The organism is Streptomyces sp. CB00455 (assembly GCF_001905445.1).
Lineage (GTDB): Bacteria > Actinomycetota > Actinomycetes > Streptomycetales > Streptomycetaceae > Streptomyces.
In genome coordinates, this window is sequence record NZ_LIVQ01000013.1 from 1 (window position 1) to 55490 (window position 55490).

General features: G+C 72.1%; 58 protein-coding genes and 1 rRNA gene (1 of these 59 running past the window's edge). 33 read left to right on the forward strand and 26 right to left on the reverse strand.

Annotated features, from left to right (window positions below; genetic code table 11):
- Together rrf and AMK16_RS31970 are read left to right on the forward strand one after the other, a co-directional pair.
- Positions 1 to 89: ribosomal RNA gene (gene rrf, locus AMK16_RS31965) — 5S ribosomal RNA — on the forward strand; the annotation flags it as partial.
- 79 nt (positions 90 to 168) lie between these two features.
- Positions 169 to 753, forward strand: coding sequence for a GNAT family N-acetyltransferase (locus AMK16_RS31970; protein ID WP_073920843.1), 585 nt, complete (start codon positions 169 to 171; stop codon positions 751 to 753).
- On the opposite strand, the gene AMK16_RS31975 is transcribed toward AMK16_RS31970, so the two are convergent.
- The 8 genes from AMK16_RS31975 to AMK16_RS32015 all read right to left on the reverse strand — a co-directional run bounded on the left by AMK16_RS31975 (position 750) and on the right by AMK16_RS32015 (position 10815).
- Positions 750 to 2372: a type VI secretion protein gene (locus AMK16_RS31975; protein ID WP_073920844.1), complete on the reverse strand. Its 1623-nt coding sequence runs from the start codon at positions 2370 to 2372 to the stop codon at positions 750 to 752. The genes AMK16_RS31970 and AMK16_RS31975 overlap by 4 nt on opposite strands.
- A 2-nt stretch (positions 2373 to 2374) precedes the next feature.
- The gene (locus tag AMK16_RS31980) at positions 2375 to 3793 is read right to left on the reverse strand and encodes an ATP-binding protein (protein WP_073920845.1); all 1419 of its coding nucleotides are present in this window, start codon (positions 3791 to 3793) and stop codon (positions 2375 to 2377) included.
- Between the two features lie 19 nt (positions 3794 to 3812).
- Positions 3813 to 5375 carry an SCO6880 family protein gene (locus tag AMK16_RS31985; RefSeq protein ID WP_073920846.1) on the reverse strand — a complete coding sequence of 521 codons (1563 nt, stop codon included), beginning with the start codon at positions 5373 to 5375 and terminating at the stop codon, positions 3813 to 3815.
- Positions 5372 to 6676, reverse strand: coding sequence for a hypothetical protein (locus AMK16_RS31990; protein ID WP_073920847.1), 1305 nt, complete (start codon positions 6674 to 6676; stop codon positions 5372 to 5374). The genes AMK16_RS31985 and AMK16_RS31990 overlap by 4 nt, the downstream gene beginning before the upstream one ends.
- A complete protein-coding gene (locus AMK16_RS31995) occupies positions 6666 to 7469 on the reverse strand; it encodes a hypothetical protein (protein ID WP_073920848.1) in 804 nt (267 codons plus the stop codon). The genes AMK16_RS31990 and AMK16_RS31995 overlap by 11 nt, the downstream gene beginning before the upstream one ends.
- Positions 7470 to 7567: 98 nt before the next feature.
- Positions 7568 to 7876, reverse strand: a complete 309-nt coding sequence (locus AMK16_RS32000; protein WP_008742356.1) for a hypothetical protein — start codon at positions 7874 to 7876, stop codon at positions 7568 to 7570.
- A gap of 1533 nt (positions 7877 to 9409) precedes the next feature.
- Positions 9410 to 10264 carry a pentapeptide repeat-containing protein gene (locus AMK16_RS32010; protein ID WP_073920850.1) on the reverse strand — a complete coding sequence of 285 codons (855 nt, stop codon included), beginning with the start codon at positions 10262 to 10264 and terminating at the stop codon, positions 9410 to 9412.
- A 2-nt stretch (positions 10265 to 10266) separates the two neighbouring features.
- Positions 10267 to 10815: a GNAT family N-acetyltransferase gene (locus AMK16_RS32015; protein WP_073920851.1), complete on the reverse strand. Its 549-nt coding sequence runs from the start codon at positions 10813 to 10815 to the stop codon at positions 10267 to 10269.
- 257 nt (positions 10816 to 11072) lie between these two features.
- On the opposite strand from AMK16_RS32015, the gene AMK16_RS32020 reads away from it, so the two are divergent.
- From AMK16_RS32020 to AMK16_RS32035, 5 genes are all read left to right on the forward strand, one after another.
- Entirely contained in the window at positions 11073 to 11633 is a 561-nt protein-coding gene (locus AMK16_RS32020; protein ID WP_274535398.1) for an acyl-CoA thioesterase domain-containing protein, read from the forward strand.
- Positions 11585 to 11866 (forward strand): acyl-CoA thioesterase domain-containing protein, encoded by a 282-nt coding sequence (locus AMK16_RS38230; protein ID WP_274535399.1) that lies wholly within the window; start codon positions 11585 to 11587, stop codon positions 11864 to 11866. Before AMK16_RS32020 ends, AMK16_RS38230 begins: the two co-directional genes overlap by 49 nt.
- 50 nt (positions 11867 to 11916) lie before the next feature.
- Entirely contained in the window at positions 11917 to 13821 is a 1905-nt protein-coding gene (locus AMK16_RS32025) for a serine/threonine-protein kinase (protein WP_073920852.1), read from the forward strand.
- Between the two features lie 76 nt (positions 13822 to 13897).
- Complete coding sequence (locus AMK16_RS32030) at positions 13898 to 14920, forward strand: C40 family peptidase (RefSeq protein WP_073920945.1); 1023 nt, start codon at positions 13898 to 13900, stop codon at positions 14918 to 14920.
- A 192-nt stretch (positions 14921 to 15112) separates the two neighbouring features.
- Positions 15113 to 15853, forward strand: coding sequence for a phosphatase PAP2 family protein (locus AMK16_RS32035; RefSeq protein ID WP_073920853.1), 741 nt, complete (start codon positions 15113 to 15115; stop codon positions 15851 to 15853).
- Positions 15854 to 15977: 124 nt separating this feature from the next.
- On the opposite strand, the gene AMK16_RS37870 is transcribed toward AMK16_RS32035, so the two are convergent.
- Together AMK16_RS37870 and AMK16_RS32045 are read right to left on the reverse strand one after the other, a co-directional pair.
- Positions 15978 to 16439 (reverse strand): hypothetical protein, encoded by a 462-nt coding sequence (locus tag AMK16_RS37870; RefSeq protein ID WP_242439023.1) that lies wholly within the window; start codon positions 16437 to 16439, stop codon positions 15978 to 15980.
- Positions 16440 to 16558: 119 nt separating this feature from the next.
- Positions 16559 to 16762, reverse strand: a complete 204-nt coding sequence (locus AMK16_RS32045) for a hypothetical protein (protein WP_073920854.1) — start codon at positions 16760 to 16762, stop codon at positions 16559 to 16561.
- Positions 16763 to 16893: 131 nt separating this feature from the next.
- Here AMK16_RS32045 and AMK16_RS32050 point away from each other — a divergent pair, with 131 nt between their 5' ends.
- Positions 16894 to 17727, forward strand: coding sequence for a hypothetical protein (locus tag AMK16_RS32050; RefSeq protein WP_073920855.1), 834 nt, complete (start codon positions 16894 to 16896; stop codon positions 17725 to 17727).
- Between the two features lie 147 nt (positions 17728 to 17874).
- Positions 17875 to 18027: a hypothetical protein gene (locus AMK16_RS36815; RefSeq protein WP_199885678.1), complete on the forward strand. Its 153-nt coding sequence runs from the start codon at positions 17875 to 17877 to the stop codon at positions 18025 to 18027.
- 36 nt (positions 18028 to 18063) lie between these two features.
- Here the strand turns inward: AMK16_RS36815 and AMK16_RS32055 are convergent, their stop codons facing one another.
- Complete coding sequence (locus tag AMK16_RS32055) at positions 18064 to 18393, reverse strand: metal-sensitive transcriptional regulator (protein WP_073920856.1); 330 nt, start codon at positions 18391 to 18393, stop codon at positions 18064 to 18066.
- 195 nt (positions 18394 to 18588) lie between these two features.
- Here AMK16_RS32055 and AMK16_RS32060 point away from each other — a divergent pair, with 195 nt between their 5' ends.
- Together AMK16_RS32060 and AMK16_RS32065 are read left to right on the forward strand one after the other, a co-directional pair.
- A complete protein-coding gene (locus AMK16_RS32060) occupies positions 18589 to 19209 on the forward strand; it encodes a DUF47 domain-containing protein (protein WP_073920857.1) in 621 nt (206 codons plus the stop codon).
- A gap of 5 nt (positions 19210 to 19214) precedes the next feature.
- Positions 19215 to 20213, forward strand: coding sequence for an inorganic phosphate transporter (locus tag AMK16_RS32065; protein WP_073920858.1), 999 nt, complete (start codon positions 19215 to 19217; stop codon positions 20211 to 20213).
- A gap of 160 nt (positions 20214 to 20373) precedes the next feature.
- On the opposite strand, the gene pstB is transcribed toward AMK16_RS32065, so the two are convergent.
- The 7 genes from pstB to mshD all read right to left on the reverse strand — a co-directional run bounded on the left by pstB (position 20374) and on the right by mshD (position 29421).
- On the reverse strand, positions 20374 to 21150 hold the full coding sequence (pstB, locus tag AMK16_RS32070; RefSeq protein WP_073920859.1) for a phosphate ABC transporter ATP-binding protein PstB: 777 nt from the start codon (positions 21148 to 21150) through the stop codon (positions 20374 to 20376).
- 28 nt (positions 21151 to 21178) lie between these two features.
- Positions 21179 to 22261, reverse strand: coding sequence for a phosphate ABC transporter permease PstA (gene pstA, locus AMK16_RS32075; RefSeq protein ID WP_073920860.1), 1083 nt, complete (start codon positions 22259 to 22261; stop codon positions 21179 to 21181).
- A complete protein-coding gene (pstC, locus tag AMK16_RS32080; protein ID WP_073920861.1) occupies positions 22261 to 23250 on the reverse strand; it encodes a phosphate ABC transporter permease subunit PstC in 990 nt (329 codons plus the stop codon). The genes pstA and pstC overlap by 1 nt, the downstream gene beginning before the upstream one ends.
- A 129-nt stretch (positions 23251 to 23379) precedes the next feature.
- A complete protein-coding gene (pstS, locus tag AMK16_RS32085; protein ID WP_073920862.1) occupies positions 23380 to 24519 on the reverse strand; it encodes a phosphate ABC transporter substrate-binding protein PstS in 1140 nt (379 codons plus the stop codon).
- A 233-nt stretch (positions 24520 to 24752) separates the two neighbouring features.
- Entirely contained in the window at positions 24753 to 25760 is a 1008-nt protein-coding gene (locus tag AMK16_RS32090) for a CHAD domain-containing protein (protein WP_073920863.1), read from the reverse strand.
- Positions 25741 to 28020: an RNA degradosome polyphosphate kinase gene (locus tag AMK16_RS32095; RefSeq protein WP_073920946.1), complete on the reverse strand. Its 2280-nt coding sequence runs from the start codon at positions 28018 to 28020 to the stop codon at positions 25741 to 25743. The genes AMK16_RS32090 and AMK16_RS32095 overlap by 20 nt, the downstream gene beginning before the upstream one ends.
- A gap of 471 nt (positions 28021 to 28491) precedes the next feature.
- Entirely contained in the window at positions 28492 to 29421 is a 930-nt protein-coding gene (mshD, locus tag AMK16_RS32100; RefSeq protein ID WP_073920864.1) for a mycothiol synthase, read from the reverse strand.
- A 166-nt stretch (positions 29422 to 29587) separates the two neighbouring features.
- Here mshD and AMK16_RS32105 point away from each other — a divergent pair, with 166 nt between their 5' ends.
- Positions 29588 to 31405 carry a bifunctional metallophosphatase/5'-nucleotidase gene (locus AMK16_RS32105; RefSeq protein WP_073920865.1) on the forward strand — a complete coding sequence of 606 codons (1818 nt, stop codon included), beginning with the start codon at positions 29588 to 29590 and terminating at the stop codon, positions 31403 to 31405.
- A gap of 90 nt (positions 31406 to 31495) precedes the next feature.
- Here the strand turns inward: AMK16_RS32105 and AMK16_RS32110 are convergent, their stop codons facing one another.
- Positions 31496 to 32332 (reverse strand): alpha/beta fold hydrolase, encoded by an 837-nt coding sequence (locus AMK16_RS32110; RefSeq protein WP_073920947.1) that lies wholly within the window; start codon positions 32330 to 32332, stop codon positions 31496 to 31498.
- Positions 32333 to 32652: 320 nt separating this feature from the next.
- Between AMK16_RS32110 and AMK16_RS32115 the strand changes: the two genes are divergently transcribed.
- A complete protein-coding gene (locus tag AMK16_RS32115; RefSeq protein WP_073920866.1) occupies positions 32653 to 33222 on the forward strand; it encodes a TetR/AcrR family transcriptional regulator in 570 nt (189 codons plus the stop codon).
- Positions 33223 to 33299: 77 nt separating this feature from the next.
- Entirely contained in the window at positions 33300 to 34187 is an 888-nt protein-coding gene (locus AMK16_RS32120; protein WP_073920867.1) for a phosphatidylinositol-specific phospholipase C, read from the forward strand.
- Here the strand turns inward: AMK16_RS32120 and AMK16_RS32125 are convergent.
- From AMK16_RS32125 to AMK16_RS32145, 5 genes are all read right to left on the reverse strand, one after another.
- Positions 34167 to 35600 carry a sensor histidine kinase gene (locus AMK16_RS32125; RefSeq protein WP_073920868.1) on the reverse strand — a complete coding sequence of 478 codons (1434 nt, stop codon included), beginning with the start codon at positions 35598 to 35600 and terminating at the stop codon, positions 34167 to 34169. The genes AMK16_RS32120 and AMK16_RS32125 overlap by 21 nt on opposite strands.
- On the reverse strand, positions 35597 to 36328 hold the full coding sequence (locus AMK16_RS32130; RefSeq protein WP_073920869.1) for a response regulator transcription factor: 732 nt from the start codon (positions 36326 to 36328) through the stop codon (positions 35597 to 35599). The genes AMK16_RS32125 and AMK16_RS32130 overlap by 4 nt, the downstream gene beginning before the upstream one ends.
- A 273-nt stretch (positions 36329 to 36601) precedes the next feature.
- Positions 36602 to 37840 carry a S1C family serine protease gene (locus AMK16_RS32135; protein ID WP_073920870.1) on the reverse strand — a complete coding sequence of 413 codons (1239 nt, stop codon included), beginning with the start codon at positions 37838 to 37840 and terminating at the stop codon, positions 36602 to 36604.
- A gap of 91 nt (positions 37841 to 37931) precedes the next feature.
- Positions 37932 to 38954, reverse strand: coding sequence for a LacI family DNA-binding transcriptional regulator (locus tag AMK16_RS32140; RefSeq protein ID WP_073920871.1), 1023 nt, complete (start codon positions 38952 to 38954; stop codon positions 37932 to 37934).
- 24 nt (positions 38955 to 38978) lie between these two features.
- A complete protein-coding gene (locus AMK16_RS32145) occupies positions 38979 to 39806 on the reverse strand; it encodes a response regulator transcription factor (RefSeq protein WP_073920872.1) in 828 nt (275 codons plus the stop codon).
- Between the two features lie 509 nt (positions 39807 to 40315).
- Between AMK16_RS32145 and AMK16_RS32150 the strand changes: the two genes are divergently transcribed.
- The 13 genes from AMK16_RS32150 (at position 40316) to ygfZ (ending at position 50308) form a co-directional block, all read left to right on the forward strand.
- The gene (locus AMK16_RS32150; protein ID WP_073920873.1) at positions 40316 to 40570 is read left to right on the forward strand and encodes a MoaD/ThiS family protein; all 255 of its coding nucleotides are present in this window, start codon (positions 40316 to 40318) and stop codon (positions 40568 to 40570) included.
- Positions 40571 to 40580: 10 nt separating this feature from the next.
- The gene (locus AMK16_RS32155) at positions 40581 to 42371 is read left to right on the forward strand and encodes a hypothetical protein (protein WP_073920874.1); all 1791 of its coding nucleotides are present in this window, start codon (positions 40581 to 40583) and stop codon (positions 42369 to 42371) included.
- Positions 42372 to 42433: 62 nt separating this feature from the next.
- Complete coding sequence (locus tag AMK16_RS32160) at positions 42434 to 43150, forward strand: LmeA family phospholipid-binding protein (protein ID WP_073920875.1); 717 nt, start codon at positions 42434 to 42436, stop codon at positions 43148 to 43150.
- A gap of 161 nt (positions 43151 to 43311) precedes the next feature.
- Positions 43312 to 43395: a putative leader peptide gene (locus AMK16_RS38680; protein ID WP_350206375.1), complete on the forward strand. Its 84-nt coding sequence runs from the start codon at positions 43312 to 43314 to the stop codon at positions 43393 to 43395.
- Positions 43396 to 43572: 177 nt separating this feature from the next.
- Entirely contained in the window at positions 43573 to 44418 is an 846-nt protein-coding gene (locus AMK16_RS32170) for a sulfurtransferase (RefSeq protein ID WP_073920876.1), read from the forward strand.
- Between the two features lie 83 nt (positions 44419 to 44501).
- Positions 44502 to 44792: a DUF1416 domain-containing protein gene (locus AMK16_RS32175; protein WP_073920877.1), complete on the forward strand. Its 291-nt coding sequence runs from the start codon at positions 44502 to 44504 to the stop codon at positions 44790 to 44792.
- Between the two features lie 113 nt (positions 44793 to 44905).
- On the forward strand, positions 44906 to 45169 hold the full coding sequence (locus AMK16_RS32180) for a DUF3099 domain-containing protein (protein ID WP_073920878.1): 264 nt from the start codon (positions 44906 to 44908) through the stop codon (positions 45167 to 45169).
- A 112-nt stretch (positions 45170 to 45281) separates the two neighbouring features.
- Positions 45282 to 46154, forward strand: a complete 873-nt coding sequence (locus AMK16_RS32185) for a hypothetical protein (protein ID WP_079191878.1) — start codon at positions 45282 to 45284, stop codon at positions 46152 to 46154.
- On the forward strand, positions 46151 to 46984 hold the full coding sequence (locus tag AMK16_RS32190; protein ID WP_242439024.1) for a hypothetical protein: 834 nt from the start codon (positions 46151 to 46153) through the stop codon (positions 46982 to 46984). The genes AMK16_RS32185 and AMK16_RS32190 overlap by 4 nt, the downstream gene beginning before the upstream one ends.
- Positions 46981 to 47928, forward strand: a complete 948-nt coding sequence (locus tag AMK16_RS32195) for a hypothetical protein (RefSeq protein ID WP_073920879.1) — start codon at positions 46981 to 46983, stop codon at positions 47926 to 47928. Before AMK16_RS32190 ends, AMK16_RS32195 begins: the two co-directional genes overlap by 4 nt.
- A gap of 259 nt (positions 47929 to 48187) precedes the next feature.
- A complete protein-coding gene (locus AMK16_RS32200) occupies positions 48188 to 48760 on the forward strand; it encodes an FABP family protein (RefSeq protein WP_073920880.1) in 573 nt (190 codons plus the stop codon).
- Positions 48761 to 48838: 78 nt separating this feature from the next.
- A complete protein-coding gene (locus AMK16_RS32205) occupies positions 48839 to 49321 on the forward strand; it encodes a Fur family transcriptional regulator (protein ID WP_242439025.1) in 483 nt (160 codons plus the stop codon).
- Positions 49322 to 49342: 21 nt separating this feature from the next.
- Complete coding sequence (ygfZ, locus tag AMK16_RS32210; protein ID WP_073920882.1) at positions 49343 to 50308, forward strand: CAF17-like 4Fe-4S cluster assembly/insertion protein YgfZ; 966 nt, start codon at positions 49343 to 49345, stop codon at positions 50306 to 50308.
- A gap of 77 nt (positions 50309 to 50385) precedes the next feature.
- On the opposite strand, the gene dtd is transcribed toward ygfZ, so the two are convergent.
- Positions 50386 to 50811 carry a D-aminoacyl-tRNA deacylase gene (gene dtd / locus AMK16_RS32215; protein ID WP_073920883.1) on the reverse strand — a complete coding sequence of 142 codons (426 nt, stop codon included), beginning with the start codon at positions 50809 to 50811 and terminating at the stop codon, positions 50386 to 50388.
- Between the two features lie 136 nt (positions 50812 to 50947).
- Here dtd and AMK16_RS32220 point away from each other — a divergent pair, with 136 nt between their 5' ends.
- The 6 genes from AMK16_RS32220 (at position 50948) to AMK16_RS32245 (ending at position 55376) form a co-directional block, all read left to right on the forward strand.
- On the forward strand, positions 50948 to 51541 hold the full coding sequence (locus AMK16_RS32220; RefSeq protein ID WP_073920884.1) for an RsiG family protein: 594 nt from the start codon (positions 50948 to 50950) through the stop codon (positions 51539 to 51541).
- A gap of 152 nt (positions 51542 to 51693) precedes the next feature.
- A complete protein-coding gene (locus tag AMK16_RS32225; RefSeq protein WP_073920885.1) occupies positions 51694 to 52938 on the forward strand; it encodes a GNAT family N-acetyltransferase in 1245 nt (414 codons plus the stop codon).
- A 109-nt stretch (positions 52939 to 53047) separates the two neighbouring features.
- Positions 53048 to 53812 (forward strand): putative protein N(5)-glutamine methyltransferase, encoded by a 765-nt coding sequence (locus AMK16_RS32230; protein WP_073920950.1) that lies wholly within the window; start codon positions 53048 to 53050, stop codon positions 53810 to 53812.
- Positions 53813 to 53903: 91 nt separating this feature from the next.
- Positions 53904 to 54287: a helix-turn-helix domain-containing protein gene (locus tag AMK16_RS32235; RefSeq protein WP_073920886.1), complete on the forward strand. Its 384-nt coding sequence runs from the start codon at positions 53904 to 53906 to the stop codon at positions 54285 to 54287.
- A 23-nt stretch (positions 54288 to 54310) separates the two neighbouring features.
- Positions 54311 to 54919, forward strand: a complete 609-nt coding sequence (locus AMK16_RS32240) for a hypothetical protein (protein ID WP_073920887.1) — start codon at positions 54311 to 54313, stop codon at positions 54917 to 54919.
- Positions 54920 to 55037: 118 nt separating this feature from the next.
- Positions 55038 to 55376, forward strand: a complete 339-nt coding sequence (locus AMK16_RS32245; protein WP_073920951.1) for a DUF2516 family protein — start codon at positions 55038 to 55040, stop codon at positions 55374 to 55376.
- Between the two features lie 14 nt (positions 55377 to 55390).
- Here the strand turns inward: AMK16_RS32245 and AMK16_RS32250 are convergent, their stop codons facing one another.
- On the reverse strand, positions 55391 to 55490 hold the final stretch of the coding sequence (locus AMK16_RS32250) for a PP2C family protein-serine/threonine phosphatase (protein ID WP_073920888.1). Its footprint extends 1283 nt past the window's final position; the window shows 100 of its 1383 coding nt (coding positions 1284-1383); the start codon falls outside the window, past its right edge; its stop codon occupies positions 55391 to 55393.

A 55490-nucleotide genomic window follows, 5' to 3' on the forward strand; every position in this document is an offset into this window, starting at 1 on the left:
CCGGTTACATTCCGAACCCGGAAGCTAAGCCTTTCAGCGCCGATGGTACTGCAGGGGGGACCCTGTGGGAGAGTAGGACGCCGCCGAACAATTATTGTGGGAAAGCCCCGCACCATTCATGGTGCGGGGCTTTTCTGCGTTCAAGGCCCATATGTAGGATCTCGGGCCATGAACGAGTACGTGGTACGTCCGGTTCGCGGTGACGAGTGGCGGAAGGTCAAGGAGCTACGACTCGCCGCTCTGCGTGATCCGGCGGCTCCGTTGGCGTTCCTGGAGACCGTGGCACAGGCCGAGGCCTGGAGCGACGAGCACTGGCAGGGGCGGGCCGAGGGCGCGGGGGAGGGTCGGGGGGTCCGGCAGTTCGTGGCCGAAGCGGCCGGCGGCGCGTGGCTCGGTTCGGTGACGGTGTTGGTCGAGGCGGCCGGGACACGGGACCTCTTCGACCGGCTCATCGAGCGGGACCAGGGGCACCTGGTGGGCGTGTTCGTGCGCCCCGAGGGGCGGGGGACCGGGCTGACCGAGGCGCTGTTCGAGGCCGCGCTGGAATGGGCCTGGGCGCTGGAGGAGCCGGTGCTGTACCGCGTACGGCTCTTCGTGCACGAGGAGAACGCGCGGGCCGCCGCCTTCTACCGGCGCTTCGGGTTCGGGGCGACGGGGATCGCGTTGCCCATGCCGACGGATCCCTCGGCCCTGGAACGGGAGTACGTGTTCCGCAGGCCCGGCCGGAGGGACACGCCCTCGAACACGGCTTAGGGGAATGCGGTCTCGGGCCAGCGGGCGCGGGCTTGTTCGCGGCTGCGGCACAGGGCGAGCAGGGGGAGCGTCTCGTCGGCCAGGAGCTGGGGGAGCTGGGGGACGGGCGCGACCGCCGCCACGTCCTCCAGGACCAGCGAAAGTGGTGGGTCGAGCCGACCGTGGGATGACCGTGCGGCCATGCGGCGGCCGTGCTCGACCACGTGTGAGGCGAGTGCGGTCAGCAAGGGCATCGCACCCGGGTGGGTACGGGGGTCTTCCAGGGGCTCACCCACCACGTACAGGCTGCCCCCTTCGGCGAGGAACGAAGCCAGTGTGAGCGAATCCGTTCGGTTGGGGTTGCAGGCTTCCCGGATGTGGATCGAGGTCAGGCAGGACAGGGCGCGGGCCGTCAGGTTCTGGGCGAGCTCACGGCGTTCGGGGTGCGCGGTGAGGGCGTTCTCCAGCTCGCCGGCTGCGCCGGGGGCCGCCCGGGGGTGCGTGCGCAGGATGCGGACCGGGTCCTGGGCGCCGTTGCCCTGGGACCAGCGGTGGAGTTGCTTGAAGGGGCGGTCGTCGAGGGCCGCCGCCTGGAGCCAGCTGCGCAGGAGCGTTTCCGCGGTGTCGGCGACCGCGGCGTCCATGCGGGCCTGTGGGCGTACGGGGGCGAGGAGGGCGATCGCGCGGGTGGCGGCGGTGTCGCGGTCGGCGCAGCCCTCGGCCGGGTTCCAGTGCATGCGCGCCGGGGTGTCGCACAGGTGCGAAGGGTCGTACAGGAGGACCGGGCCGAGTTTGGCGCGGGCGTCCTTGGTCTCGGCCCAGAGGGCGGGCGAGGAGGTCACGATCAGGGCCGCTCCTTCCGCGGCCGCGAGGCTCTGGACGGCGAGGAGCCGGCGCTGGCCGGGGCTGCCGTAGGCCATGCGGGGCACGGCCGCGGGGGTGAGGGGATGGGCCGCCGGGTCGTAGCCGTACCCGTGGCGCCGGGCCTCCTCCGGGGCGGTGGTGCGGTCCGGGGCGCCGGCCCTGTCCGGCGGGGGTGGCGGGCCGGCCGGGGTGATGGCCAGGTGCGCGGCCAGCGGCGGGGCCTGGTGCGTCAGGTGCGTCACGGGCGTTATGGCCGGCTCGGGTGGCGGGAAGGTCGCGGGTGGCCGGGGCGTGGCTGGTGACGGGAGGTGGGCCGCCGGTCTGCCGGGGGTGTGGGGGTGGCCGGCTTCCGGGGGCGGGGCCGCGTACGGGGGCTCGTACGGTGCGGGGCCGGTCGGCAGGGCCTGTCGGGCCAGGGCGCGGCGGGATTTGGTGCGGGCGAACACGCCGATGGCGAAGACGGTGAGCACGAACATCACCAGGAGCTGGCTGAGGAACAGACCCCAGAACAGGCCCCAGCCGGAGAGGGCCGCGGGGTCGGTGTCCGGCCAGGCGCCCGGGACGTCGTGCGGCTGCGCTATCAGTGCGCGGACGGCGCCCGGGGTGCGGGTGAAGGTGACGGTATCCGGCCACGCGCCCTTCGCGAACCAGGCGGCGAGGCCGGTGGCCGACCAGACGAGGACGGCCAATCCCAGGAGGAAGGCCAGGAGGCCGATCAGCAGGCCGTCCGGGACTCCGCCGCGGGCGGGGGTTTCCGTGCGTCGTGCGTCGTGCATGGTCAGGCCACCGTGGTCGCGGATCCCGGGCCGCCGCCGCGGCGCCGTTCGATGGACAGGGCGCGTTCCTCCGCTTCCAGTTCGGCGGCGAGCATGTCGTCGTGGAGGCGCTGGGGGGCGGAGGACTCGGTCATGGCGCGGTCGGTGTAGACGAGGGGGCGTTCGGCTTCGGTGATCAGGTGTTTGACCACCTGGACGTTGCCGTTGACGTCCCAGACGGCGATGCCCGGGGTGAGGGTGGGGATGATCTCGACGGCCCAGCGGGGCAGGCCGAGGACGAGGCCGGTGGCGCGTGCCTCGTCGGCCTTCTGGGCGTAGATGGTTCTGGTGGAGGCCATCTTGAGGATGGCGGCGGCTTCGCGGGCGGCCGCGCCGTCGACGACGTCGGACAGGTGGTGGACGACGGCGACGAAGGACAAGCCGAGGCGCCGGCCGAACTTCAGGAGGCGCTGGAACAGCTGTGCGACGAAGGGGCTGTTGATGATGTGCCAGGCCTCTTCGACGAGGAAGATGCGCTTCTTGCGGTCGGGCCGGATCCAGGTGTGCTCCAGCCAGACGCCGACGATGGCCATCAGGATGGGCATGGCGATGGAGTTGCGGTCGATGTGGGAGAGGTCGAAGACGATCAGCGGGGCGTCGAGGTCGATGCCGACGGTGGTGGGGCCGTCGAACATGCCGCGCAGGTCGCCGTCGACGAGACGGTCGAGGACGAGCGCCACGTCGAGGCCCCAGGCCCGTACGTCGTCTATGTCGACGTTCATGGCGAGGGCCGATTCGGGTTTTGGATGCCGTAGTTGCTCGACGATGTCGGTGAGGACGGGCTGGCGGTCGCGGATGGCGTCGACGACGTAGGCGTGGGCGACCTTGAGGGCGAAGCCGGCGCGCTCGTCGAGACCGTGGCCCATGGCGACTTCGATGATGGTCCGCAGCAGCGCGAGCTGGCCCGTCGTGGTGATCGCCGGGTCGAGGGGGTTGAGGCGGATCCCGTCGTCGTTGGCGGCGATGGGGTCCAGGCGGATGGGGGTTATCCCCAGCTGCTGGGCGATGAGGTTCCACTCGCCGACGCCGTCTTCGCCCTGGGCGTCGAGGACGACGACCTGCCGGTCCTTGAAGCGGAGCTGGCGCAGGACGTAGGTCTTCTCCAGGGCGGACTTGCCGTTGCCGGATTCGCCGAGGACGAGCCAGTGGGGGGCGGGGAGCTGCTGGCCGTAGAGCTGGAAGGGGTCGTAGATGTAGCCCTTGCCGCTGTACACCTCGCGGCCGATGATCACGCCGGAGTCGCCGAGGCCGGGGGCGGCGGTGGGCAGGTAGACGGCCTGCGCCTGGCCGGTGGAGGTGCGGACGGGGAGGCGGGTGGTCTCGACCTTGCCGAAGAGGAAGCTGGTGAAGGCGTCCGTCAGGGCGGACATGGGATCGCGCATGGGCGGCACTTCCTTCCGGCTAGCGTCGGATGCCGGTGGCGAACGGCAGGGTGTTGACGAACGCCCGGTGGTGCTCGCGGTCGCACCACTCCAGCTTCAGGTAGGACTTTCCGGCGGAGGCGCGGATGGTCCGCTTGTCGCGGGCGAGGGCTTCGGGTGAACGCGAGGACACCGTGATGTACCCGACGAGGTTCACTCCTGCCGCACCGCTCGCGAGATCTTCACCCCTCTGGTCGAGTCTGCCGTGGGCGGCGATGTCGCGCGGGTCGACGGTGCGGTTCATCTTGGCGGCGCGGCTGGCGTCGGCTTCGTCGTTGGTCTTCTCGGTGAGCATGCGTTCGATGGCCACCTCGGTGGGCTCCAGGTCCATGGTGACGGCGACGGTGCGGATGACGTCGGGGGTGTGGACGAGGAGGGGGGCGAGGAAGTTGACGCCGACGGGGGTCATGGGCCATTCCTTCACCCAGGCCGTGGCGTGGCACCAGGGGGCGCGGGTGGAGGACTCGCGGGTCTTGGCCTGGAGGTAGGTGGGTTCGACCGCGTCGAGTTCGGCGGGCCAGGCGTTGCGCTTGGTCATGGCCTGGATGTGGTCGATGGGGTGGTCCGGGTCGTACATGGAGTGCACGAGGGAGGCGAGGCGGCCCTGGCCCAGCGGCTGGCGGACGCGGATGTCGGCTTCGGCGAGGCGGGCGCAGATGTCGGTGAGCTCGCGCGCCATGACGATGGCGAGGCCGGCGTCGCGGTCGAGCTTGCGGCCCTTGTGGGGGGTGGAGGCGCGGGCGATGGTGTGGGCCTCGGCGGCCAGTTCGCGCGAGTAGTGCATGCAGGCGACGAGGTAGGCGCGGTGCTGCTCGGAGGAGGTGGAGACCATCGACTGGAGCTGGTCGTAGGACTCGCGCAGCCAGCCGGGGGCCCGGGTGTCGCCGCGTACGGCGACGTCCTTGGCGTGGGCGTCGGGGTCGGCGGGGAGCGTACGGGCGAGCATCTGGAGGCGGGTGACGAAGCCGTCGCCGTTGGCGACGTGCTTGAGGAGGGTGCCGAAGCGGTCGACGAGGGCTTCCTGGTCCTCGCTGTCGCGCAGGCCGACGCCGGGGCCCTCGATCTCGATGGCGGCGGTGACCGTTCTGCGGTCGGCGTGGAGGAGGACCGCGATCTCGTCGGGGCCGAAGGGCGCGGCGAGCCAGTTGATGCGGCCGATGCCGGGCGGTGGGCCGACTTCGACCTCGCGGCCGTCGGAGCCGCGGATGCCGGCTTCCATGGCGCCGGAGCGGTAGGTGGTGCCGCGCCGCAGGGTGCGCTTGTAGCTGCGGTTGATCTCGAACCAGCGGTAGAAGGTGCGGCCCTTGTAGGGGACGTACACCGCGGCGAGCGCGAGCACGGGGAAGCCGGCGAGGCTGACGATGCGCAGGGTGAGGTCGGGGACGAGGAGTCCGCTCATCATGCCCAGGAAGGCTCCGGCGATGATCAGGACGATCTCGCCGGTCTCGCGGTTCTTGCCGACGATCGCGTTCGGCCGGGCCCGGCCGATGAGATACGTGCGGCGGGGCGCGACCGGGTGCAGCTGGTGGGGCTGGGTCGTCAACGCCCGTCACCTCCTGTGTTCCTCGTGCTCGAGCTCGTGCGGGGCGGGGGGGCGGCGGAGGGGATGGAGCCGCCGCCGGAGCCGCCGCCGGAGGTGGGGCGGCTGCTGTGGGCGGCCACGCCTCCGGAGAGGGGGTTGGCGGGGCGGGGGGCGTTGCCGCCGCCACCGCCGTCACCGCCGCGGTGGGCGCCGCGGCTGCTGTGGGTCTTGATGCCCTGAGAGACGAGGGAGGCCGGGGAGCTGATGACGGCGGCTGCCTGGGCTCCGTCGGTGGCTTTGCTGCGGTTGGAGCGGGCGGAGGCGATCTCGTCGCCGAAGCCGGGGACGAAGCGGTAGATCATCGCGGAGGCGAAGATCGCCAGGAGGATGATGGCGAGGCCGGTGACGACGGCGGAGAAGGCGTTCGGGCCCTGCTCGCCGGCCAGCGCGCCGGCGAGGCCGAGGACGATGACGATGACCGGCTTGACGAGGATGACGGCGATCATGATGCCGGCCCAGCGGCGGACGTGGCCCCAGAGGTTGCGGTCGACCAGGCCCGCGTAGACGACGACGCCGAGGAGGGCGCCGACGTAGAGGAGGGCGGCCCGGATGAAGAGTTCGAGGTAGAGGACACCGGCGGCGAGGACGGTGACCAGGGCGACGACGATCAGCATGATCGGGCCGCCGCCGATGTCGTCGCCCTTCTTGAGGGCTTCGGCGAAGGAGCCGAAGAAGACGTCGGTCTGGCCGGTGGCAGATGCGATGACCTCGGTGACGCCGTCGGTCGCGGAGACGACGGTGTAGAGGATCAGGGGGGTGAAGGCGGAGGCGAGGACGGTGAGCCAGAGGAAGCCGACGGCTTCGGAGAGGGCGGTGGTGAGGGGGGCGCCGCGGACGGCTCGCTTGGCGACGGCGAAGAGCCACAGGACGAGCGTGAGGATGGTGGAGGCGGCGAAGACGACGGCGTACTGCTTGAGGAAGGCGGGGTTGGTGAAGTCGACGTTGGCGGTGCCCTTGACGGCTTCGCTGAGCTTGCCGACGATCCAGGCGGCGGCGTCGGCGCAGCCCTTGGCCAGGGAGGCGAGGGGGTTGAGGGCGTCGGCGCCATCACTCGGCGCGAGCCCTGTCTTGGGCGAGCCGCCAGCGGTCCCCGTGCCGCTCTGGCAGTACTGCTTGGAGGGGCCGTCAAGCAGGGCACAAGGGTCGTTGGTGGCCTGCGGAGTCGGGGTCGGGGGCGCCGCGTAGGCGCGGGTTGCCAGCGCCATGGCGGCCGCGTGTACGGAGGCAATGACACCCAGCCGGAGCCGGAGGCTAACGGGCATAAATGAAGCCTCCGAATTCTTTGATGGCCTTGCTCATGTCGTCTGACGTCGACACGGGGACATCCCCGGGTACCGGGGCCGGCCCGTCCTGCTGGGTGTCGTCAACGACCTTCCAGTCCCCGCTGATCCAGCTGAGTTCGAAGGTCCAGGTCTTCCAGAGAGTTCTGACGGGGTCGGTGGACTTGGCGCCTGACATCCCAATCAGCCCGGTGTACCAGACGGAAACCTTCGCGCCTGCCGGTGAGTAGGTCTCGACGCGGGTGCCGATCGGTACGGTGCGGGTGACGAAGGTGCTGCCCTGTGGCGGATTGCCGTTTGCGTCCAGTCCGAGCTTGGCTAGGAAGTCTGCGGAATACGCCTCGTCCTGAGGTCCCTTGAGGCGCCCCGCCACGTCCGGCGCGTAGATCCCGTCCACGAGGGTGTGCCGGGTGTTCTTCTTGAACATGGCGTCGGAGCCCAGGGCTACCGCGAAGTTGGCGGCTGCCGATTGGGCTCCCTGTTCGTCGTGGGCGAAGCCCTTGGGGATGCCGGCGGCCTTGTCGCTGACCGGGTCCGTGCCCGTGGGGGCCGTGGACGTGGTGGTCGGGGGTTTGTTCGATTGGGTGGAGGGGGTGTCCGGGGCCTGGTTCGCGAACGCGATGGCCGCGATCAGGAGGACCACCACGCCGACCACCGTGACCAGGCTGCGGGTGGCGCGGGGGGTGCGGCGGGTGGGGCCGTACGGGTCGGCGGGGGAGTCCGGGAGGCGGGTGCGGGTCTGGCCCGTGCCGCCGTACTGGTCGTCGTTGCTCATTTCCGTTTCGTCCCCCTCCGCGTCGTACGACAGTAGTGCTGGTCCCCGCCTGGGCGCGGGGTGGTGAGGCTCCATCAGGTACGGCCGCGGCGGCTCGGCTAGACGGCCATTCCGTACACGATCGTGAACAGTGTGCCGAGGGATCCGATGATGAAGACTCCGGTCAGGCCGGCGACGATCAGGCCCTTGCCCTGTTCCGCGCTGAACGTGTCGCGCAGGGCGGTCGCGCCGATGCGCTGTTTGGCGGCGCCCCAGATGGCGATGCCGAGGCAGAGGAGGATCGCCACGGCCATGACCACTTCGATCATGACCTTCGCTTCGTTGCCGAGACTGCCGAACGGCCCCCAGTTCGGGGCGATTCCGCCGATGATGGTGGTGATGTCGCCCTTTTCGGCTGCCAGGATCATGTAACTCACCGCCCCTGTATGGGTAGTTCCGGAAGCCCGTGCCCGACGGCAGGGGTCACGCACTATCTTCGCTGATGAAACCGCCGCCGTCGTCGACTTGGCGGCTCTCTTTACCCGATCTCCCGGCCCGCGTCCCGCCCGTGCGCTCTGACCTGGGCCCGGGCGGTGTGTCTGCGAGAGGACGTATGGTCACTCTGTGTATCACGGAGGGTGACGCCGGGCAATGATTGTCGTCTCGGCTTACGGAGGGGTGGAGCGAGGGGCCGCCGTTCGGCTCAGTGGGCTCGCGTGTCGTTGGGCCGTCCCGCTGACATATGTCCGACATTCCGTCAGTCATACCATCTGAGGGTGGACTCGGGGGTGAAGCTCCACGTCGTTCGGTAGGACGACACGAGGAGTGGACGATGGGTTCCGCAATCAAGAGGGGTCGGCGAGCCTGGCTGGCCGGCGGACTGGCAGTGCCGTTGACGCTGGCTCTCCTGGGTGTCTCGGCGCCGGAGGTGGCCGCCGCCGGGACGCCGGGGGCGGTGGTGGCCGCCGCTCCCGGTGCGGGGGGTGCGGGGTGCGGGCAGGGTGGGGCGCGGGGGGTGCGGCCCGCGAAGTCCGCGGGGTCTGCGAAGCCCGTGAGGTCTGCGAAGCCCGCGAAGAAGGCCGCTGGGTCCGGTTGTGTCGTACGGGGTGCGGTCGCGGGGCCCAGGGGTGAGCGGGGGCTGCGGGGGCCGCGGGGGCCCAAGGGCGAGCGTGGACTGGCCGGGACGTCCGAGCCGTGCACGGACGTCGACACGGTCAGGGGGCCGGGGAACTACGAGTTCACCGCGGCGCTGCGTGGCGGGCGGGTCTTCCTGGGGCACCGGACGGTGACGCCGACTCCCGGGGTCTACAGCTGGAAGGACCTGACGACGCGGCTGAACCCGGGGTTCCCGCGGAGCGCGTGCGGTGTGGCGTTGATCCGGGAGATCAGCACGGTGCGGGTCAAGGTGCTGACGACGGGTGGGGACCTGTACGAGACGTTCTGTACGCACCCTGCGACGGGGCCGGTCGTGTGGACCTGTCCGGCCGGGTGGACGCCGCTCGTCAGGCCCTGACGGGTCCGGCGGGGGCCGGGGCGGGGGCGGAGAGTCGGGTGCGGCGTTGTTGCCGGGGCTCTGCCCCGGACCCCGCGCCTCAAGCGCCTGCCGGGGCTGGTAGCGGGCGGGGGTCCGCGCGTGGCTTGGTGGTGAGTCGCGCTTCAGGCGTCGGCGGGGCCTGGGGCCGGGGGTCGGGTGCGGCGTTGCTGCCGGGGCTCCGCCCCGGACCCCGCGCCTCAAGCGCCGGCGGGGCTGGTAGCGGGCGGGGGTCCGCGCGTGGCTTGGTGGTGAGTCGCGCTTCAGGCGTCGGCGGGGCCTGGGGTCGGGAGTCGGGTGCGGCGTTGCTGGCGGGGCTCCGCCCTGGACCCCGCGACTCAAGCGCCGGCGGGGCTGGAAAGGCGGGGGTCCGCGCGTGGCTTGGTGGTGAGTCGCGCTTCAGGCGTCGGCGGGGCTGGAGTGGTTGGGGTCAGGTCCAGTGGGTGGGGTGGGTCAGGGGGTGGGGGAGGCGGGTGGAAAGGGTGCCCCGGGCGGCGTTCAGTTGGGGCTGGGTGAGGAAGATGGCGTCGCGCAGGTCCGCTGCGCCGAGGTCGGCATCGCGGAGGTCGGCGCCGATCAGATCGGCCTTGCGGAGGTCGGCTCCGCTGAGGTCCGCGGCGATCAGGTAGGCGCCGCGAAGGTTCGCTCCGCGCAGGTCCGCGCCTGCGAGGCGGGCGCCCATCAGGTCGGCGCCGCGGTGGTTCTTCTTGCGGCCCGGCACCTTGGCCCGTACGAGTTCGCTGGTCCTGAGCAGCAGGGTGTTGATCTCCTGGCGGAGGGCGGCCACGTCCAGGTCCGCGAGGGCCTGCGCCTCGGCGCGGGTCCACTCCTCGGTCCGGGCGAGCGCGAGGCGCAGCTCGGGATGGACCGGGGCGGCGTCCGGGAGGGCCAGGGCCCCGGCGACGTAGGAGAGCAGTTCGTGCAGCTGCCGCATCACGGGGAAGACGTCGAACATCGCGCGGGTCGTCTCGGGGTGGGTGCGCCAGTCGCGGCCGCCGAAGGTGACCTGGGAGACCTGCTGGCCCGCGCCGAAGCAGTCGAAGACGGTGCAGCCCCGGAAGCCGGTGTCGCGCAGCCGGGTGTGGATGCCGCAGCGGAAGTCCTGGCGGAGGTTCTTGCAGGGGGTTCCGGCGGGCTTGTCCACGGCGAAGTCGCTGGACTTGGCGAAAGGCAGGGCGACGCAGCAGAGCGCGAAGCAGTTGCCGCAGTCGGCTTGCAGGACGGGAAGGGACGCCGCCGGAGAAGCGGCGGGCGGCGTGGCGGGTGGAGTGGGCACGTCGTCCATTGTCACGTGCTGCGCGCCGTCAGCCGCATCTGGAGGGCGGTCCAGGGGGTGCCGTCGACCTCCTCGACGTCCGTGAGCACCTCTTCGGTGCGGAAGCCGAGCCGCTCGTAGATGCGGATCGCCGCGGTGTTGTGGGCCCACACGCCGAGGCTGATCTCCGGCAGGCCCAGCTCGCCGAAGCCGCGCTCGACGGCGAGGGAGACGAGTGCGGCGCCGAGGCCGCGGCCGCGGGCGGCCGGGGCGATCAGGACCCGGCCGAGGCGGGTGCCGGCGACGGAGACGTGCCCGACGGGTTCGCCGGCGGGGGACACGGCGGTCCAGACGAGGCGACCGGGGTCGGCGGCGTAGGCGGCGAGCTGGGCGTCGTCCAGGGGCCAGGACAGACCGGGGCCGGCCCAGGTCATCAGCGCGGCCGGGGTGGTCACCCAGGTGCGCAGCAGGGCGGCGTCGTCGGCGGGCCGGAAGTCGCGCAGGGAGAGGGATCCGCAGAGGGGTGTGGAGGGGGATCCGGAGGGGGGTGTGGCTCGGGGTATCGGGGACTGCGGGTTCATGCGGCCATTGTTGCCGGGCCGGGCCGGGCCGGGGCGGGCTCGACGGGCAGCGTGCAACGGGTGGGCCCGGGTGGGTCGTTGCCCGGTGCGACCGGGTGGGGCGTGTCCCCGTCCCCGGGGTTCCAAGGTGCCGGGCCCGTCAGCGGCGGCGAGCGGGGATGGGAGCGGGAACGGGAGTGGGGGCGGGAGCGGTGTACGCCCGCCGGGCTCGCCGTCCGGGTCTGGTGGACAGGGTTACCTGTGGGTAGCGTGGGGTCATGGGCGCTGCCGAGGGCTTCTACGAGCGGGTCGACACCGGGCGGTACCTGGCCGCGGAGTACACGCGCGGTCCCTGGGACCCGGGCTCGCAGCACGCCGGGCCGCCGGCCGCCCTGCTGGGCCGGGCGGTCGAGGAGCGGCCGGGCGCGCGCGCGGACATGCGGATCGCGCGGATCACTTATGAGATCCTGCGCCCGGTGCCGATCGGGGCGCTGGAGATCACCACCAGCGTGCTGCGGTCGGGCCGCGGCACGGAGGTCGTCGAAGCCGCCCTGTCGCCGGCCGGCGGGGCGGGTCCGGTGATGCTGGCGCGGGCCCTGCGGATCCGGGTGGCGCATGAGGCGGTGCCGGCCGTGGTGCCGGGCCCGCAGCTGCCGCCGCCCGGGGAGGTGGGGGTGACGCCGTTCTTCCCGGTGCCGTGGGAGACCGGCTACCACACGGCGATGGAGACGCGGTTCACCGAGGGCGCCTTCGTCGAGCCGGGGCCCGGGACGTGCTGGATGCGGATGAAGTGCCGCTCGTCGCCGGTGAGGAGACCAGGCCACTGGACCGGGCGCTGATCGCCGCCGATTCCGGCAACGGCATCAGCGCGGTGCTGGACTTCGGCCGGTACGTCTTCGTCAACGGCGACCTCACCGTCCACCTGCACCGCCACCCGGTGGGCGAGTGGGCGTGCGTGGAGGCCCGTACGAGCGTGGACGCGGCCGGGATCGGCCTCGCCGACGCGCGGCTGCACGACGAGAAGGGGCCCATCGGGCGCAGCGCGCAGAGCCTGTTCGTCGCCCCGCGCTGAGACCAACCCCCTTTGCGCGCACGGGAGATGGGTATGGCAGGCTCGGGTGGATGGAGCCGCTGACCCCGACCGATCCCGCGTGGATCGGTGCGTACGCGCTGCTGGCCCGCCTGGGTGCGGGCGGCATGGGGCAGGTGTACCTCGGCCGTTCGCCCGGCGGACGGCTCGTGGCCGTCAAGGTCGTACGGGAGGAGATCACCGGTCATCCCGAGGCGTTGGCCCGTTTCCGGCGGGAGGCGCGGACGGTACGGGCGGTGCGCTCGGCGTACACGGCGAACCTGATCGACGCCTCGCTGGAGGCGGCGCCGTACTGGCTGGCGACCGAGTACGTCGCGGGCCCCACCCTCGGCCGCGCGGTGGGCCGGCGCGGGCCCCTGCCGGCGCGGACCTGCCGGCGGCTGGCCGCGGCGCTGGCCGAGGGGCTGGCGAGCGTGCACGCGTACGGGGTCACGCACCGGGACCTGAAGCCGCAGAACGTCATCCTGGGCGCGCAGGGGCCGCAGCTCATCGACTTCGGCATCGCGCACGGGGTCGGCGCGACCGACCTCACCCGGGACGGGCAGGCTCCCGGCACCCCCGGCTACACGGCGCCCGAGGTGCTCCTCGGCGGGTCCACGGGCCCCGCGGCCGACGTCTTCGCCCTCGGTGCGACGCTCGCCTACGCGGCGACGGGGCGCCCGCCCTTCGGCAGCGGAGCGGCGGCGACCGTCGGCTACCGGGCCGTGTACGAGGGGGTGGACGTGGCGGGGGTGGAGCCGGGCCTCGCGGCGCTGATCGAGGCCTGCATGGCGAAGGACCCCGCGGCGCGGCCGGAGCCGGCGGAGGTGATCCGGCGCTGCGGGGTGCGGGAGGCGCTGGTTGACGACCCGGTGTACGGGGAGCTGGGGGCGCTGGGCGAGCGGGTTCCGCCGCACGGGCTGCGGACCGGCGACGCCGGGAACCCTTACGTGCCGCCGCCGTCGTCGTCGGGACGACCGCGGACCGCCCCGGTCGCGGAGGCTTCCCCGCAGGTGCCCGGCTCCCACGGGGCGGAGGTTTCCGCCGAGGCGGTGACGTCCGTCGGTGTGCCCGGGCCTCGTGACGCGGAGGCCGCCCCGGACGCGGTGACGCCGCGCGGCGCGACGGAGCCCCCCGGCGCGACCGAGGCACTCGACGCCGCCGAGGTCCCCGCCGTGACCGCGGCCCGGCGGCGCTGGGGGGCGCGGATGCGGGGTGGGGCGGGGGTGGTCGTGGGGGCCGGGCTGTGTCTGGTGGTCTGGACGCTGCTGCCGTTCGGCGCCGGCGCGGGTCACGGGGCGGGCGGGGGCGCGTCCGGAAGCGTGGGCGGGCCGGGCGGTGCCACGGGTGCGCCCCCGGATGCGCAGGGCGGGCAGCCGTCCGGGGCCGCCACCTCCCGGCGCGGGGGTGGGGGGCCCGCGGCGTACATCGAGAGCGACCGGGTCTCGCGCCACCGGTGGACGGGGTCCCCCGATCCGGCGCTGGCCGCCCAGGGCGTCGGCCAGTGCGACCAGGTTCCCGAGGAGCAGCCCCCGGGTGCCGGTTTCGTCACCTCGGTGTCGACCACCAGCCACAACGGTGTCCCGGGCACCTCGGCGACCATCCGGATGCGGGTCGAGTACGCGGGGGGCAAGCCGTCGGGACCGGATCCGTACTACGTGGCCGTGGCGGTCAAGCCGCCCCACGACGTCGACCCGGAGACCGGCCGGCCCCTGCCCGGGGACAACCGCTCGGTCGGCTACACCAGCAGGCCGGCGGACCTCCACGCCACGGCGCGGCCCGGGGCAGACGTGACGCTCACCTACCCGGACGACTTCACGCTGCACGCCGCCGGGAAGAAGCGGCCCGCCGTGCCCCTCGCCGGCGACCCGGGGGGCTGGACGGTCGTCTTCTACCACGTCGAGGATGACCCTGCGAAGTACGCCGGCATCGCCTGTTCGGGCTTCCAAGTGGGGTAGTAGGACATGCGACACGGTCGAATCGCACGTTTAAGTGACGGCGATGGGGGAGGGTTGACGGATGCGCAGATTCTGGATGGCCGGCGGGATCGGGATCGGGCTGTGTCTGACCTTCGTGGTGCTGCTCGTCGTGGGTACGTATTCGGCGGCGGCCGGCCTCGCCGGGGCCGGTGCGGCGGGCGGCCGTGCGGTGGGGCTGGCCAAGGGGGCGGTGCCCGCCAAGTACCAGGCGCTGGTGCAGAAGTGGGGCAGCCTCTGCCCGGCCGTCAGCCCGCCCCTGCTCGCCGCGCAGCTGTACTCGGAGAGCGGGTGGAACCCGAGCGCCGTCAGTCCGGCGGACGCCCGCGGCATCGCGCAGTTCATCCCCGGTACCTGGGCGGGTCACGGAATCGACGGAGACGGGGACGGCGACCGGGACATCTGGGATCCCAATGACGCCATCCCGTCGGCGGCTTCGTACGACTGCGAACTCGCCAAGGACGTGGCGAGCGTGGCGGGCGACGCGACGGCGAACATGCTCGCGGCCTACAACGCGGGGGCCTACGCGGTCATCAAGTACGGCGGGGTGCCGCCGTACAAGGAGACCCAGGGCTACGTGAAGACCATCACGACGCTGGCGAAGAGCTTCGCCCGGCCCGTGGGTCGGGTCGCGCCCTCGCAACAGGCCGCCGGAGCAATCTACTTCGCGCAGAAGCAGCTGGGCACGCCCTACCTGTGGGGCGGCAACGGAACGCCCGACCAGGACGGGCGGTTCGACTGTTCGGGGCTGACCAAGGCCGCGTACGAGACGGTGGGGATCGCACTCCCGCGGGTGGCGAACGACCAGTACAACGCCGGTCCGCACCCTTCGCGCGATCAACTGCTGCCCGGTGATCTGGTGTTCTTCTCCGATGATCTGACGAACTCTCGGGACATTCGCCACGTCGGTCTCTACGTGGGCGGCGGCTACATGATCAACGCTCCGTACACCGGCGCCGTCATCCGCTTCGACAAGATCGACACCCCCGACTACTTCGGCGCGACACGGGTGACGAAGGACGGTGCGGAGGCCCTTCCGGAGCGTGCGGACGCCAACAAGGCTCCTGGCAACGCTCCGTGAGGCCCGGGCCCTGAGCTGCGACGACGAGTCACTCTTCGATAACGTTGCCGTGATCATTCGGTGGAGAGTGGAACCCGGCCGCCAGAACGGGCGTTCCATGGACACGGGGGTTTGATCGGGCGGGGGTCGAAGGGGCGTACAGCGCTGTGCGCCCGCAGGGGAACCACGGCAAGAACAAGGGGCCGCATCGCCATGGCTGGACTCGCGACCGGTGGGCCGAACGTGGACGTCAACCTGCTGTACGAGATCAACGGACTGGCCGGGCACGCCCCGCAGTGGCTGGACCGGACCGTGAGCCCGCTCGGTGCTTACGGCATCCCGCTGCTCCTGGTGCTTCTGGTCCTGTGGTGCTGGCGCGGTGCCCGCAGGCAGGACGAGACCGCGGCCGCCGAGTCCTTCGCCGCGCTGGTGTGGGCCCCGCTGGCGGCCGCCCTGGCGCTGCTCCTCAATGTGCCGCTGCGTGAGTTCGTCGGACGGGTGCGGCCCTTCCGGCAGCACGAGGGCCTGTACCTGCTCGACCAGGGCGCCGGCGGCGGCTTCGGGACGGGCTTCGCGCAGACGCAGTTCTCCTTCGTCAGCGACCACGCCACCCTCGCGATGGCCCTGGGCGTCGGCGTGTTCGTGGCGAACCGCAGGCTCGGACTCATCGGGATCGCCCTGGCCCTGGCCGAGGGCGTCTGCCGCGTGTACGCGGGCGTCCACTACCCCACGGACGTGATCGGCGGCTTCGCGCTCGGCACCGCCGTCGTGCTGGTGCTCGCACCGCTGGCGATGGCGCTGCTCAACCCGGTGGTGCGGGCGGTGGCCGGCTCCCCGCGCCTGGGGCGTCTCGTACGGGCGAAGAACCGGCCCCTGCCCCTGCCCGTCGGCCTCGCGCAGGCACCGGCCGCGCAGGCGGAGCCGTGTCCGCACGAGAGCGATCTCGCCGCCTGACCGCGAGACCTGCTCGCTCACGCACGGGCGAACGACTCCCAGACGGTGAGCAGGGCGGCCGCCACCAGGCACAGCGCCGCCGCCCCGAAGAACAGGCGCACCGCCGCCGGGCGGGGCCGGGGCGTCACCGGTCGCCGATGTCGGAGCCGCCCCGCGCACCGTGCGTGCCCTGCGTGCCTGGCGTGCCCTGCGTCTCCTGCCTGCCCTGCCTGCCCTGCCTGCCCTGCGTGCCCTCCGGGTCCGAGGCGCTGGGGGTGTCCGGCGCGGACCGCGCGTCCGACGCGCCCCGCGGGCCGGATCCGGCCCCGCCCCGTCCGCCCCGCGTACCCCGCTCGCCCGCGGACGCCTTCGCGCCCGCCCCCGTGCCCGCGCCCGTGGCGTCCGCGCGGCGGTGGCGCGAGCGCAGCCACAGACCGGTGGCCGCGGCCGCGGCGGTGGTGAGTCCGATGGCCAGCGCCACGTCGCCCGGCCCGTCCGCCGAGCCCACGGGCCGGGCCCAGGCCGCCGCGGCCGGGGCCCCCAGGACGTCGAGGGCGAGGAGCAGGGCCCAGAGAAGGGCCGCGAAGCGGGCAGCGGGTCCTGGCATGAGTCAAGGGCAGCGGCTCCGGCGCGCCGCTGCCAGCCGGGCCGTCCGAACGGGCTACCGGAGCGCCCCCTGGCCGTCGTCCGCCGCGAGACGACGCCCACCCGGATCCCTGGGCGCCGTTACCCGGCGGTGTGCCGGTCGGCGTCCTTGCGTGCCAGGTCGCGGGAGCGGCGGGCCGGACCGCTCCAGCCGCAGGTGCAGACGGCCAGGCAGAACGATCCGCGTTCGGCGGTGGAGACGGTGTGTCCGGCGGGCGGTGGTGAGCGCCGGTGGGGCAGCGAGGCAAGCGGAGGGACCGGGGTCGCTTCGGTGTGCGGTTCCACGCCTCCACGGTACCGGGGCGCGGACGGGCCCGGGAGGGGTGCGGCCCGTGACGGGAAACCCCGGACCTCGTTAAGCGGAGCGGGTGGGGGCCTCGGGCAAGCAGCGGTCATGCGTTGGGGGTTGGCAGGCGATGGTGGTTCACCAGCACAGGCAAGGGCGCGGGCGTGCGGGTGGGGCGGTGCTCGCTGCCGGCGTCACCCTGGCGGTCTCGGCGATGAGCGGCTGCGGCACGGGCGCCGCCAGCGACGCACGGCCTCCCGCGGATGCGGCGGCGGTGGTCCGCGGGGCCTCCGAGGCCCTGGCCAGGGCGGGCAGCGCCCAGGTCCGTACGGCCATGGAGATGGCCACGGGCGGCACCCGCGTCACGATCCGCGGCGAAGGCGGGGTCGACTTCAAGAGCCGGATGGGGCAGCTGCTGGTCATGCTCCCGGCCGATGTGAAGGGCAAGGCCGAACACCGGCCCATCACCGAGCTGCTGGTGCCCGGCGCCCTCTACATGAAGAACCGGGGCGCGGGCGTCCCCGACGACAAGTGGGTCCGGGTCGACACGACGGCCCTCGCCGACGGGAACCTGGTCACCGGCGGGGCCACCGACCCGCTGGTCGCGGCCGAGCTGCTGCGGGGCGTGCAGCAGGTGACCTACGTGGGGGAGACCGAGGTGGCGGGCACCAAGGTGCGGCACTACCGCGGGACCCTCGATCTCGGCCGGGCCGCGGGCAGTGCGCCGCCGGAGGTCAGGGGCGCGCTGGCGGCGGCGGCGAAAGGGTTCCGCAAGGACACCGTGCCGTTCGACGTGTACCTGGACGAGCAGGGACGCTTGCGGAAGGTCCGGCACCGCTTCACCTACGTCAACAATGGCGTGATCGATGTCTCGTCGACCACGCTGCTGTACGGATTCGGGACGCCGGTGACCGTCGTATTGCCCGCAAGCGGGGACATTTACGCCGGGAAGATCGCCGATTGACGGCTCGGACCGGGCCGGCCGGGCGCGTCCGGGCCATGGACCGGTTTCCGGAAATGGTCCATCCGTGTCATGTGCGGTGCGCCCTGCCCTCCCTACGCTGGGAGCCGAGCGCCGATTGCCGAAGACGGACAGATTGAGGTGACACGCGTGACTCCCGCAGGCGGTACGACGGTGCAGGACCACGTGGCGCTCGCCGAGATCGAGCTGTGCGGCGAGCTGATCATCGCGGCCTCCGCGGCCGCCGAGGAGCGGCTGAGCCAGGACCGCATCGACGAGGTCCTGCTGGGCATCGGCCTCTGACCGCCGACGAGGCGAACATCACGTGCATCACGTGCATCACGTGCGCAGGAGGCGGGCGATGGCCTTGGTGGCCTCCTCGACCTTCGCGTCGATCTCCGTGCCGCCCTTGACGGCCGCGTCGGCGACGCAGTGGCGCAGGTGCTCCTCCAGCAGCTGGAGCGCGAAGGACTGCAGGGCCTTCGTGCTCGCCGAGACCTGGGTGAGTATGTCGATGCAGTAGACGTCCTCGTCGACGAGCCGCTGGAGGCCGCGGATCTGGCCCTCGATCCGGCGCAGGCGCTTGAGGTGCTCGCCCTTCTGGTGGTGGTAGCCGTGGACGGCCGTGCCGGATTCGGCCCCGGAGCCCTCCGCCTCGATGGTCGCCATGCGTCCTCCCGTGGTCCGGAACGAGGGGATGCATACCCCTCATGGGTATAGGGTACTGGGCCTTTGCCGTAAGGGCAGGGCCCGTGGTCCTCACTCTGCCTGATGGAGGACACTGGGGAACTGCCGGTTAGCCGTGGCCGGGGGGATGCGCCTAGCATCAGCCTGACCGAATCCAATGCACCCCGAGGACCTCACGTGCGATTTCGTCTGACCCCCAGGGAGACGAGCTTCTACGACATGTTCGCCGCATCCGCGGACAACATCGTCACGGGCTCGAAGCTCCTGATGGAACTGCTCGGAGCGGACTCCTCCGCCCGGGCCGAGATCGCGGAGCGGATGCGGGCTGCGGAACACGCGGGGGACGACGCGACCCACGCGATCTTCCACCAGCTGAACTCCTCCTTCATCACGCCGTTCGACCGCGAGGACATCTACAACCTCGCCTCGTGCCTCGACGACATCATGGACTTCATGGAAGAGGCGGTCGACCTGGTCGTCCTCTACAACGTGGAGGAGCTCCCCAAGGGAGTCGAGCAGCAGATCGAGGTGCTCGCGCGCGCGGCGGAGCTGACCGCCGAGGCCATGCCGCACCTGCGGACGATGACCAACCTCACCGAGTACTGGATCGAGGTCAACCGCCTCGAGAACCAGGCGGACCAGATCCACCGCAAGCTGCTCGCCCAGCTCTTCAACGGCAAGTACGACGCCATAGAGGTGCTGAAGCTCAAGCAGATCGTCGACGTGCTCGAAGAGGCGGCCGACGCGTTCGAGCACGTTGCGAACACGGTGGAGACCATCGCGGTCAAGGAGTCCTGAACCTCGTGGACACCTTCGCTCTGATCGTGACCATCGGTGTCGCGCTCGGTTTCACGTACACCAACGGTTTCCACGACTCCGCGAACGCCATCGCCACCTCCGTCTCGACGCGGGCACTGACCCCGCGGGCCGCCCTGGCCATGGCCGCGGTGATGAACCTCGCCGGTGCCTTCATGGGCAGCGGCGTCGCCAAGACCGTCAGCCAGGGCCTGATCGAGACGCCCCAGGGGAACCGGGGGATGTGGATCCTCTTCGCGGCGCTGGTCGGCGCGATCGTCTGGAACCTGATCACCTGGTACTTCGGCCTGCCCTCGTCCTCCTCGCACGCGCTGTTCGGCGGCATGGTGGGTGCGGCCCTCGCCGGCGGGATCGAGGTCCTGTGGAGCGGCGTGATCGACAAGGTCGTCATCCCGATGTTCCTCTCGCCGGTGATCGGCCTCGTCGTCGGTTACCTGGTCATGGTCCTCATCCTGTGGATGTTCCGCCGGTCCAACCCGCACAAGGCCAAGCGCGGCTTCCGTATCGCGCAGACGGTCTCGGCCGCCGCCATGGCGCTCGGCCACGGTCTCCAGGACGCGCAGAAGACGATGGGCATCGTGGTGATGGCGCTCGTCATCGCCGATGTGCAGGGCCCGGACGACGCGATCCCGATCTGGGTCAAGATCGTGTGCGCCGTGATGCTGTCGCTGGGTACGTACGCGGGTGGCTGGCGCATCATGCGCACGCTCGGCCGCAAGATCATCGAGCTGGACCCGCCGCAGGGCTTCGCGGCCGAGACCACGGGTGCCTCGATCATGTTCGGCTCGGCCTTCCTCTTCCACGCGCCGATCTCCACGACCCATGTGATCACCTCCGCGATCATGGGTGTGGGGGCCACCAAGCGGGTCAACGCGGTCCGCTGGGGTGTCGCCAAGAACATCGTCCTGGGCTGGTTCATCACGATGCCGGCCGCGGCCCTCGTCGCCGCGGTCAGCTTCTGGATCGTGGACCTGGCCTTCGTCTAGGACCACCGGTACGACCGGTACGGCCAGTACGACGGAAACGGGCCGGCTCCCCCCACCCAGGGGGAGCCGGCCCTTTCTTTTCCGCCTTGCGGTGGCACCGCCATGCAGCACCGCAGGACGCCTGGATCACGCGGACCGGCCGCGTGAGGTCCCGCCGGGCCTAGCCGAAGCGGCCCGAGATGTAGTCCTCGGTGGCCTGGACGGACGGGTTGGAGAAGATCCGGTCCGTGTCGTCGATCTCGACGAGCTTTCCGGGCTGGCCGACCGCGGAGAGGTTGAAGAAGGCGGTGCGGTCCGAGACGCGGGCCGCCTGCTGCATGTTGTGCGTCACGATGACGATCGTGAAGCGCTCCTTGAGCTCGCCGATGAGGTCCTCGATGGCGAGGGTGGAGATCGGGTCGAGGGCCGAGCAGGGCTCGTCCATGAGCAGGACCTGCGGCTCGACCGCGATGGCGCGGGCGATGCACAGGCGCTGCTGCTGGCCGCCGGAAAGGCCGGAGCCCGGCTTGCCCAGGCGGTCCTTGACCTCGTTCCAGAGGTTGGCGCCCTGCAGGGAGCGCTCCACGATGTCGTTCAGTTCCGACTTCTTGAAGCTGCCGTTCAGCCGCAGGCCCGCCGCGACGTTGTCGAATATCGACATGGTGGGGAAGGGGTTCGGACGCTGGAAGACCATGCCGACCGTGCGCCGGACCGCGACCGGGTCCACGCCGGGGCCGTAGAGGTTCTCGTCGTCCAGGAGGACCTTGCCCTCGACGCGGCCGCCGGGGGTGACCTCGTGCATGCGGTTCAGGGTGCGCAGGAAGGTGGACTTGCCGCAGCCGGAGGGGCCGATGAAGGCGGTCACGGAGCGGGGTTCCACGGTCATCGAGATGTCGTCGATGGCCTTGTGGGTGCCGTAGAAGGCGGAGAGGCCGCTGACGTCGATTCGCTTGGCCATGAGGGGTCACTTCGCTTTCATAGTCGCGTCAGCGACCGGTCTTCGGGGCCTTCCAGCGGGCGATGCCGCGGGCCACCAGATTCAGGATCATGACGAAGGCGATCAGGACGAGGGCCGCGGCCCAGGCCCGGTCGTAGGAGGCTTCACTGCCGACCTTGTACTGCTCCCAGATGTAGAGGGGGAGCGAGGACTGGGCGCCTTCGAAGGGGTTGTTGTTGATCAGCTGGGACCCGAAGACGAGCAGCATGATCGGTGCGGTCTCACCGGCGATGCGGGCCACGGCCAGCATGACACCGGTGGAGATGCCCCCGATGGCCGTCGGGAGCACGACCTTGAGGATCATGCGCCACTTCGGCACGCCGAGGGCCAGGGCGGCCTCGCGCAGCTCGTTGGGGACGAGCTTGAGCATCTCCTCGGTGGAGCGGACCACGACCGGCATCATCAGGATCGACAGGGCCAGCGCGCCGGCGAAGCCGGAGGGGCCGAAGCCGAGCATCAGGTTCCAGGTCGTCAGGATGAACAGGCCCGCGACGATGGAGGGGATGCCGGTCATGACGTCGACGAAGAAGGTCACGGCCCGGGCGAGCGAGCCCCGGCCGTACTCGACCAGGTAGACGGCGGTCAGCAGGCCGATGGGCGCGGCGATCGCGGTGGCCAGGCCGACCTGCTCCAGCGTGCCGATCAGGGCGTGGTAGACGCCGCCGCCCTCGTCGAAGCTCGTCACGCCGTTCATGGAGTGGCTGAGGAAGTTGCCGTCGAGGAGCGCGATGCCGCGGCTGATGGTGGTCCACATCAGCGAGAGCAGCGGGATGACCGCGAGGACGAAGCAGACCCAGACGACGGACGTCGCGACGCGGTCCTTGGCCTGGCGGCGGTTCTCGACGACCGAGCTGGCGGTGTAGGTGATGACGACGAACAGCAGGGCCGCGAGGAGACCCCACTGGACCTTGCTGTGGAGGCCGAAGACGAGGCCGGCGCCGGCGCCGAGGGCGAGCGAGAGGACCGCGATGCCGGCCGGGGCCCAGCGGGGCAGGCCGCCCCGGGTGAGGCTGGTGGGGGCTGCGGACTTCAGGGACCGGGCGGGCCGCTGGTCCTGGATCGTGTGGCTCATCAGGCGTTCGCCCCCGAGAAGTCCTTGCGGCGAGCGATGATCAGGCGGGCCGCGCCGTTGACCAGCAGGGTGAGCAGGAAGAGGACCAGGCCGGAGGCGATCAGCGCGTCCCGGCCGAACTCGTTGGCCTCGTCGAACTTGGCGGCGATGTTCTGCGCGAAGGTGCCGCCGCCCGGGTCGAGGATGTGCAGCGAGATCAGGAAGCTCGGGGACAGGACGGTCGCCACGGCCATGGTCTCGCCGAGTGCGCGGCCGAGGCCGAGCATCGAGGCGGAGATGACGCCGGAGCGGCCGAAGGGCAGCACCGACATGCGGATGACCTCCCAGCGGGTCGCGCCGAGGGCCAGGGCGGCCTCCTCGTTCATGCGCGGGACCTGCAGGAAGACCTCGCGGCTGACGCTGGTCACGATCGGCAGGATCATGATCGCGAGCAGGATGCCGACGGTGAAGAGCGACCGGGCGACGCCGACCTGGGTCTTCTCGAAGACGTAGGTCCAGCCCAGGAACTCGTCCAGCCACAGGTTCAGGCCGCCGAGCTGCGGGACGAGGAAGAGGGCGCCCCAGATGCCGTAGATGATCGACGGTACGGCGGCCAGCAGGTCGACCACGTAGGCGAGGGACATGGCGAGCTTGCGCGGCGCGTAGTGCGAGATGAACAGGGCGATGCCGACGGCGATCGGAACCGCGATGGCCATCGCGATGATCGAGCTGACGACGGTGCCGAAGAGCAGGACGGCTATGCCGAAGACGGGCGGGTTGGCCGACGCGTTCCAGTCGAAGGTGGTGAGGAAGTTGCCCTCGTTCTTCGACAGGGCGATCGAGGCGCGGTAGGTGAGGAAGCCGGCGATCGACGCCATGATCACCAGGAGGAGGATGCCGGAGCCCTTGGAGAGCCCGGCGAAGATCTTGTCACCGGCGCGGCCGGTGGACCCCTTGCTCCTGGCGACAGGCGGAGCCGTGTCTGTCTGGACGGGTGTGGTGGAAGCCATGGTCTTTCCGGTCTGTGTGGGGGGCGGGCCCCCTGGCGGCGGTGCACCGGATTCCCCTGGGTGGAGGGGAAGGGTCCCCGGGGGCCGGCCCGCTCGGACGGGAGCGGACCGGCACCTCGGGGGTCAGGGTCAGCCCAGCGAGGCGACGACCTCACGGACCTTGGCGTTGATCTCGGCCGGGATCGGCGCGTAGCCGTTCTCCAGGAGGACCTTCTGGCCCGCGTCCGAGGCGGTGTAGTTGAGGAAGGACTTCACGGTCGGCAGGGTCTCGGCCTTGTTGCCCTTGTCGCAGACGACCTCGTACGTCACCAGCACGAGCGGGTAGGCGCCCTCGGCCTTGGTGGTGTAGTCGAGCTTCAGGGCCAGGTCGGAGCCGGTGCCGGAGATCTTGGCGGCGGAGATGGCCTTGGAGGCGTTCTCGCCGGTGGCCTTGACCGGGGCGGACGCGCCCGTGTTCAGGTCGACCGTCTTGATGCCCTGCGAGGCGGCGAAGGAGAGCTCGAAGTAGCCGATCGCCCCGTCGACCTGCTTGACCTGGGCCGCGACACCGGCGGAGCCGGAGGCGGCCTGGCCGCCGGGGGCGGCCCACTTCTTCGCGGCCTCGTGCGGCCAGGCGTCGGGCGCGGCGGCCTTGAGGTACTTGGTGACGTTCTCGGTGGTGCCCGAGTCGTCGGAGCGGTGGAAGGCCTGGATGGCGGTCGAGGGGAGCGTGACGCCGGGGTTCAGCTTCTTGATCGCCTCGTCGTCCCACTTCTTGATCTTGTCGTTGAAGATGTTGGCGATCGTGGCCGCGTCCAGGTTCAGCTTGTCCACACCGGCGACGTTGAAGCCGAGCGCGATCGGACCGCCGACCATGGGCAGGTCCACGCCCTGGCCACCGGTGCAGATCTTCTTGGACTCCTCGACCTGCTCCGGCTTCAGCGCCGAGTCGGAGCCGGCGAAACCGACGGTGCCCTGGTTGAAGGCGACGATGCCCTCGCCGGAGGAGGAGGACTTGTAGTTGACCTCGACGCCGGAGCAGGCGGCCATGTAGTTCTTGACCCAGATCTCGACCGCGTTCTTCTGCGCGGAAGAGCCCGAGGCCAGGAGCTTGCCCTTGGCCCCGTCGCACTTGATGTCACCGGCGGCGGCCGCCGACGGCTTGCCGGTGGCCGAACCGTTGTCCTTGGTGTTGTCGTCCGAGCCGCACGCCGTGAGGACCAGGGCGCCGGACACGACGAGGGCCCCGAGGGCAGAGGCACGAAGCCGGTTCTTGCGCTGAAGCTTCACTGTCGGGTGTTCCTTCCAGAAGCCGCCGGCCGCTTTCTGTATCGGGGCGGCGTGCGAAGAGGACTACGTCGGGTGCCCGGCCGCGCCGCTCGTCCTGCCCGCGACCCGCACCGTGCACGACTGAAATTAGGCAGAACAGGTGAAGCCGCCGACCGGGGCGAGTGAACGGACGGTGAACCGTGGCGGACGACCCGGTGCACCTGCCCGGTTCCGCACCCCGACGTCATCGGCCGTTATCCACCCGTTACCTCGGCGTGACCGCGTTCGCGCACGTCGCGGGCGCCGGACGCCACGGCGGAAGCCGGCAGCCAGATCCGGCGGAAGTCGTACCGGGCCGCCTCGGCCTCGTGTCGCTGGTCCGCGTGCAGGACGCCCAGGGCGTACGCGGTGGCCGGGGCGATGCGCGGGGTGCGGGCCGCCGTCGCCGAGGCGGCCGCCGCCTCGGCCGCGTCCCGCTGGCGGTCCAGGGCCTCGCCCGCCAAGGCGGGCCGGGTCACCTCCCCGCCCAGCGCCTCCCGCGCGTAGCGGTGGACGCGCAGCAGGCGGCGCACCTCGTGCCAGAGTCCGTCGTGGGCCGCGTCGTACGGGTGCGCGCCGGCGGCCGCGGGCAGGGCGGCCACCGCAGCAGACAGGCGGGTTTCGGCCACCGCTGCCAGCGGTACGAGGACCTCCTCCACCTGCCCCCGGGCCGCGACGGGGTCCAGCGGGACCTCCGAGGCCAGCACCGCCACCGCGTCCGCGACGGCGTGGAAGCGCGCCGAGCCGAGCGCCTGGAGGGTCGCCGAATGCGCGCGGGCCCGCGCCAGGGTCAGCTGGCGCTCCAGCAGTGCGCCCGCGCGCGCCGAGCCCACCGTGAGGGCGCCCGCCGTGCCGCGCTGCGCCGGGACCTCGCACGATCCTGACAAGCGGTGCAGCGCGTCCATCAGCCGGGCCAGCCGGGAGGCGTACGCGTGCTCGTCCGCCAGGGTCGAGGACAGCCACACCAGCTCGGTGCGCAGACCGTCCGCCCAGGCGGATTCCGTCACCCCTCGGAAGGTGGCCAGGGATCCGCTGATCCGTCGCGCGGCCCCCCGCAGGCTGCGCGCCGCCTCGGTCCCGTCCGCGGCGTCGCCGCCGGGCCCGCCGGCCGCGCTCTGTGCGCACAGGCGCATCGCGCGCAGGAAAGCGGTGGCCTGGGAGCGCAGGTACGTGCCGAGCACGTCACCCGCGCCGGCCATCGGTTCATGGTTTGGCTGAGCCACGCCGGCGCCTCCGGGCGTCTATGAGCATCTCCTGAACGTGCCGCAGCGGCTGGCCTTCCGCATCGGTGCTGTGCCGGGTCCATTCGCCGTCCGGGCCCAGGTGCCAGGAGGAGGTCAGGTCGGACATCCCGGTTTCCAGCATCCGGTCCAGTGCCGCGCGGTGGGCCGGGTCGGCGACCCTGACCAGTGCCTCGATGCGGCGGTCGAGGTTGCGGTGCATCATGTCGGCGCTGCCGATCCACACTTCGGGTTCGCCGCCGTTGCCGAAGGCGAAGACCCGGGAGTGCTCCAGGAAGCGCCCGAGGATGGAGCGGACCCGGATGTTCTCCGAGAGCCCGGTGACCCCGGGGCGCACCGCGCAGATGCCGCGGACCCAGATGTCGATGGGCACGCCCGCCTGGGAGGCCCGGTAGAGCGCGTCGATGAGGGCTTCGTCGACGATCGAGTTCATCTTCAGGCGCACGGACGCGGGGCGGCCGGCCCGGTGGTGGTCGGCCTCCTTGTCGATCCGCGCTATGAGACCGTCGCGCAGCGAGCGCGGGGCGACCATCAGCCGCCGGTAGGTCTCGCGGCGCGAGTATCCGGACAGCCGGTTGAAGAGGTCGGAGAGGTCCGCGCCGACCTGCGGATCGGCGGTGAGCAGGCCGAGGTCCTCGTAGAGCCGGGCGGTCTTGGGGTGGTAGTTGCCGGTGCCCACGTGCGAGTAGCGGCGCAGCTGGTCGCCTTCCTGGCGGACCACGAGGGACAGCTTGCAGTGGGTCTTCAGGCCGACGAGCCCGTAGACGACGTGGCAGCCGGACTCCTCCAGCTTGCGCGCCCATTTGATGTTGGCCCGCTCGTCGAAGCGGGCCTTGATCTCGACGAGTACGAGGACCTGCTTGCCGGATTCGGCGGCGTCGGTCAGGGCGTCGACGATGGGGGAGTCGCCGGAGGTGCGGTAGAGCGTCTGCTTGATGGCCAGGACGTCCGGGTCGGCGGCGGCCTGCTCCAGGAAGGCCTGCACCGAGGTGGAGAAGGAGTCGTAGGGGTGGTGCAGCAGGACGTCCCGCTCGCGCAGCGCGGCGAAGATGTCCGGCGCGGACGCGGACTCGACCTCCGCCAGGTCCCGGTGGGTGCCGGCGATGAACTTGGGGTACTTCAGCTCGGGCCGGTCCAGGGAGGCGATCCCGAAGAGGGCGGTCAGATCGAGCGGGCCGGGCAGCGGGTAGACCTCGGAGGCGTCCACGTTCAGCTCCTGGACCAGCAGGTCCAGGACTCCCGGGTCGATGGACTCCTCGACCTCCAGGCGCACGGGCGGCCCGAAGCGGCGCCGCATCAGCTCCTTCTCCAGGGCCTGGAGGAGGTTTTCGGCGTCATCCTCCTCCACCTCCAGGTCCTCGTTGCGGGTCACGCGGAACATGTGGTGCGCGAGCACCTCCATGCCGGGGAACAGCTCCTCCAGGTGCGCCGCGATGACGTCCTCCAGCGGGACGTAGCGGTGCGGGGATGCCTCCAGGAAGCGGGAGAGGAGCGGCGGGACCTTGACCCGGGCGAAGTGGCGGTGGCCGCTGACCGGGTTGCGCACGACCACGGCCAGGTTCAGGGAGAGGCCGGAGATGTACGGGAAGGGGTGCGCGGGATCCACGGCCAGCGGGGTCAGGACCGGGAAGATCTGGTTGCGGAAGAGCGTGAAGAGGCGGGCCTGCTCCTTCTCGGTGAGGTCCGGCCAGCGGATGAGGTGGACGTCCTCCTCGGCGAGCGCCGGGCAGATGTCCTGCTGGAAGCAGGCGGCGTGGCGGGCCATGAGCTCGCGCGAGCGCGTCCAGATGAGGTCCAGCACCTCGCGGGGCTGCAGGCCGGACGCGGAGCGGGTGGCGACACCGGTCGCGATGCGCCGTTTGAGGCCGGCGACGCGGACCATGAAGAACTCGTCGAGGTTGCTCGCGAAGATCGCCAGGAAGTTGGCGCGCTCCAGGAGCGGGGTCGTCGGGTCCTCGGCGAGCTCCAGCACCCGCTCGTTGAAGGCGAGCCAGCTGCGTTCCCGGTCGAGGAAGCGGCCCGGGGGGAGCTCCCCGCCGTCCTTGTCGTCGTAGGCGTCGAGATCGGCGTCGAGGTCGGGTTCGAGGTCGACGTGGGGACGGTGCGCCGATATGGAGCCGAGACGGGCGTGTGCGCCGGTGACGGCGTTGCCGGGGCCCGGGCCGGCCGGGCCCGTGGCGGAGGGACGGGTCGGGTGCTGTGCGGGGACCTCGGTGGGGCCTGCGCTGGGCTGGTGGCTCATGACTCCATTCTTCCGCGCACGGGGCAGGACAGGCGCGTCGGAAGCGTCGGCTGTCAGCCGGAGTCGGGGATGCATGGGGGGAGACTCGCAAGCGCGTCTTAATGCCCGGTGAATGGCGCGTGGCATCCCGGGTCGAGCTGTTCCGTCGGTGTCGGTGTCGGTGTCGGTGTCGGCGTCGGCGTCTGCGTCGGCGTCGGCGTCTGCGCCGGGGCCGGGGCCGGGCGGACCCCCCTGCGGGGACGCCACACCGGGGGGCCGGGCGCCCGGGGGCCCGTGGCCCCCGCGCCCCGCGTTCCCGGGCCCCGCGTTCCCGCGCCTCGCGTTCCGTTCCCGGGGTTCCCTGCCTTTGGGCGGGTCCGCCCAGCCCCCGGGTCTGCGGCACACTGCGCGCCCCGGGGCTGGGGGTTTGCCGCGCCTGCGCGCCCCGCCCTTCGTGGCGTCGGCGGGGCGGGGCGCCGGGGGCGGGCGGGGTCAGCTTTCCGTGCGGTACATCAGGTCCACCTCGTGGGTGGTGAAGCCGAGGCCCTCGTAGACGGCCAGGGCCGCCGGGTTGTCGGCGTCCACGTACAGCATCGCCGTCGGCAGACCCTGCGCGGCCAGGTGGCGCAGGCCGATCGCCGTCAGGGCCTTGCCGAGGCCGCCGCCCTGGGCGTCCGGGCGGACGCCGACCACGTAGACCTCGCCGAGCCGCTCCGCCGCGTGGACCTTCGTCCAGTGGAAGCCGACCAGCTCTCCGCCCCGCTCGGCGAGGAAGAAGCCCTCGGGGTCGAACCAGGCCTGCGCGATCCGGTCGTCCAGGTCCCGCTGGGTCAGGGAGCCCTGCTCGGGGTGGTGGGCGAAGGCCGCCGCGTTCGCCGCGAGCCAGGCCGCGTCATCCGCCCCGGGCACGAAGGCCCGTACGGTCACCCCCTGCGGAAGCACCGCCTCCGGCAGTGGGTCCGCGTCCGCGCCGAGCGGCCGGCGCAGCTGGCGCAGCTCGCGGAAGAGGGTCAGGCCGAGCACCTGCGCGAGGTGCCGGGCGGCCGGCTTGCCGCCGTGCGCCCACACCCGGATCCGCTTGCCGGAGGCGGCCAGCAGGGCCGTGCCCAGCGCCCGCCCGTGGCCGCGGCCGCGCAGCGCCGGGTGGACGACGAGCTCGGCTGCCGGGGCCTCCACCGGGTCGGTGTCCTCCAGCTGCCCGTATCCGGCGAGCCGGCCGCCCTGGGTCAGCAGGAGGTGCCGGACCCCCTCGCGGGGCCCGCCGCGCAGCCGGAGCCGTCCCTGCTCGGAGACGGCGGTGGTGCCGTCGCTCCCCGCCGCTTCGTCGATCAGGGCGAGTACGGCCGCGGCCTGTTCCTCCGTCAGCTCGTCGAGCGTGTCAATCTGCCGTCCCGGCTCCAGGGCCGCTGCTGCGTCAGTCATGGCACGAGCCTACGACCGCGGCGGCCACGTGGCGGAGTACGGCCGCGGCGTCGGTCCGCCTTCTGCGCGTAACCACCTCGATACCCGCTACCCCCTGTCGTGCTACGCGCGTTGACCATAGGCTTCGGCGGACCTCCCAGTTATCGCTGTCCGCAAAGGGGATTCAATGTCAGCGACGCCACAACGGCACCTCCGAGCCCGCCGGTTGACCCTCGCCGCCCTCGCCGTCACGGCCGGGGCCGGGGCGATGGTGGCCGCCGCACTGCCGGCCGGTGCCGCGAGTGGTGGCGGCGGTGCCAAGAGCCGGACCGTCGATGTGCAGATGCTGTCGTTCAACGACTTCCACGGCACGCTGGAGCCCCCGCAGGGCTCCTCCGGCAACGTGACCGAACGTCAGGCCGACGGCACCACCAAGGCCATACCCGCGGGCGGTGTCGAGTACCTCGCGACCAGCCTGCGCGAGGCCCGCAAGGGCCACGAGTACTCCGTCACCGCCGCGGCCGGCGACATGATCGGCGCCAGCCCCATGCTGTCCGGGCTCTTCCACGACGAGCCGACCATCGAGGCGCTGAACAAGCTCGACCTGGACGTCACCAGCGTCGGCAACCACGAGTTCGACGAGGGCCGGGCCGAGCTGCGCCGCATGGCGTACGGCGGCTGCCACCCGGTCGAAGGCTGCTTCGAGCCGGGCAAGGAGTTCACGGGCTCCGAGTTCCAGTACCTGGCCGCGAACGTCATGGACGAGAAGACCAAGCGCCCGCTGATGTCGCCGACTTTCATCTGGAAGAAGGGCGACGTCAGGATCGGCTTCATCGGCGTGACCCTGGAGGGCACTCCGGACGTCGTGACCGCCGAGGGCGTCAAGGGCCTGAAGTTCGGCGACGAGGTCGAGACGATCAACAAGTACGCCGCCGAGCTGAACAAGCAGGGCGTGAAGTCGATCGTGGCGCTGATCCACGAGGGCGGTCTGCCCGCGAACGGCGCCTACAACTACGACTGCGACGTCCCGGGTGCGGGCGCCGGCATCTCCGGCGCGATCGTGGACATCGCCAAGAACGTGGACCCGAAGGTCGACGCGGTGGTGACCGGCCACACCCACCAGGCGTACGCCTGCAACATCCCCGACCCGGCGGGCAACCCGCGCACGGTCACCTCGGCCGCCTCCATCGGGCGCCTGTACACGGACACGACCCTCACCTACGACCGGCAGACCAAGGACATCGTCCGTACGCCGGTCAGCTCGCCGAAGCCGGTCAACAAGGTCGTGAACCGCGAGCAGCCCAAGGCGGCGGACATGTCCGAGCTGATCAGCCGCTGGAAGACGCTGGCGGACCCGATCGCGGGCCGTCCCCAGGGCTTCATCTCCGCCGACATCCAGGGCCGCGGCTCGGAGGCGTACGAGAAGCCGCTCGGCGACCTGATCGCCGACGCACAGCTGGAGGCGCTGTCCCCGGCGGACAAGGGCGGCGCGCAGCTGGCCCTCATGAACCCGGGCGGCATCCGCTCGGACCTCGCCTACAAGGCTTCGGGTGAGGAGGGCGACGGCGTGGTCACCTACGGCGAGTCCTTCACCGTCCAGCCGTTCACCAACATGATGAACGTCGTGGACCTGACCGGCGCCCAGCTTCTCACCGCGCTCCAGCAGCAGGTCAGCGGGCCGGTCAACGGCGCGAACCCGAAGATCCTCCAGGTGTCGAAGGGCTTCACGTACACCCTGGACATGACGAAGTCGGGCGGGGACCGCGTCGTCGTGGACTCGGTGCGCCTCGGTGGCGCGCCGATCGACCCGGCGAAGACCTACCGGGTCGCGATGAACGAGTTCCTGGCGGGTGGCGGCGACGGCTTCACCGTCCTGAAGGAGCACAAGAACAAGCTGGTGGGCGCCTCCGACCTGGACTGCTTCAACGCCTACCTGACGAACAACTCCTCGGCGGCGGCCCCGATCGCCCCGCCGGCGGCGAACCGGATCACCGTCGTCAAGTAGCGGCGAGCGCGTACGGTACGCCCGGAGGGGCGGTGGGCCCGGCCGGGGGCCCGCCGCCCCTCCGGCGTTCCCGGCCGGGGGCGGCGGTGCTCAGAGGTCCGCGAGGAACGTACGGACGGCTTCGGCGAAGCCCTGCGGGTCCTGGAACGGCACGAAGTGCTCGGTGTCGAGGCCCGCGTACGAGGTCCCCGGGCGCCGGGCGACCATCGCGTCGGCCAGCTCCTGCGGGAGCACGGCGCTGCGCCTGCCGTGGACCAGCAGCGCCGGGCAGGTGCTGGCGAGCCAGACGTCCCAGCGGGAACCGTCGCCCTCGGCGAGGGTGGCCAGGGTGGCCCGGGGGTGGAAGGGCAGCCGCCAGCCCTCTCCACCGGGCAGCGGCCGCAGGAACGGGCCGACGCCCTCGCCGAGCGGACCGAGGGCGGTGACGAGCTCCTCGCGGGTGCGGGCGGTGTACGGCAGGTCGTGGAGGAAGTCCCAGAAGGACGGGCCGTCGGTGCGCGGGCTCTCCACGGGGGCGTCGACGTTGACGAGGGCGCGGACCAGGTCCGGGCGGGCGGCGGCCAGGTGGAAGGCGTTGATCCCGCCGAGCGAGAAGCCGAGCACGGCCACCGGGGCGCCGGGGTCCCGGTGAAGCGGGTGGTCCGGGCCTTGCAGGTCCGGGCGTTGCAGGTGTTCCAGGAGGGCGACCGCGTCCGAGACGTAGCCCTCGCGGCGGTAGTCGGCGGCCAGGTCGGAATCGCCGTGGCCGCGCTGATCGGGGGCGATGACCCGCCACTCGTCGCCGAGGGCGGTGGCCAGGCCGGCGAAATGGGCGCCTTCGGACATGCCGCCGTGGAGGGCGAGGAGCGGCTGGCCGGGACCACCGAAGTCCAGGTAGGACAGGGCGCGCCCACCGATGCGCAGCTCGTGGCGCGTGGCCCCTCGCACCGCCCCCGCGCCGCCGCCGGCCCTCGCGGTACCGCCCGCACCGGGGCCCGCACCGGGGCCCGCACCGGGACCGGCGGCTGCGCCCGTACCGGGACTCGCGTCGCGGCCCGGGCCGCCTCCCACCGGGGGGCTCGCACCTTCGCCCGCGCTCCCGCTCGGCGTTCCGCTCGTGGTTCGGCTCGTGGTCTGGCTCATGGTTCAGCGCTCCCGGTTTCGAGGAGGGGACCTTCCGACACCAGTAGCGTGTCAGTATTTGGGCAGGCGCGCAATACGTTCGTGTAGGGCGGCTGCCCAAAACGGTGCGCGGATACGATCCCGCCATGGGAAATCGCGAGGACCTGCTGGCCGGAGCGCGCCGCTGCCTGGAGGAGAAGGGGTACCTGCGCACCACCGTGCGCGACATCGCCTCCGCGTCGCAGGTGAGCATGGCCGCGATCGGCTACCACTTCGGATCGCGGGAGGCCCTGCTCAACCAGGCGCTGTTCGCGGCCATGGACGAATGGGCCGCGGGAGCCGGCAGGCTCGCCGGGCAGGGCGACACCGCCGAGGAGCGCTACGCCGACACCTGGGACCGCAAGATCCGGGACTTCGGCGACATGCGATGGCTCTGGATCGCCGGTGTCGAGGCGTTCGTGCACGCCCAGTCCTCCCCGGAACTGCTCGCGACCCTGGCCGAGAGCCAGCGCCGCTCCCGCCGCATGGTGGCGGCGCAGCTGCGCGGGGTGCCGCAGGACGCGGTCGGCGAAGACGACGTACGGGCCCTCGGGTCGGTGCACATCGCGCTGCTGAGCGGGGTGATGGTGCAGAGCCTGACCGACCCGGAGCAGACCCCGACCGGGCCGCAGATCGTCCAAGGGCTGCGCACGATGGTGGAGTTGCTGGAAAGGTAGCCACTACCGACGGGTAGTAAAGGCGGGTCCCGCACGCCATAATCCGGTCCCACCAACGGGTCGGCAAAGGGGCGGGCATGGGCATGGGCATGGGTCTGGACCGGCGGGCGTTTCTGGCGGGGGCGGGCGCACTGGTGGCCGGTGCCGCGGTGGGGCTGGGGACGGCGGGTCCGGCCGCCGCGCGCACCCTCGCCACCCAGGACTGGATGGCCGGCCTGGCCGACTCCACTGCTTTGCAGCGCATGACGATCCCCGGCACCCACGACTCCGGCGCCCGCCAGGGCGGGCTCTACGTCGCCTGCCAGAACACCTCGATCGCCGGGCAACTGGACTCCGGCATCCGGTTCCTGGACGTGCGCTGCCGGGTGACCGGCGGGTCCTTCGCCATCCACCACGGTTCCTTCTACCAGAACCTGATGTTCGGGGACGTGCTGGTGGACTGCTGGAACTTCCTCGCCGCGCACCCCTCCGAGACCGTCCTGATGCGGCTCAAGCAGGAGTACTCCACGGACAGCGACGCCGCTTTCCGCGCCGTCTTCGACGACTACCTCGACAACCGCGGCTGGCGACCGCTGTTCCGCATCGCCGACGCGTTGCCCACCCTCGGACAGGCGCGCGGCAAGGTGGTGCTGCTCGCCGACAACGGCGGGCTGCCGGGGCTGCGGTACGGCGACGGCAACGTCTTCGACATCCAGGACGACTACAACGCCGAGCCCTTCGCCAAGCGCGGCAAGATCGAGAACCACTTCCGCCGGGCCGTCCAGCAGCCCGGGAAACTCTTCGTGAACTACGCCAGCACCGCCGCGTACATGCCGCCCCGCTGGAACTCCGACCGCCTCAACCCCCAGGTGCACGCCTTCGTCGACGGCGGGGAGATGGCCGGCCGGACCGGCCTCGGAATCGTCCCGATGGACTTCCCCGGCACCCGGTCCGGCCTGGTGGACTCACTGATCCGGCACAACTGACGGGCCGTCCGGCGGCGGGGCCGGCGCCCCCGGGATGCGGAGCACGGCCTCCGTGCCCTGGCCACCGTCGGCCGCCGCCCGCAGCTCGGCGCTCCCGCCGGTGCGGGCGACCGTGCGGGCCACGATCGACAGGCCCAGGCCGCTGCCGGGCAGGGCGCGTGCCGAGGGTGAGCGCCAGAACCGTTCGAAGACGTGGGGCAGGTCCTCCGCCGGGATGCCCGGGCCGCGATCCCGTACGGTCAGTTCGCCCGCCCGCAGCGTCACCTCGACCGCGCCGCCCGGCGGGCTGAACTTCACCGCGTTGTCCAGGACGTTGACGACCGCGCGCTCCAGCGCTGCCGCCTCTCCCCGGACGTACCAGGGCTCCAGCGCCGAGGCGAAGTCCAGCTCAGGACCGCGCAGCCGGGCCCGGGACAGCGCGGCCGCGGTGATCTCGTGCAGGGCCACCACACCCAGCGGCCCGGGGGACACCGCGTCCGGGCGGGACAGTTCCTGGAGGTCACCTATCAGCGCGGCGAGCTCCGTCATCTGCGCCTTGACCGAGGCCAGCAGTTCCCGGCGGTCCTCCGGCGGAATGGGCCGTCCGGTCTCCTCGCTGCGGGCGAGCAGCTCGATGTTGGTGCGCAGGGAGGTGAGGGGGGTGCGCAGCTCGTGCCCGGCGTCCGCGATCAGCTGCGCCTGGCGCTCCTGGGAGGAGGCGAGCGCGGCCGTCATGGAGTTGAAGGACCGCGACAGGCGGGCGATCTCGTCGTCTCCCCGGTCGGGGATCCGCACGTTCAGGTCCTCGGTCCGGGCGATGTGCTCGACGGCGCCGGTCAGTTCGTCGACCGGCCGCAGGCCCGTCCGGGCCACCCACAGCCCGGCCGCGCCGGCTCCGACCACGCCGACGCCCGAGACGAAGAGGAGCACCCAGGCCAGCGTGGACAGCGGCCGGTCGATGTCGGCCAGGGGTTTGGCGACGGACAGGGCGGCGGCCCGGCCGTCCAGCAGGGCGGGCTGGGTGTAGACCCGGACCGCGACCCCGTCGGTGGTGGTCGCGTCGTAGGGGGTGGCCTCGCGCCTGCGCTGGGCCACCTGGAGGTCGGTGTCGCTGATGCGCAGGGTGCTGCGGCCGTCGACCCAGCAGTGGCCGCCGTCCGGCAGCACGATCTGCACCTGGGCGCTGAGATTGTTCGCGGGCCGCTCCGGCAGGGTGGTGCCGGAGACACAGCCGAGCGACCGGAACACCTGATTGGCCTGCGCCTCGGCGTTGGTGGACCGCAGCGAGCTGTCCAGCTGGTCGCGGAGCTGGGTGCGCACCATCACCCAGCACACCGCCGCCACGGCGGCCACGGCGAGCGCGACGGCCACCGTGACCAGCAGCGCCAGGCGCGAGCGCAGCGGCAGCGCGCGGAACCGGGCCGCCGGGCTCACTCGGGGCCGCTCTCACCCGCGCGCAGGACGTAGCCCACCCCGCGCACGGTGTGGACGACGCGGGGCTCGCCGCCCGCCTCGGTCTTGCGGCGCAGGTACATCACGTACACGTCCAGGGAGTTGGAGCTGGGTTCGAAGTCGAAGCCCCAGACGGTCTTGAGGATCTGCTCGCGGGTCAGGACCTGGCGCGGGTGGGCCAGGAACATCTCCAGGAGCGTGAATTCGGTACGGGTCAGCTCCACGGGCCGTCCGGCCCGGGTGACCTCGCGGGTCGTGAGGTCCATGCGCAGGTCGCCGAAGGTCAGCGTGTCCTGCGGCCCTTCGGCGCCGGGTCGCGGGGCGGCGTAGGAGCTGCGGCGCAGCAGGGCGCGGACGCGGGCGAAGAGCTCGTCGAGTTCGAAGGGCTTGACGAGGTAGTCGTCGGCCCCCGCGTCGAGGCCGGTGACGCGGTCGCCGACGGTGTCGCGGGCGGTGAGCATCAGGACCGGGGTGACACCGCCGGCCGCGCGCAGCCGGCGGGCCGCCGTCAGACCGTCCATCCGGGGCATCTGGATGTCGAGGACGATCAGGTCGGGGGCGTAGGAGGCCGCCTTGTCGAGGGCGTCGAGCCCGTCGACGGCGGTCTGCACGGCGTACCCCTCGAAGGCGAGGCTGCGGCGCAGGGCCTCGCGTACGGCCGGCTCGTCGTCGACGACGAGGATCCGCGCTTCGCCTTCGGCGGCGTTCATGATGGCTCCCCCATGGTGGTTCGTGGCCGGCGGCCGGGCGGGAGGCGTCTCCCGCCGAGGTCTTCCCCCAGCGTCGCACGCGGGCGGCGGCGGCCCGGCCGGGCCGGCGTGCGGCATGCGCAGTGCGTGCCCGTGCGGTGGACGCGCGGGCCGCGGGCGGGCGTGCGGACGGCATGCGGTGGACGGGGCCGGCTGCGGGCGGGTGTGCGGGCTGAGACGGGCATGCGGGCCGGCGGGTGTGCGGCCCGCGGTGGGCGGGGTCCGCGGCGTCCGTCAGAACGTGTTGCCCAGACCCCCGGCGCCGGAGCCGCCGCCGTCGGTGCCGGAGGCGCCCCCGGTGCCGCCGGAGCCACCCTTGCGCAGGGAGTCCAGGTCGGCCTTGATCGTGTTGACCGGGATCGCGAAGCCGAGGCCGACGCTGCCCGCGCTGCCGCTGCCGCTGGAGGGCGAGTAGATCGCGGAGGGCATGCCCACGATCTGGCCGTTCATGTTGACGAGGGCGCCGCCCGAATTGCCCGGGTTGAGCGAGGCGTCCGTCTGGATGGCCTTGTAGGAGGTGGTGTCCGAGCCGGTGTCGCCGTTGAACTGCCTGCCGCCGTAGGAGAAGGGGAAGCCGCCGTCCTGCGGCGGGTCGCTCTGCGGCGACTGCTGCTCCGACTTGGGGACGTTCACCTCGCGGTCGAGGGCGGAGACGATGCCGCTGGTGACGGTGCCGGTCAGGCGGTCGGGGGAGCCGATCGCCACGACCTGGTCGCCGACCTTCAGGCCGCCCGAGTCGCCGAGCGCGGCGGGGCGGAGCCCGGTGGCACCCCGGAGCTTGATGAGGGCGAGGTCCTTGTCGGGGTCGGTGCCGACGAGCCCCGCGCTGTACTTCTTGCCGTCGCTCATCGTCACCTGGATCTCGGAGGCGCCGCTGACGACGTGGTTGTTGGTGACGATCTCGCCGTCGGCGGTCAGGACGATGCCGGAGCCGGTGCCCTGGCCGGATCCGGTCCGGGTGTCGATGCGGACCACGGAGGGGCTGACCTGCTCGGAGACCCCGGAGACGGTGCCGGTGGCGGACTGCGAGACGTTGGTGCCGCTGACGCCGGCGGGCGCGCCGGGCCGGGCGCCCATCAGTTCCTGGACCGCGGCCGCGGTGCCGCCGCCGATCACGGCCGCCGCGATGGCCACGGCGGCGAGGAGTGCGACCGGCTTCCTGGCGCGGGGGGCGGGTGCGGCGGCGTGGGCGGGCTCCTGCCGGCCGGCTCCGCCCCACCCGGCCCACGAACCCCCGTCGCCGCGGGCGTCGGACCCGGCGGGGACCGTCTCGCCCTGGATGACCGGGGGCCGGTGCGGCTCGTGCCAGGCGGGGGCGGCGGGCGGGTACGCGGGCGGCGGGGGGTACGCCCCCGCCGCGGTGTCCTGCGCCGGCCACTCGTGACCCGGCTGCCGGTCAGCCCCGAACGGGGGGCGGCGGGCCGGGAAGTTCTCCTGCGGGTACTCGCCTTCGCGGCGGGAGCTCTCGGTCATGGTGACGACTCTGTCCGCCGATCATGAGAGCTACCTGAAGCCGACCTGAGAAGCCGGACAGAACCGCGTATGCCCCATATAAGGGTGTCGGCTAGCGGCAGCCGCAGGAACGGCGGATCACCAGGGCCGACGGGAACTGCTTGAGCCGTTCGCGGCGCGAGCCGGCCACCCGCAGGGCGTCGTCCAGGACCAGGTCCACGGCCGCCCGGGCCATCGCCGGGCGGTCGGAGGCGATGGTGGTGAGCGGCGGGTCCGTCAGGGCCGCTTCCTTCACGTCGTCGAAGCCGGCCACGGCCAGCTCCCCGGGCACGTCGATGCGCAGCTCCCGAGCGGCCCGCAGGACACCGATGGCCTGGTCGTCCGTGGCGCAGAAGATCGCCGGCGGGCGGTCCGGCCCGGACAGCACCTCCAGGGCGACCCGGTAGGCGTCGTAGCGGTTGTACGGGGCCTCGAAGAGCCGGCCCTCCACCGAGCGCCCGGCCTCCAGCATCGCCCGGCGCCAGCCCTCGACGTGGTCCGCGACCGGGTCGCCGACCGAGGGGGTGTTCTCGACCCCGCCGATGCAGGCCACGTACGGGTGCCCGTGCTCCAGCAGGTGGCGGGTGGCGAGCTGCGCGCCGCCGATGTCGTCGGTGATCACCGCGACGTCGTCGATCGCCTCGGGCCGCTCGTGCAGCAGCACGATCCGCGCGTCCCACGCCTCGATCTCCGAAGCCGCCCGCTCACTCATGCCCTGGCTGACCAGGATCAGGCCCGAGACCCGCATGCCGAGGAAGGCACGCAGGTAGTGGACCTCGCGTTCGTCGCGGTAGTCGGAGTTGCCGACCAGGACCATCTTCCCGCGCTCGGCGGCGGCCTGCTCGACCGCGTGCGCCATCTCCGCGAAGAACGGCTGGCGGGCGTCGGGGACGATCATGCCTATGAGGTCGGTGCGCCGGGAGGCCATCGCCTGGGCGACCCGGTCCGGGCGGTAGCCCAGATCCTTGATCGCGGCGAGGACACGCTCGCGCGTGGCCGGGGCAACCGGCCGGGGTCCGTTGTTGATGACGTAGCTCACGACGGCGGTAGAGGTACCCGCAAGTCGCGCCACGTCATCCCGCGTCACCTTGGCCACGCGCGGCAGTCTACGCGGGGTGACCTAGCTCTGGGCAGGGCGTCCTGCCGACTGGATGGCCACAGGGTCCTGCGCCGGCCGGGTGACGGTCGCGGGGGCCGTCTTGGGGGCGGTCGCGGCGGCCGGCGCGGCGGCCCGGGCTGCCGCCTGGGCCGCGGCTTCCGCAGCCGCCCGCTCGACCTTCTCCGGTGTGACGAAGCGGTAGCCGACGTTGCGGACCGTGCCGATCAGCGACTCGTGCTCGGGGCCGAGCTTGGCGCGCAGCCGCCGTACGTGGACGTCGACGGTCCGGGTACCGCCGAAGTAGTCGTAGCCCCACACCTCCTGGAGCAGCTGGGCGCGGGTGAAGACCCGGCCCGGGTGCTGCGCCAGGTACTTCAGCAGCTCGAACTCCTTGAAAGTGAGGTCCAGTACCCGCCCCTTGAGCTTGGCGGAGTAGGTCGCCTCGTCCACCGACAGGTCGCCGTTGCGGATCTCCATGGGGGAGTCGTCGGAGCCCAGCTGCTGGCGGCCGGTGGCCAGCCGCAGCCGCGCCTCGACCTCCGCGGGTCCCGCGGTGTCCAGGAGCACGTCGTCGATGCCCCAGTCGGCCGTCACGGCCGCCAGGCCGCCCTCGGTGACGACCAGGATGAGCGGGCAGCCCGGGCCGGTGGAGCGCAGCAGCTGGCACAGCGACCGGACCTGCGGCAGGTCGCGCCGCCCGTCCACGAGGATGACGTCGGCACCCGGCGTGTCCACGAGGGCCGGCCCCTCGGCGGGCGCCACCCGGACGTTGTGCAGCAGCAGGCCGAGTGCGGGCAGCACCTCGGTGGACGGCTGCAGGGCGTTGGTCAGCAGCAGGAGAGAACTCATGCCCGACCACCTGCCCGGGTCGGCCGTTCGAACACGGTTCGCTGATCCATCACGTCGTTCCTCCTCGGTCCCGTCCCGGGGGTACCTCCCAGCGGTGCTGGGGGAGTGCGCGGTACTGCTTCGTACGTGGTGCGGGTGGTGCCGGTGGCGCGGGTGGTGCGTGGTGCCTGTGCGGCGTCCGCCAGGGTCCCGCGCCTGAGGCCCGGAGGGACGCCACTGTTCTCGGTCCGTTCAACGTACTGAAAGCACAAAAGGACCCGGGGGCAACGTTGCCCGGATCCTCTTCGCAGCAGAATAGCCCACTGGCGCTTTCGTGGCCGAGGCTTCTTCCGCACCGACTCTGTGGTTCCTGCCACGCACCTCCCCAGCGTATGTCCTGATTTCACCGGATCGGTGGACCCCCCGGGGGCCGGCCGGGTGCACACGGGGCGCGTGGAGGCACGCGGGGGTGGGGGGCGGGAGGGGTCATCATGGAGGCCGACGGTAGAGAGCCGACGATAGGAGCTGCAGTGGCAACCGGAACCATCCGCTACTGGGCGGCGGCGAAAGCCGCGGCCAAGACGGCGGAGGAGCCGTACTCGGCGCGCACCCTGGCCGAGGCGCTCGACGCCGTGCGGGAACGCCACCCCGGGGAGCTGGCCCGGGTCCTGCTGCGCTGCTCCTTCCTCGTGAACGACGAGCCCGTGGGCAAGCGCCCGCACGATGCCGTCCCGCTGACCGAGGGGGGCACCGTCGAGGTGCTCCCGCCGTTCGCGGGCGGGTGAGCGGAAGCCGATGAGCACGCCTGAAGAACAGCAGCGTCAGCAGGAGCAGCAGCACGCGCAGCAGGAGCACGCGCAGCAGCACCCGCAGCAGGAGCACGCGCAGCAACAGCAGCAGGACCCCTACGGGACCCAGACCTGGCAGTCCGACACCTGGGACACCGGTTACCAGCCGGTCCACCAGCCCCTGGGCACACCGCCGGGACAGCCGGTCGCGCCGGAGGGATGGTTCCGCGACGAGGCACCCGCGGAACCCGCCCAGGCAGGCACCGGCGCGCGATGGCCCGCCGATACCACGGCTCCGCAGGAGGGCGCCTACCACCCGCCCTACCCGGCCCCGGCCCAGCCCCAGCAGCAGAGCGCGCCGGAGGCGTGGTTCCGCGACGGGGTCCCGGCCCCCGCTCCGGCCCAGGACTGGTCCCAGGGCGCGGCCGCCGAGCAGACCGCCTACCTCCCGCCGTACCCGGGCCCGCAGGCGCAGGCGCAGGCCCACGCCCAGGCGCAGGCGCAGGCCCACGCCCCGGCGCAGGCCCAGGGGCAGGCGCAGGCCCACGCCCCGGCGCAGGCCCAGGCCCCGGCGCAGGCCGAGGGCGCCGCCGAGCAGACTGCCTACCTTCCGCCGTACCCGGGCCCGCAGGCGCAGGCGCAGGCGCAGGCGCAGGCGCAGGCGCAGGCGCAGGCCCACGCCCCGGCGCAGGCCGAGGGCGCCGCCGAGCAGACCGCGTACCTGCCGCCCTACCCGGGCCCCGGCGCCCAGGTTCCGGGCCGTGCGCAGGCCCCGGCCGGCGGCGCTGCCGAGCAGACCGCCTACCTGCCGCCCTACCCGGGCCCGGCCCAGCCCCAGCAGCAGGCCGCGCCGGAGGCGTGGTTCCGTGACGGGGCCCAGGCCCCCGCTCCGGCGCAGGACTGGTCCCAGGGCGCGGCGGCCGAGCAGACCGCGTACCTGCCGCCGCAGTCCGCGGCCGAGGCCCCGGCCCCGTCGCCGGTCCCGCTGCCGGAGGAGGAGCCCGCGTACTCCCCGCCCACCCTCGCCGGCAACACCCTGCGCGCCGTCGATCCGGCGCAGGCCCGTGCCGAGGGCCGGTCGCCGATCATCGATCCCGGTCCGCAGCCGGCCGTCCTGACCGCCCTCCTCGGGGTGCTGCTCGCGGTCGCGGCCGCCATCGGGCAGCTCGCCCTGGTCGTCCCGCTGGTCGTCCTCCAGGGGCTGACCGCGGCCGGCTGGTTCCGTCTCAACGGCATGTGGCCGGCCCGCCAGGGCATCGCCCTCGCCTTCGCCGGAGCCCTGGTCGCGGACGTGGCCGTGCTCGCGGTGGACGAGCCGTACGGCCCCGGCGCGATCATCGGCACCCTCGGCGCCTGGGTGCTTCTCACCCTCGTCCTCCAGCTGCGCAGCCATGCCGACCCCGACGAGCGGATGTACGGCCTGATGGCCTCGGTGGCCTCCGCCGCCCTGGCGGTCGTCTGCGCCGGCTACCTGGCCGCGGACGCCGCCGCCGTCACCGTGGGCGCGGCCTCCGTCGCCGTCGCTGTCTTCGCCCGCGCGCTGCCGCTGCCCACCGCGCCCTCCGTCGGCGTCTCGCTGGCCGCGGCCGCCGGCGCCGGCATCGCGGTCGGCGGCCTGACCTCCGTGGGCGTCGGCGGTGCGCTGATCGGCCTCGCCGCCGGGGTGTGCGCGCTGATCGGCCTGCGCGTGGCGGCGTACGACTACCCGTCGAAGTTCGTCCACATGACGGCCGGCGTGGCGCTGCCGCTGGCCGCCGCCGCCCCGGCGGTCTACCTGATCGGCCGGGTGGTGGGCTGATCCCTGCCCGGCCGGGGCGTGGTCAACTAGAACGCACGTACCGACTAGTAGGGGGAGGACACGTGCGGTTCCTGCGCGTCATCGTGATCATCGGAGTGCTCCTGGGGGCCCTGTTCGTGGGCGTGGACCGCTGGGCGGCGGGCTACGCCGAGAACCGGATGGCCGACCGGATACAGGCCCGGCAGGGGCTGGCCGGCAGCGCGGAGGTGGAGATCCGCGGGTTCCCGTTCCTGACCCAGGCCCTCAGCCACGACCTGGAGCGGGTGGACCTGAGGCTCCGCGGTGTCGATGTCGCCGCCGAGGGCCGCAAGACGCGGCTCGCGGAGCTCGACGCGAGCTTCCACGACGTGAAGCTGAACGGGGACTACAGCGGCGGCACCGCCGAACGGGCCGAGGGCACCGGCCTCATCACGTACGCCGACCTGACGGCCGCCTCGCAGACCGGCGCGACGCTCTCCTACGGCGGGGCGCCGGGCAAGGTGAAGGTGACCGCGGGGGTGGAGGTCCTGGGGAAGACCCTCACGCGCAGTGTGGTGTCGACCGTCACCCTGGAGGACGCGGGGGACGGCAAGGGCGGAAAGATCGTCCGGGTGCACGCCGACGAGGTCCCGGGCGAGGGCATCCCCGGGGTCGAGAAGCTGGTGCGCAAGAAGACGGACTTCGACCGCGACCTGGACGGCGGGCTGCCGTCCGGGCTGCGGCTGTCCGCCCTGACCTCGGACGAGGCCGGTGTACACCTCTCGCTGGCCGGTACGGACGTGGTGCTGGCCGGATCGTGAGACGGCGCGGTCCGATCCGCAGAAGGATGGGCCGCGCAGGGGGTCCGGAGGGCGGTGCGGCGGCCGCCCGTCCGGCTCGTATCCCACTATGCGGACGATACTGTCTCGCCATATGACACGCCGGTGACAGGGCGGCCGATTCGTCCCTACGATCCATGCCTATGAAGCATCAGCAGGCGGACCTCACGAAGCGGCGGGCAGTAGACCTGTGTCGCGTCGCCGCCATGCTCTGTCGATCCATGTGACGTGTGAGCGCATCCGCTCCATCCAGCCGGACGACCTGCTTCTTCCCGCGTGACCGCACGCGCCTCCCGATCCCTGACGCCTCCCCGCGCAGGTCCTGAGCGCACCCGGACGCACGCATCACGCAGCACGCACCAGCGCAGCACAGCCCGCCGCACACTGCCCCGGAGGAGAACACCATGAGCCGCAGCGACGTCCTCGTAGACGCCGACTGGGTCGAGGCCCACCTGAACGACGCCGACGTCGTCATCGTCGAGGTGGACGAGGACACGTCCGCCTACGACAAGAACCACATCACCAACGCCGTCCGGATCGACTGGAAGAGCGACCTCCAGGACCCGGTCCGCCGTGACTTCGTGGACCAGGAGGGCTTCGAGAAGCTCCTCTCCGCCAAGGGCATCTCCAACGACGACACCGTCGTCCTCTACGGCGGCAACAACAACTGGTTCGCGTCCTACGCCTACTGGTACTTCAAGCTCTACGGCCACCAGAACGTGAAGCTCCTCGACGGCGGCCGCAAGAAGTGGGAGCTCGACTCCCGCGACCTGGTGGACGGCAAGGACGTCCCCAACCGTCCGGCCACCGACTACAAGGCCAAGGCCCAGGACACCTCGATCCGCGCCTTCCGCGACGACGTCGTGGCCGCGATCGGCTCCCTGAACCTGGTCGACGTGCGCTCGCCCGACGAGTTCTCCGGCAAGCTGCTCGCCCCGGCGCACCTCCCGCAGGAGCAGTCGCAGCGCCCCGGCCACGTGCCGAGCGCCCGCAACATCCCGTGGTCGAAGAACGCCAACGACGACGGCACCTTCAAGTCGGACGAGGAGCTGACGGCCCTCTACCAGGCCGAGCAGGTCGACCTGGCGAAGGACACCATCGCCTACTGCCGCATCGGCGAGCGCTCCGCGCTCACGTGGTTCGTGCTGCACGAGCTCCTCGGCCAGGAGAACGTCAAGAACTACGACGGCTCGTGGACCGAGTACGGCTCGCTGGTCGGCGTGCCGATCGAGCTCGGCGCCGCCAAGTAAACCCTGCCGGGCCGGGCGCGCGCGGCGACCGGCGCCCGCCCGCAGCAAAGCCAGTACGACCTCTCTAGGACAGGACAGAGAACATGTGTGGAGCACAGATCGGCGGGCCCGACCTCGCGACGCTCAAGCCCGGTGAGACCGCGATCCAGGGTCAGATCACCAAGGAGGGCGAGCCGGTGTCCGGCTACGTCCGCCTGCTGGACTCGACCGGCGAGTTCACCGCCGAGGTCCCGACCTCGGCGACCGGCCAGTTCCGCTTCTACGCGGCCACCGGTTCCTGGACCCTGCGGGCGCTCGTGCCGGGCGGCACGGCGGACCGCAAGGTCGTCGTCGCCGAGGCCGGCGGCGTGACGGACGTGGCGATCGCGGTCTGAGCACCGCACGTGTGATTGCCTGATCGACCGGCCGGAGGGCCGCACCCCCGGGGGTTGGACGCCACTGGAACGGGGTGCGGCCCTTCGTGCCGATACCGCTCTACGCTGGAGGCATGTACGCCCGTCGCCGGCGCGCCTACTTCCTGCTCATGGGCGGATGCCTCGTCCTCTTCGTCTCCGCCTGGTCCTTCGTGCGCCTCTGGTCGGTGGAGGCGGCCGTGGCCATGTGCGTGGTCGCCATGGTCATCCCCCCGTTCGCCGCGATGATCGCGAACCGGCGCGGGCCGGAGGACCGGTGGTGGGACGACCCCTCGGGGGACCCGAAGTCCGACGAGTGGTGGGACGAACTGGACGGAAAGCGGCGTCCCAGGGAATGAAACCCGCTGAGACAAGAATGTAATAAGCAGTCATACAACTGCTCTCCCCCGGTGCGGGTCATGGGTACGCGCGGGTAATCAACCGGCGCCTCCTGTCCTGTGGGGGGACTCCTTGGAACACGAACAGACCATCCCTGAGCAGCGGAAAGAGGGGGATACCGCACCGGATGCAGACACTCCGGACCCGGTCGCGGACCCGGCCACGGCCCCCATCCCGGGCCCGGTCGCGGACCCCGTCGCGGACCCCGTTCCCGCAGCCCCGCCCCGCCGCCGTGGCAGCCGCCGCACCACCCTCCTGATCGCGGGCGCCGCCGTGCTCGGTGTCCTGGCCGGGACGATCACCGGCTACGCGGTCCAGTACCACCGCGCGCCCACTCCGCTGGCACCGCTGGCCCAGCAGCGGATCGACACGCCCGCGCCGCGTGCGGTGAACGAGTCGACGAGCCGGCGTTCGATCAACGTCAACCGCTGGCACAAGACCGACGAGGACCTGGGCAAGATGCTCCTGGAGGCCCCTGGGGGCGCCAAGGTCCTCTTCTCGGGCTACGAGTCCCCCGACGAGTACGCGGCCGACTTCTTCGAGCGGCCCGACCTGGCCCTCGGCAGCATGGTCGGCCGTGACGTCAAGCGGATCGTCAGCTTGAACTGGTCCGAGGACGACCACAACCTCGTCGAGATCCGGCTGATCCAGTTCAGGAACCGTTCGGGCGCGGCGTCCTTCCAGCAGGGACAGTCCGAGTACATGTCCGACAAGAAGTTCGCGGGCAACTCCGGTGCCGACATTCCCGGCGTCCCTTCCGACTTCGGCCACACCTGGGTGGACTCCGAGGCACACGAGAAGCCCGGTTACTACCCGATCCGCGGGGCCCGCGCCCTCGCCCGGCGCGGGGACATCGTCATGGACATCCACTACAGCAACAAGCGCGGCAGCGTCGACGCGAGCACATTCGCCGACCTGGCCAAGCGGCAGATGGAGCGGCTGTGAACGGGCGGCAGAACGACGAGTCCGGGCAGAGCGGCGCTCCGGCCGCCCAGTCCGGCCAGGAGCGCATGGCCTGCACCCCGCCCCCGGGCAAGGCGGGCCGCAGGCGGGCCGCCCTGATCTCGGGAGGCCTCGGCCTCGCACTCGTCGTGGGCGCGGGCATCTGGGCCTCACAGAAGCTCGACGAAGCCGACCGCACCTCGCCGACGCGCTACTGGGTGGGGGCGGGGAACAAGCCCGCTGTCCCGTCCAGCCCGGTGCCGACCGTCCCGCCGAACGAACTCATGGCCAAGCTGCTGCCGTTGCCCGCGGGATACGAACTCGGCCCCGACCTCGACCTGGAGGGCAACAATTTCTACGTCCCCGGCGAGCGGGCGATCCAGAGTCTGAAGGACAGCCGTACCGGCCTCTCCGGCAGCCAGCGCGCCGAGCGCGACCGGGCACTGGCCGATCTGAAGCTCAAGGGACTGGCCGGCCGCACCTTCAACAAGAGGTCGGGCGCACCAGTGACCGAGATCCACCTCACGCAGGCCGACCCCCAGGCCCTGGCAACCTTCTCCGATTTCTCCAAGAAGTGGCTCGACCTCCTGTCCGGCGACCGCGAGGCCCCCAAGATCGACGGCTTCCCGCAGGCCAAGTGTGTGCTGTCCGATGTGCTCGAAGAAGAGGCGAAGGACAAGAAGGGGCAGATCGACTCCCTCGAATGCGTCGCCGTCGAGGGAGACGTGCTGGTGGAGTTCCGGACGTACGGGGCCAAGATCTCCACGAACGAGGCCGCCGACCTGTTCAAGCAGCAGCTGAACCACCTGAAGTCCCCCGGGGAGTCCGTGTGACCGAGCAGAACACCACTGGTACCGCGTCCGCCCCCGAGCCGGTGGCCCCGGTGGCCCTGCAAGCCCCGGGGACCCCGCAGGCCCCGGTTGCCGCACCGGCCGCGGAGTCCCCGGCTCCGGAGGGGCCCGAGGTCCCGGCCGCGCCGAAGGACCGTCGCAAGCTCCGCGGTTTCCTGCGCTGGACGGCTGCCGTCCTTGTCTTCGCCGGCGCCGGGGCGGGGACCGCGTACGGGGTGCTCCAGTCCGAGCGCACCGAGCTCCCGGGACTGTCCACCGAGGACGACGGCCGCTGGGTCTACCACCGGCTGGCCAAGCCGGAGCTGCCGCCGGGAGCCGCCCTGCCCAGGGGTGCGGACAACGTGGACGAGACCCACTACGCACCCCTGCCCGCACTGGTGCTCCAGGCCCCCGCGGGTGCCCGGCCCGACACCGGCCTGAAAGCGGACAAGGACGGCGCCGTGTCCCCGGACGCCTTCCTGGAGGAGTACCCCGCCGCCTCCCGTGCGGAGCTGAAGCAGAGCTTCGAATACGAGGGCCTGCGCCAGATCACCGGGCGCGGCTGGACCATGCCGGACGGTACGCGGACCCGCATCTACCTGCTGCGCTTCCACTCGTCCGAGTTCGTGGACACCTTCCGGGGGTGCAACACCAATGTGCGGCTGAACGGCGCCGACGCCTTCGAGATCGACGCGGCCTGGAGCAAGGCCAAGATCACGCAGACCAACAACCTCGGCAGCGACGGTTTCAACAACGCCGCCGGCACCCTCAGCAGCAGCGACGTCAGTGTCTACGCCGAGGCCAAGCCCTACGGCGACGAGCAGACCAAGCTCGGCTGCCTCCAGGCGGGTGATGTCCAGGCCGTGATCATCCAGACGCGCAAGGGCGAAGTGGCCACCGTCCCCTTCCACCAGACGGTCCTGCTGCAGAGCCAGCTCCTGAGCTGAGCGGTGGTACGGCCGACCTCGAAGAGTGAGCCGGTCCCCGGGCCAGTAGGCTTGGGGACCGGCCGTACCCCGCAACGATTCCTCCGAGGAGCACCCCGTGCTTGAGGCAGTCTTCACCTCCCTGCTGGTCCTGGTCTGCGTCGGCGTCCTCGCCTTCACCGGCCTGGCCGTCAAGAAGCTGTACCAGGGTCAGCGCTGAGCGGCGTCCGCCCAGCAGACCGCCCGGAACCCCTCACACAGATCGCCTGAGCAGCCATCCATGATCCAGATCCCGTCCGACCTGAACCCGGGCCTCGTCCCCCTCGCCTTCCTCCTCGGCAACTGGGAGGGCGCGGGCGTCTTCGACTTCCCGGGTGAGGAAAAGTGCAACTTCGGCCAGGAAGTCGTCTTCACCCACGACGGCCGGGACTTCCTGGAATACACCTCCCACACCTGGGTCCTCGACGGCGAGGGCAAGAAGGTGCGGCCGCTGGAGTCCGAGTCGGGTTACTGGCGCATCGACAAGGACCGCAAGGTCGAGATCGTCATGGTCCGCGACCAGGGTGTCGTCGAGGTCTGGTACGGCGAGCTCGCCGACCAGAAGCCCCAGATCGACCTGGTCACCGACGCGGTGGCCCGCACCGCCGCCTCCGGCCCGTACAGCGGCGGCAAGCGGCTCTACGGCTACGTGAAGAGCGACCTGATGTGGGTCGGGGAGAAGGCCACCCCGGACGTCGAGCTGCGTCCGTACATGTCGGCCCAGCTCAAGAAGGTCGTCACGCCCGAGGAGGTCGCCGAGATGGCGCGCAACCTCCCGGACATGCCGGACGACGGCATCGCCTTCTTCCGCTGAGCGGACATCTCCACAGACCGTGCGAGAAGGGGGACCGCGGCCCGGCCGCGGTCCCCTTCGCGCGCTTACACTGGCCGGGTGGTGAGCACCGAGAGGGCACAGAGCACCGGGAACACCGGCAGCGCCGGCGGCGTCGACTGGAAGACCGACCTGCGGCAGCGCGGATACCGGCTGACCCCGCAGCGCCAGCTCGTCCTGGAGGCGGTCGACGCCCTGGAGCACGCGAGCCCCGACGAGATCCTCGCCGAGGTCCGCAAGACCGCCTCCGGGGTCAACATCTCCACCGTCTACCGCACCCTGGAGCTGCTGGAGGAGCTGGGGCTCGTCTCGCACGCCCACCTGGGCCACGGCGCGCCCACCTACCACCTCGCCGACCGGCACCACCACATCCACCTCGTCTGCCGCGACTGCGCCGAGGTGATCGAGGCCGATGTCGACATCGCCTCCGAGTTCACCGCGAAGCTCCGCGCGACCTTCGGCTTCGAGACCGACATGAAGCACTTCGCGATCTTCGGACTGTGCGCGAAGTGCGCCGCCCGGCACCGTGACGGCCACGCGTAGGCGGGTCGTAGGCTAGGTGCCATGACCAGCCCTTTGCTCCACCTCCCCGGCGCCGTGCAGGCCGAAGGCCGCGACGAGGGCGTCGCCGCCCACTACGGAGAGCTGTACGGCGAACAGCGCGCCCTCGCGGACGGCCGCGGCTTCGTCGACCTCTCGCACCGCGGGGTCGTCACCGTCACCGGACCGGAGCGGCTGAGCTGGCTGCACCTGCTGCTCACCCAGCACCTCACCGAGCTGCCGGCCGGGCAGGCCACCGAGGCGCTGATCCTCTCCGCCAACGGCCACATCGAGCACGCGCTCTACCTCGTCGACGACGGCGAGACGACGTGGGCGCACGTGGAGCCGGGCACCCAGGGGGAGTTGATCGCCTACCTGGAGTCCATGAAGTTCTTCTACCGCGTCGAAGTGGCCGACCGCACCGCGGAGTTCGCGGTCGTCCACCTGCCGGCCGGCTCCATCGCCGAGGTGGCCGGGAAGCACGCCGTACGGGAGACCCCGCACGGCCGGGACGTCTTCCTGCCCCGCGCCGAGCTGGAGGAGTTCGCCGCCGGGCACGGTCCCGCCGCCGGCCTCCTCGCCTACGAGGCCCTGCGCGTCGAGGCGCACCGGCCCCGCCTCGGCCTGGAGACGGACCACCGCACCATCCCGCACGAGCTCGGCTGGATCGGCACGGCCGTCCACCTCCAGAAGGGCTGCTACCGGGGTCAGGAGACGGTGGCCCGCGTCCACAACCTGGGCAAGCCCCCGCGCCGGCTGGTCTTCCTGCACCTGGACGGCTCCGAGGTGCTGCTCCCGGCGCACGGCACCCCCGTGCGGCTCGCCGCCGACGGGGAGGAGGGCCGCCAGCTGGGCTTCGTGACCACCGCGGTCCGCCATCACGAGCTGGGCCCGATCGCGCTGGCGCTGGTCAAGCGGAACGTGCCGGTGGACGCCCCGCTGCTGGCCGGGAACACGGCCGCCGCGCAGGAGGTCGTCGTAGCGCCCTGAGCCCAGAGCCCAGAGCCCTGGCGCCCAGAGCCCTGGCGCCGTAGCCCCGGTGGCCGGGCGGTCCCGCAGCGCCGTGCTCAGACGTCGATGACGATGGTGAACGGGCCGTGGTTGGTGAGCGAGACCCGCATGTCCGCACCGAACCGGCCCGTTTCCACCGTCGCGCCCAGTGCGCGCAGCTGCGCCACGACCTCGTCGACGAGCGGTTCGGCGACCTCACCGGGAGCCGCCGCGTTCCAGGTGGGCCGCCGCCCCTTGCGGGCGTCTCCGTAGAGCGTGAACTGGGAGATCACCAGCAGCGGCGCGTTCACGTCGCTGCAGGACTTCTCCGCTTCCAGGATCCGCACGGACCACAGCTTGCGCGCCAGCTGGGCCGCCTTCTCCGGCGTGTCGTCGTGGGTCACCCCCACCAGCACGCACAGTCCCTCGCCGACGATCTCGCCCACGGTCTCGCCGGCCACCACGACGCTCGCGCCGTCCACCCTCTGCACCACTGCTCGCATACCACCTGTGTACCAGGCATGCACCCGTCCGGGGCCGATCGGGTGCAGTGGGACTGCATGGGGGGCGCGTGGAGTGGCACGATGCACGCACGCGGTGCGGTTGCGCCGCGCCGGTCGAGGGGACGGACCCGTTCGTATGAATACCTCTGGTACCTCCGTACCTGCATCACCCCCTTCCATGGCGGTCGCCGCGGTGCGACCGCCCGCGCAGCGCACCGCCGACACCGCCGACACCGCCGACACCGCCGGGACGGCCGCGCAGAGCAGCACGCTCGGACTGCCCGAACTGCGCACGCTGCGCCGCGAGGCGCAGCGTGACGAGGCAGACCTGAGCTACGTGCGCCGGCTGCTCCAGGGCCGCATCGACATCCTGCGGGCCGAGCTGGCCCGGCGCACCGATCCCGAGGCCAGGGTGGTGGACCGGCTCTCCGAGATCCTCGCCGACGCCCCCTCCAGCCGCAGTGCCTCCGCCCGGCACGTCACGCTGGGCACCCCGCAGAGCGAGGAGTACCGGCTGCTGGCCGCCGAGATGCTGGCGGACGTCGAGCTGTCGGACCTCGGGGCGCGCACGGACGGCGAACTGCACGAGGGGCTGGGCCGGCTGGTGCGCTACGAGCAGCAGGTCTCGCGGCGCCGCCGGCAACTCCAGCGCACGGCGGACGACTGCAGCGCGGAGATCACCCGGCGTTACCGGGAGGGCGAGGCACAGGTGGACGACCTGCTGGCCTGAGCCCCGAGGTCCGAGGTCCCGAGCCCCGAGGTCCGAGGCTCTGAACCCCGAGGCGCCGAGGCCCCGAAGTCCCGAGGCGGCCGCCACCGCCGGCGGCGCCCGCCGGAAAACGGGGCGACCCGGGCCGGTTCCGGCGATTAGCGTGGCCGGTCATGAGCGCAGACGTCCGGCCGATCGCCCCATCCGAACTCCCCGCCTGGCTGCAGACCCTGAACACGGGGTTCCTGACTCCGGTGCGGATGACGCAGTCCGATGTGGCCCAGCGTTTCGAACACACCGACTTCGCCCGCACCCAGGGCGCGTTCGACCCCGCCACCGGCCGCTGCGTGGCGGCCTTCCGGTCCTTCGCGCAGGAACTGACCGTGCCCGGCGGAGCGGCCGTCGTCTCCAGCGCGGTCACCAACGTCGCCGTCCTGGCCACCCACCGCCGCCAGGGGCTGCTGACCCGCATGATGGCCGCCGAAATCGCCGCCGCGCAGGAGCGCGGGGACGTCCTGTCGACGCTGATAGCCGCCGAGTACCCGATCTACGGCCGCTACGGCTACGGGCCCGCCGCCTCGGTCGCCGAGTGGGAGATCGACGTGCCGCGCACCGGCCTGGACCGGCGGGCGCCCGCCGCCGGTGACGGCGCGCGCATCGACTACGTGGACGTCGCCGAGGTCCGCGAGGTGGGTCCGGAGCTGCACGAGCGGCTGCGCAGGACGACGCACGGCGCGGTGACCCGCGACGCCCGCTGGTGGAGCGTCGCCACCGGCCTGGAGCAGATGTCGTACCGCCCCTACAAGGAGGCGTTCCACGCCCTCTACCGCTCGGCGGCGGGCGAGGTGGAGGGCCTGGTCACCTTCCGGAGCGACGACCGCTGGACGGACTCGAAGGTTCCCCTGAACACCGTGCAGGTCGAGGACCTGCTGGCGGTGACGCCCGGGGCGCAGCGGGCCCTGTGGCGCTTCCTGTGTTCCATCGACTGGGTGCTGAAGGTCCGCACCGGCTACCGGGCCCCCGACGACCTGGTCGCGCAGCTTCTGCCCGACCCGCGCTCCGCCCGGCTCCTGACCTCGGCGGACTTCCTGTGGGTGCGCGTGCTGGATGTCGTACGGGCGCTGCGGGCGCGGACGTACGCCGTGCCCGGGGTGCTCGTCCTCGAGGTCGTGGACGCGGCGGGTCCGGCGGCGGGCCGCTACCGGCTGGATGCGGGCTCCGGTGACTGCGAGCGCACGGACGGCTCCGCGGACCTGCGGCTGGAGGTGTCCGCGCTGGGCTCCCTCTACCTGGGCGAGGAGTCCGCGGTGCGGCTGGCGGCGCTCGGCCGGGTCACCGAGGAGCGGCCGGGGGCGCTCGCGCTGGCGGACGCCGTGTTCCACACGGCGCGCCGGCCGTGGTGCCCGGACGTCTTCTGAGCCGGCACCCGCCGGAACGATCCGGCATCCCATGGACGACCGAAGAGCGAAGACCGAAGACCCAAAACCGAAGACCCAAAACCGAAGACCGAACATCGAGGACCGAGACATCGTGACGACACTGGTGGAACGACTGCGCGCGGCGGGCTGCGTCTTCGCCGAGGAGGAGGCGGACCTCCTGGCCGGGGCCGCGCGGGACGACGGGCACCTGGCCGAGCTGGCGGCCCGGCGGATCGGCGGCGAGCCGCTGGAACACGTGGTGGGCTGGGCGGAGTTCTGCGGGCTGCGCATGGAGGTGGGTGCGGGAGCCTTCGTACCGCGCCGGCGCTCGGAGTTCCTGGTGCGCGAGGCGGTGGCGCTCGCCGGGCCCGGCGCGGTGGTACTGGACCTGTGCTGCGGGGTCGGCGCGCTGGGCGCGGCGGTGGCGGCGCAGGTGCCCGGCGGGGTGGAGCTGCACGCCGCGGACGTCGACCCGGCGGCGCTGGCGTACGCGCGGCGCAACGTTGCCCCGTACGGCGGCAGCGTGTGGGAGGGCGACCTGTACGCGGCCCTGCCGGCGTCGCTGCGGGGCCGGGTGGACCTGCTGGTGGTCAACGCCCCCTACGTCCCCACCCAGGAGATCGGCTTCATGCCGTCGGAGGCCCGGGACCACGAGCCCCTTCTGTCCCTGGACGGCGGCGCGGACGGGCTGGACATCCACCGCCGGGTCGCGGCGGGCTCTGCGGCCTGGCTGGCGCCGGGGGGCAGGCTGCTGATCGAGACGAGCTCCCGCCAGAGCCCCTCGACGGCGTCGGCACTGGGCGCGGCGGGTCTGGCGACCCGTACGGTCACCTCGCAGGAGCTGTACGCGACGGTGGTGATCGCCGAGGCGTGAGCAGGGGCCGGCGTCCCGCGGCGGGGCTCCGGGTGGGAGATGTTGCAAGCGCCTGCTTGCAATAGTTAGCAGAGTCGGGCAGGATCGGGTCATGGCATCGCTCAACGTCGGAAATCTCGGCGAGTACCTCCGTGAGCAGCGCCGCCAGGCGCAGCTCTCGCTGCGGCAGCTGGCCGAGGCCGCGGGGGTGTCGAATCCGTACCTGAGCCAGATCGAGCGCGGGCTGCGCAAGCCGAGCGCGGACATCCTCCAGCAGCTGGCCAAGGCGCTGCGGATCTCCGCGGAGACGCTGTACGTGCAGGCCGGGATCCTGGATGAGCGGGACCGGGACGAGGTGGAGACGCGGGCCGTCATCCTCGCCGACCCGTCCATCAACGAGCGGCAGAAGCAGGTGCTGCTCCAGATCTACGAGTCGTTCCGCAAGGAGAACGCGCTCGACGCGCCGGCCGACGAGATGCCGCCGAAGACGAACTGAACCTGATCCGGGAGGACCACCGCATGGCCATCGCCGATGACCTGAAGAAGACCCTCACCGACCCGACCCCTCTCTACTTCGCCGCCGGCACCGCCGACCTGGCCGTGCAGCAGGCCAGGAAGGTGCCCGGGCTCATCGAGCAGCTGCGCGCCGAGGCCCCCGCCCGCATCGAGGCCGTGAAGAACACCGACCCGAAGGTCGTGCAGGAGAAGGCCAGGGGCGCGGCCAAGGAGGCGCAGGAGGCGGTCTCCGCCAAGGTCGCCGAGGTGCTCGGCGCGATCGACCCGAAGAAGATCGGGGAGAGCGCGCAGGACCTGGCGCTGCGCGGTGTGGGCGTGGCCGCCGAGTACGCGGTGCGCGCCAAGGAGACCTACGACAAGGTCGCCGAGCACGGCGAGCAGGCCGTCCGGGCGTGGCGGGGCGGCGTCTCGGAGGAGATCGTGGAGATCGCCGTGGCCGTGGAGCCCGGCGCGTCGACCGCCGCTCCGGCCGGGCCGGCCGCCGCGGAGGCGCCGACCGCCGAGGAGTCGGCTCCGGAGGCGTCCACCGCCGAGGAGAAGACCGGCAGGAAGGCCACCGCCCGCAAGAGCACGGCCAAGAAGGCCGCGGCCTCCCCGGGCGTCGAGAGCTGAAGCGTGTGAGCGTCTGCGGGTCGGGCACCTTGACGGTGTCCGGCCCGTTGTCGTTCGTGAGCGTGTCCGGGCCGGTAGCGTGGAGTCGAAGCAGAAGCACGAGAAGGCGGTCGAAGCGATGTTGATGGACGGGTTCGATCAAGGGGTGATCCCGTTGCTCGGGCTCGCCATGCTGGTGCTCGCCGTCGTGGCCTTCGTGTTCGCGCTGGTGGCGCGGGAGGACGCGTACCGGGCGGCCGGGAAGCAGACCAAGACCTTCTGGCTGGTCGTCCTCGGCGTCACCGTCCTCGTGGACTTCTTCCTCGGGATGCTCTTCCTGCAGATCGCCGGTCTCGTCGCGACCATCGTCTTCTTCGTGGACGTGCGCCCGGCGCTCAAGCAGGTCTCGGGCGGCGGCCGGCGCAGCGGCGGCAGCAGCAGCGACGGGCCGTACGGCCCGTACAACGGCGGGCGGTAGGGCGTCGGCGGGGCTCAGCTCCCGCCGCGCGAGAGCAGGACGACGGCCACGTCGTCGGTGAGCTCGCCGCCGTTGAGACGCCGGGCTTCCGTGACGGAGGCCTCCAGCAGCTCC

Coding starts and splice junctions, on each gene's coding strand:
- AMK16_RS31970 (WP_073920843.1), top strand. CDS start 169: ATGAACGAGTACGTGGTACGTCCGGTTCGCGGTGACGAGTGGCGGAAG.
- AMK16_RS31975 (WP_073920844.1), bottom strand. CDS start 2,372: ATGCACGACGCACGACGCACGGAAACCCCCGCCCGCGGCGGAGTCCCG.
- AMK16_RS31980 (WP_073920845.1), bottom strand. CDS start 3,793: ATGCGCGATCCCATGTCCGCCCTGACGGACGCCTTCACCAGCTTCCTC.
- AMK16_RS31990 (WP_073920847.1), bottom strand. CDS start 6,676: ATGCCCGTTAGCCTCCGGCTCCGGCTGGGTGTCATTGCCTCCGTACAC.
- AMK16_RS31995 (WP_073920848.1), bottom strand. CDS start 7,469: ATGAGCAACGACGACCAGTACGGCGGCACGGGCCAGACCCGCACCCGC.
- AMK16_RS32000 (WP_008742356.1), bottom strand. CDS start 7,876: ATGATCCTGGCAGCCGAAAAGGGCGACATCACCACCATCATCGGCGGA.
- AMK16_RS32010 (WP_073920850.1), bottom strand. CDS start 10,264: ATGGACGACGTGCCCACTCCACCCGCCACGCCGCCCGCCGCTTCTCCG.
- AMK16_RS32015 (WP_073920851.1), bottom strand. CDS start 10,815: ATGAACCCGCAGTCCCCGATACCCCGAGCCACACCCCCCTCCGGATCC.
- AMK16_RS32020 (WP_274535398.1), top strand. CDS start 11,073: ATGGGCGCTGCCGAGGGCTTCTACGAGCGGGTCGACACCGGGCGGTAC.
- AMK16_RS32025 (WP_073920852.1), top strand. CDS start 11,917: ATGGAGCCGCTGACCCCGACCGATCCCGCGTGGATCGGTGCGTACGCG.
- AMK16_RS32030 (WP_073920945.1), top strand. CDS start 13,898: ATGGCCGGCGGGATCGGGATCGGGCTGTGTCTGACCTTCGTGGTGCTG.
- AMK16_RS32035 (WP_073920853.1), top strand. CDS start 15,113: ATGGCTGGACTCGCGACCGGTGGGCCGAACGTGGACGTCAACCTGCTG.
- AMK16_RS37870 (WP_242439023.1), bottom strand. CDS start 16,439: ATGCCAGGACCCGCTGCCCGCTTCGCGGCCCTTCTCTGGGCCCTGCTC.
- AMK16_RS32050 (WP_073920855.1), top strand. CDS start 16,894: ATGGTGGTTCACCAGCACAGGCAAGGGCGCGGGCGTGCGGGTGGGGCG.
- AMK16_RS32055 (WP_073920856.1), bottom strand. CDS start 18,393: ATGGCGACCATCGAGGCGGAGGGCTCCGGGGCCGAATCCGGCACGGCC.
- pstB (WP_073920859.1), bottom strand. CDS start 21,150: ATGGCCAAGCGAATCGACGTCAGCGGCCTCTCCGCCTTCTACGGCACC.
- pstA (WP_073920860.1), bottom strand. CDS start 22,261: ATGAGCCACACGATCCAGGACCAGCGGCCCGCCCGGTCCCTGAAGTCC.
- pstC (WP_073920861.1), bottom strand. CDS start 23,250: ATGGCTTCCACCACACCCGTCCAGACAGACACGGCTCCGCCTGTCGCC.
- AMK16_RS32095 (WP_073920946.1), bottom strand. CDS start 28,020: ATGAGCCACCAGCCCAGCGCAGGCCCCACCGAGGTCCCCGCACAGCAC.
- mshD (WP_073920864.1), bottom strand. CDS start 29,421: ATGACTGACGCAGCAGCGGCCCTGGAGCCGGGACGGCAGATTGACACG.
- AMK16_RS32105 (WP_073920865.1), top strand. CDS start 29,588: ATGTCAGCGACGCCACAACGGCACCTCCGAGCCCGCCGGTTGACCCTC.
- AMK16_RS32115 (WP_073920866.1), top strand. CDS start 32,653: ATGGGAAATCGCGAGGACCTGCTGGCCGGAGCGCGCCGCTGCCTGGAG.
- AMK16_RS32120 (WP_073920867.1), top strand. CDS start 33,300: ATGGGCATGGGCATGGGTCTGGACCGGCGGGCGTTTCTGGCGGGGGCG.
- AMK16_RS32130 (WP_073920869.1), bottom strand. CDS start 36,328: ATGAACGCCGCCGAAGGCGAAGCGCGGATCCTCGTCGTCGACGACGAG.
- AMK16_RS32135 (WP_073920870.1), bottom strand. CDS start 37,840: ATGACCGAGAGCTCCCGCCGCGAAGGCGAGTACCCGCAGGAGAACTTC.
- AMK16_RS32145 (WP_073920872.1), bottom strand. CDS start 39,806: ATGAGTTCTCTCCTGCTGCTGACCAACGCCCTGCAGCCGTCCACCGAG.
- AMK16_RS32155 (WP_073920874.1), top strand. CDS start 40,581: ATGAGCACGCCTGAAGAACAGCAGCGTCAGCAGGAGCAGCAGCACGCG.
- AMK16_RS38680 (WP_350206375.1), top strand. CDS start 43,312: ATGAAGCATCAGCAGGCGGACCTCACGAAGCGGCGGGCAGTAGACCTG.
- AMK16_RS32170 (WP_073920876.1), top strand. CDS start 43,573: ATGAGCCGCAGCGACGTCCTCGTAGACGCCGACTGGGTCGAGGCCCAC.
- AMK16_RS32175 (WP_073920877.1), top strand. CDS start 44,502: ATGTGTGGAGCACAGATCGGCGGGCCCGACCTCGCGACGCTCAAGCCC.
- AMK16_RS32180 (WP_073920878.1), top strand. CDS start 44,906: ATGTACGCCCGTCGCCGGCGCGCCTACTTCCTGCTCATGGGCGGATGC.
- AMK16_RS32200 (WP_073920880.1), top strand. CDS start 48,188: ATGATCCAGATCCCGTCCGACCTGAACCCGGGCCTCGTCCCCCTCGCC.
- ygfZ (WP_073920882.1), top strand. CDS start 49,343: ATGACCAGCCCTTTGCTCCACCTCCCCGGCGCCGTGCAGGCCGAAGGC.
- dtd (WP_073920883.1), bottom strand. CDS start 50,811: ATGCGAGCAGTGGTGCAGAGGGTGGACGGCGCGAGCGTCGTGGTGGCC.
- AMK16_RS32220 (WP_073920884.1), top strand. CDS start 50,948: ATGAATACCTCTGGTACCTCCGTACCTGCATCACCCCCTTCCATGGCG.
- AMK16_RS32225 (WP_073920885.1), top strand. CDS start 51,694: ATGAGCGCAGACGTCCGGCCGATCGCCCCATCCGAACTCCCCGCCTGG.
- AMK16_RS32235 (WP_073920886.1), top strand. CDS start 53,904: ATGGCATCGCTCAACGTCGGAAATCTCGGCGAGTACCTCCGTGAGCAG.
- AMK16_RS32240 (WP_073920887.1), top strand. CDS start 54,311: ATGGCCATCGCCGATGACCTGAAGAAGACCCTCACCGACCCGACCCCT.
- AMK16_RS32245 (WP_073920951.1), top strand. CDS start 55,038: ATGTTGATGGACGGGTTCGATCAAGGGGTGATCCCGTTGCTCGGGCTC.